General features: G+C 61.1%; 53 protein-coding genes and 2 tRNA genes (1 of these 55 only partly in view). 26 read left to right on the top strand and 29 right to left on the bottom strand.

Annotated elements, in window-relative coordinates; all coding sequences use genetic code 11:
• Positions 1 to 261: 261 nt before the first annotated feature.
• The 4 genes from ahpC to AC1DVV_RS04400 all read left to right on the top strand — a co-directional run bounded on the left by ahpC (position 262) and on the right by AC1DVV_RS04400 (position 4,308).
• Entirely contained in the window at positions 262 to 825 is a 564-nt protein-coding gene (ahpC, locus tag AC1DVV_RS04415) for an alkyl hydroperoxide reductase subunit C (RefSeq protein ID WP_007874200.1), read from the top strand.
• A 112-nt stretch (positions 826 to 937) separates the two neighbouring features.
• Positions 938 to 2,506, top strand: a complete 1,569-nt coding sequence (gene ahpF, locus AC1DVV_RS04410) for an alkyl hydroperoxide reductase subunit F (RefSeq protein WP_457278803.1) — start codon at positions 938 to 940, stop codon at positions 2,504 to 2,506.
• A gap of 423 nt (positions 2,507 to 2,929) precedes the next feature.
• Entirely contained in the window at positions 2,930 to 4,102 is a 1,173-nt protein-coding gene (locus AC1DVV_RS04405) for a PepSY-associated TM helix domain-containing protein (RefSeq protein WP_477701906.1), read from the top strand.
• Positions 4,099 to 4,308, top strand: coding sequence for a hypothetical protein (locus tag AC1DVV_RS04400; RefSeq protein ID WP_477667128.1), 210 nt, complete (start codon positions 4,099 to 4,101; stop codon positions 4,306 to 4,308). The genes AC1DVV_RS04405 and AC1DVV_RS04400 overlap by 4 nt, the downstream gene beginning before the upstream one ends.
• Before the next feature lie 113 nt (positions 4,309 to 4,421).
• Here AC1DVV_RS04400 and AC1DVV_RS04395 read toward each other — a convergent pair whose 3' ends face one another.
• Positions 4,422 to 4,739 carry a hypothetical protein gene (locus tag AC1DVV_RS04395; RefSeq protein WP_457278805.1) on the bottom strand — a complete coding sequence of 106 codons (318 nt, stop codon included), beginning with the start codon at positions 4,737 to 4,739 and terminating at the stop codon, positions 4,422 to 4,424.
• On the opposite strand from AC1DVV_RS04395, the gene AC1DVV_RS04390 reads away from it, so the two are divergent.
• The 9 genes from AC1DVV_RS04390 to AC1DVV_RS04350 all read left to right on the top strand — a co-directional run bounded on the left by AC1DVV_RS04390 (position 4,738) and on the right by AC1DVV_RS04350 (position 12,513).
• On the top strand, positions 4,738 to 5,511 hold the full coding sequence (locus AC1DVV_RS04390; RefSeq protein WP_457278806.1) for a ferredoxin--NADP reductase: 774 nt from the start codon (positions 4,738 to 4,740) through the stop codon (positions 5,509 to 5,511). The two genes, AC1DVV_RS04395 and AC1DVV_RS04390, sit on opposite strands and share 2 nt — an antisense overlap.
• 140 nt (positions 5,512 to 5,651) lie before the next feature.
• The gene (bfr, locus tag AC1DVV_RS04385; RefSeq protein WP_457278807.1) at positions 5,652 to 6,128 is read left to right on the top strand and encodes a bacterioferritin; all 477 of its coding nucleotides are present in this window, start codon (positions 5,652 to 5,654) and stop codon (positions 6,126 to 6,128) included.
• Between the two features lie 334 nt (positions 6,129 to 6,462).
• The gene (locus AC1DVV_RS04380; RefSeq protein WP_477688955.1) at positions 6,463 to 8,769 is read left to right on the top strand and encodes a TonB-dependent receptor; all 2,307 of its coding nucleotides are present in this window, start codon (positions 6,463 to 6,465) and stop codon (positions 8,767 to 8,769) included.
• An 85-nt stretch (positions 8,770 to 8,854) separates the two neighbouring features.
• The gene (locus tag AC1DVV_RS04375) at positions 8,855 to 9,562 is read left to right on the top strand and encodes a Fe2+-dependent dioxygenase (RefSeq protein ID WP_457278809.1); all 708 of its coding nucleotides are present in this window, start codon (positions 8,855 to 8,857) and stop codon (positions 9,560 to 9,562) included.
• A gap of 281 nt (positions 9,563 to 9,843) precedes the next feature.
• On the top strand, positions 9,844 to 10,089 hold the full coding sequence (locus tag AC1DVV_RS04370; protein WP_457278810.1) for a (2Fe-2S)-binding protein: 246 nt from the start codon (positions 9,844 to 9,846) through the stop codon (positions 10,087 to 10,089).
• 132 nt (positions 10,090 to 10,221) lie between these two features.
• A complete protein-coding gene (locus AC1DVV_RS04365; protein WP_457278811.1) occupies positions 10,222 to 10,905 on the top strand; it encodes an energy transducer TonB in 684 nt (227 codons plus the stop codon).
• 29 nt (positions 10,906 to 10,934) lie between these two features.
• Positions 10,935 to 11,651 carry a MotA/TolQ/ExbB proton channel family protein gene (locus AC1DVV_RS04360; protein WP_457278812.1) on the top strand — a complete coding sequence of 239 codons (717 nt, stop codon included), beginning with the start codon at positions 10,935 to 10,937 and terminating at the stop codon, positions 11,649 to 11,651.
• Positions 11,652 to 11,722: 71 nt separating this feature from the next.
• A complete protein-coding gene (locus AC1DVV_RS04355) occupies positions 11,723 to 12,133 on the top strand; it encodes an ExbD/TolR family protein (RefSeq protein WP_477667126.1) in 411 nt (136 codons plus the stop codon).
• Positions 12,134 to 12,294: 161 nt separating this feature from the next.
• Positions 12,295 to 12,513 (top strand): hemin uptake protein HemP, encoded by a 219-nt coding sequence (locus tag AC1DVV_RS04350; protein WP_477649635.1) that lies wholly within the window; start codon positions 12,295 to 12,297, stop codon positions 12,511 to 12,513.
• A gap of 208 nt (positions 12,514 to 12,721) precedes the next feature.
• On the opposite strand, the gene AC1DVV_RS04345 is transcribed toward AC1DVV_RS04350, so the two are convergent.
• On the bottom strand, positions 12,722 to 13,129 hold the full coding sequence (locus AC1DVV_RS04345; RefSeq protein WP_477649636.1) for a GlcG/HbpS family heme-binding protein: 408 nt from the start codon (positions 13,127 to 13,129) through the stop codon (positions 12,722 to 12,724).
• A gap of 192 nt (positions 13,130 to 13,321) precedes the next feature.
• Between AC1DVV_RS04345 and AC1DVV_RS04340 the strand changes: the two genes are divergently transcribed.
• Positions 13,322 to 14,011: a Bax inhibitor-1/YccA family protein gene (locus tag AC1DVV_RS04340; protein WP_457278816.1), complete on the top strand. Its 690-nt coding sequence runs from the start codon at positions 13,322 to 13,324 to the stop codon at positions 14,009 to 14,011.
• Between the two features lie 166 nt (positions 14,012 to 14,177).
• On the opposite strand, the gene rlmD is transcribed toward AC1DVV_RS04340, so the two are convergent.
• Positions 14,178 to 15,659, bottom strand: a complete 1,482-nt coding sequence (rlmD, locus tag AC1DVV_RS04335; protein ID WP_457278817.1) for a 23S rRNA (uracil(1939)-C(5))-methyltransferase RlmD — start codon at positions 15,657 to 15,659, stop codon at positions 14,178 to 14,180.
• A gap of 56 nt (positions 15,660 to 15,715) precedes the next feature.
• On the opposite strand from rlmD, the gene AC1DVV_RS04330 reads away from it, so the two are divergent.
• Complete coding sequence (locus AC1DVV_RS04330; RefSeq protein ID WP_477667125.1) at positions 15,716 to 16,135, top strand: VOC family protein; 420 nt, start codon at positions 15,716 to 15,718, stop codon at positions 16,133 to 16,135.
• A gap of 207 nt (positions 16,136 to 16,342) precedes the next feature.
• Here AC1DVV_RS04330 and AC1DVV_RS04325 read toward each other — a convergent pair whose 3' ends face one another.
• The 3 genes from AC1DVV_RS04325 to surE all read right to left on the bottom strand — a co-directional run bounded on the left by AC1DVV_RS04325 (position 16,343) and on the right by surE (position 19,039).
• A complete protein-coding gene (locus tag AC1DVV_RS04325) occupies positions 16,343 to 17,269 on the bottom strand; it encodes a peptidoglycan DD-metalloendopeptidase family protein (protein WP_477701875.1) in 927 nt (308 codons plus the stop codon).
• A gap of 118 nt (positions 17,270 to 17,387) precedes the next feature.
• Positions 17,388 to 18,245: a protein-L-isoaspartate(D-aspartate) O-methyltransferase gene (locus AC1DVV_RS04320; protein WP_477701874.1), complete on the bottom strand. Its 858-nt coding sequence runs from the start codon at positions 18,243 to 18,245 to the stop codon at positions 17,388 to 17,390.
• Complete coding sequence (gene surE / locus AC1DVV_RS04315; protein WP_457278821.1) at positions 18,242 to 19,039, bottom strand: 5'/3'-nucleotidase SurE; 798 nt, start codon at positions 19,037 to 19,039, stop codon at positions 18,242 to 18,244. The genes AC1DVV_RS04320 and surE overlap by 4 nt, the downstream gene beginning before the upstream one ends.
• Before the next feature lie 171 nt (positions 19,040 to 19,210).
• On the opposite strand from surE, the gene AC1DVV_RS04310 reads away from it, so the two are divergent.
• Entirely contained in the window at positions 19,211 to 20,185 is a 975-nt protein-coding gene (locus AC1DVV_RS04310) for an NADPH:quinone oxidoreductase family protein (RefSeq protein ID WP_477701873.1), read from the top strand.
• An 87-nt stretch (positions 20,186 to 20,272) separates the two neighbouring features.
• Here AC1DVV_RS04310 and AC1DVV_RS04305 read toward each other — a convergent pair.
• The 6 genes from AC1DVV_RS04305 to AC1DVV_RS04280 form a co-directional block, all read right to left on the bottom strand.
• Positions 20,273 to 20,348: transfer RNA gene (locus AC1DVV_RS04305), tRNA-His, on the bottom strand.
• A gap of 36 nt (positions 20,349 to 20,384) precedes the next feature.
• Positions 20,385 to 22,310, bottom strand: coding sequence for a SurA N-terminal domain-containing protein (locus AC1DVV_RS04300; RefSeq protein ID WP_477701872.1), 1,926 nt, complete (start codon positions 22,308 to 22,310; stop codon positions 20,385 to 20,387).
• 87 nt (positions 22,311 to 22,397) lie between these two features.
• Positions 22,398 to 22,473 (bottom strand) — tRNA-Val (locus AC1DVV_RS04295).
• A gap of 17 nt (positions 22,474 to 22,490) precedes the next feature.
• Positions 22,491 to 22,763, bottom strand: a complete 273-nt coding sequence (locus AC1DVV_RS04290; RefSeq protein ID WP_007874140.1) for an HU family DNA-binding protein — start codon at positions 22,761 to 22,763, stop codon at positions 22,491 to 22,493.
• 266 nt (positions 22,764 to 23,029) lie between these two features.
• Entirely contained in the window at positions 23,030 to 24,124 is a 1,095-nt protein-coding gene (locus tag AC1DVV_RS04285) for a tartrate dehydrogenase (protein ID WP_457279772.1), read from the bottom strand.
• A gap of 39 nt (positions 24,125 to 24,163) precedes the next feature.
• Positions 24,164 to 25,069 (bottom strand): alpha/beta fold hydrolase, encoded by a 906-nt coding sequence (locus AC1DVV_RS04280; RefSeq protein WP_457278824.1) that lies wholly within the window; start codon positions 25,067 to 25,069, stop codon positions 24,164 to 24,166.
• 160 nt (positions 25,070 to 25,229) lie between these two features.
• Between AC1DVV_RS04280 and AC1DVV_RS04275 the strand changes: the two genes are divergently transcribed.
• Entirely contained in the window at positions 25,230 to 26,207 is a 978-nt protein-coding gene (locus AC1DVV_RS04275; RefSeq protein WP_457278825.1) for a LysR family transcriptional regulator, read from the top strand.
• On the opposite strand, the gene AC1DVV_RS04270 is transcribed toward AC1DVV_RS04275, so the two are convergent.
• From AC1DVV_RS04270 to AC1DVV_RS04255, 4 genes are all read right to left on the bottom strand, one after another.
• Complete coding sequence (locus AC1DVV_RS04270) at positions 26,152 to 27,030, bottom strand: DMT family transporter (protein WP_477701905.1); 879 nt, start codon at positions 27,028 to 27,030, stop codon at positions 26,152 to 26,154. The two genes, AC1DVV_RS04275 and AC1DVV_RS04270, sit on opposite strands and share 56 nt — an antisense overlap.
• 85 nt (positions 27,031 to 27,115) lie before the next feature.
• On the bottom strand, positions 27,116 to 27,682 hold the full coding sequence (pgsA, locus tag AC1DVV_RS04265) for a CDP-diacylglycerol--glycerol-3-phosphate 3-phosphatidyltransferase (protein WP_457278826.1): 567 nt from the start codon (positions 27,680 to 27,682) through the stop codon (positions 27,116 to 27,118).
• A gap of 141 nt (positions 27,683 to 27,823) precedes the next feature.
• A complete protein-coding gene (gene uvrC / locus AC1DVV_RS04260; protein WP_457306539.1) occupies positions 27,824 to 29,833 on the bottom strand; it encodes an excinuclease ABC subunit UvrC in 2,010 nt (669 codons plus the stop codon).
• Between the two features lie 84 nt (positions 29,834 to 29,917).
• Positions 29,918 to 31,435: an esterase-like activity of phytase family protein gene (locus AC1DVV_RS04255; protein ID WP_477701870.1), complete on the bottom strand. Its 1,518-nt coding sequence runs from the start codon at positions 31,433 to 31,435 to the stop codon at positions 29,918 to 29,920.
• Positions 31,436 to 31,557: 122 nt separating this feature from the next.
• Here AC1DVV_RS04255 and earP point away from each other — a divergent pair, with 122 nt between their 5' ends.
• The 3 genes from earP to AC1DVV_RS04240 all read left to right on the top strand — a co-directional run bounded on the left by earP (position 31,558) and on the right by AC1DVV_RS04240 (position 34,346).
• Positions 31,558 to 32,703: an elongation factor P maturation arginine rhamnosyltransferase EarP gene (earP, locus tag AC1DVV_RS04250; RefSeq protein ID WP_477701869.1), complete on the top strand. Its 1,146-nt coding sequence runs from the start codon at positions 31,558 to 31,560 to the stop codon at positions 32,701 to 32,703.
• A 116-nt stretch (positions 32,704 to 32,819) separates the two neighbouring features.
• Positions 32,820 to 33,374 carry an elongation factor P gene (efp, locus tag AC1DVV_RS04245; RefSeq protein ID WP_457278830.1) on the top strand — a complete coding sequence of 185 codons (555 nt, stop codon included), beginning with the start codon at positions 32,820 to 32,822 and terminating at the stop codon, positions 33,372 to 33,374.
• A gap of 108 nt (positions 33,375 to 33,482) precedes the next feature.
• Complete coding sequence (locus AC1DVV_RS04240) at positions 33,483 to 34,346, top strand: LOG family protein (RefSeq protein ID WP_457278831.1); 864 nt, start codon at positions 33,483 to 33,485, stop codon at positions 34,344 to 34,346.
• On the opposite strand, the gene AC1DVV_RS04235 is transcribed toward AC1DVV_RS04240, so the two are convergent.
• The 10 genes from AC1DVV_RS04235 to AC1DVV_RS04190 form a co-directional block, all read right to left on the bottom strand.
• The gene (locus AC1DVV_RS04235; protein WP_477667120.1) at positions 34,324 to 35,544 is read right to left on the bottom strand and encodes an MFS transporter; all 1,221 of its coding nucleotides are present in this window, start codon (positions 35,542 to 35,544) and stop codon (positions 34,324 to 34,326) included. The two genes, AC1DVV_RS04240 and AC1DVV_RS04235, sit on opposite strands and share 23 nt — an antisense overlap.
• A gap of 24 nt (positions 35,545 to 35,568) precedes the next feature.
• Positions 35,569 to 36,924, bottom strand: a complete 1,356-nt coding sequence (locus AC1DVV_RS04230) for a DNA recombination protein RmuC (RefSeq protein ID WP_457279774.1) — start codon at positions 36,922 to 36,924, stop codon at positions 35,569 to 35,571.
• Positions 36,925 to 36,960: 36 nt separating this feature from the next.
• The gene (locus AC1DVV_RS04225; RefSeq protein WP_477688947.1) at positions 36,961 to 37,947 is read right to left on the bottom strand and encodes a 2-hydroxyacid dehydrogenase; all 987 of its coding nucleotides are present in this window, start codon (positions 37,945 to 37,947) and stop codon (positions 36,961 to 36,963) included.
• Between the two features lie 14 nt (positions 37,948 to 37,961).
• Positions 37,962 to 39,371 (bottom strand): sodium:proton antiporter, encoded by a 1,410-nt coding sequence (locus AC1DVV_RS04220; protein ID WP_477701868.1) that lies wholly within the window; start codon positions 39,369 to 39,371, stop codon positions 37,962 to 37,964.
• A gap of 64 nt (positions 39,372 to 39,435) precedes the next feature.
• A complete protein-coding gene (gene pncB / locus AC1DVV_RS04215) occupies positions 39,436 to 40,623 on the bottom strand; it encodes a nicotinate phosphoribosyltransferase (RefSeq protein ID WP_477688946.1) in 1,188 nt (395 codons plus the stop codon).
• A gap of 103 nt (positions 40,624 to 40,726) precedes the next feature.
• Positions 40,727 to 41,080, bottom strand: coding sequence for an FKBP-type peptidyl-prolyl cis-trans isomerase (locus tag AC1DVV_RS04210; RefSeq protein ID WP_457278836.1), 354 nt, complete (start codon positions 41,078 to 41,080; stop codon positions 40,727 to 40,729).
• A gap of 149 nt (positions 41,081 to 41,229) precedes the next feature.
• Positions 41,230 to 41,976, bottom strand: a complete 747-nt coding sequence (locus AC1DVV_RS04205; RefSeq protein WP_477707114.1) for a nitroreductase — start codon at positions 41,974 to 41,976, stop codon at positions 41,230 to 41,232.
• A complete protein-coding gene (locus AC1DVV_RS04200) occupies positions 41,973 to 42,416 on the bottom strand; it encodes an acyl-CoA thioesterase (RefSeq protein ID WP_457278838.1) in 444 nt (147 codons plus the stop codon). The genes AC1DVV_RS04205 and AC1DVV_RS04200 overlap by 4 nt, the downstream gene beginning before the upstream one ends.
• Positions 42,388 to 43,413 carry an NAD(P)H-binding protein gene (locus AC1DVV_RS04195; RefSeq protein WP_477701866.1) on the bottom strand — a complete coding sequence of 342 codons (1,026 nt, stop codon included), beginning with the start codon at positions 43,411 to 43,413 and terminating at the stop codon, positions 42,388 to 42,390. The genes AC1DVV_RS04200 and AC1DVV_RS04195 overlap by 29 nt, the downstream gene beginning before the upstream one ends.
• An 87-nt stretch (positions 43,414 to 43,500) precedes the next feature.
• Entirely contained in the window at positions 43,501 to 44,448 is a 948-nt protein-coding gene (locus AC1DVV_RS04190; RefSeq protein ID WP_477688942.1) for a histone deacetylase family protein, read from the bottom strand.
• A 271-nt stretch (positions 44,449 to 44,719) separates the two neighbouring features.
• On the opposite strand from AC1DVV_RS04190, the gene AC1DVV_RS04185 reads away from it, so the two are divergent.
• Entirely contained in the window at positions 44,720 to 45,265 is a 546-nt protein-coding gene (locus AC1DVV_RS04185) for a phasin family protein (RefSeq protein WP_457279775.1), read from the top strand.
• Positions 45,266 to 45,505: 240 nt separating this feature from the next.
• On the opposite strand, the gene AC1DVV_RS04180 is transcribed toward AC1DVV_RS04185, so the two are convergent.
• Positions 45,506 to 46,399, bottom strand: coding sequence for a patatin-like phospholipase family protein (locus tag AC1DVV_RS04180; protein WP_457279776.1), 894 nt, complete (start codon positions 46,397 to 46,399; stop codon positions 45,506 to 45,508).
• A gap of 120 nt (positions 46,400 to 46,519) precedes the next feature.
• On the opposite strand from AC1DVV_RS04180, the gene AC1DVV_RS04175 reads away from it, so the two are divergent.
• On the top strand, positions 46,520 to 47,563 hold the full coding sequence (locus AC1DVV_RS04175; RefSeq protein WP_457278841.1) for an extracellular solute-binding protein: 1,044 nt from the start codon (positions 46,520 to 46,522) through the stop codon (positions 47,561 to 47,563).
• Between the two features lie 224 nt (positions 47,564 to 47,787).
• Positions 47,788 to 48,555, top strand: coding sequence for a 3-hydroxyacyl-CoA dehydrogenase (locus AC1DVV_RS04170; protein ID WP_477688941.1), 768 nt, complete (start codon positions 47,788 to 47,790; stop codon positions 48,553 to 48,555).
• Between the two features lie 2 nt (positions 48,556 to 48,557).
• On the opposite strand, the gene AC1DVV_RS04165 is transcribed toward AC1DVV_RS04170, so the two are convergent.
• Entirely contained in the window at positions 48,558 to 49,490 is a 933-nt protein-coding gene (locus tag AC1DVV_RS04165; RefSeq protein WP_457278843.1) for a LysR family transcriptional regulator, read from the bottom strand.
• A 111-nt stretch (positions 49,491 to 49,601) separates the two neighbouring features.
• Between AC1DVV_RS04165 and AC1DVV_RS04160 the strand changes: the two genes are divergently transcribed.
• Positions 49,602 to 51,470 (top strand): gamma-glutamyltransferase family protein, encoded by a 1,869-nt coding sequence (locus AC1DVV_RS04160; protein WP_477667114.1) that lies wholly within the window; start codon positions 49,602 to 49,604, stop codon positions 51,468 to 51,470.
• A 237-nt stretch (positions 51,471 to 51,707) separates the two neighbouring features.
• On the top strand, positions 51,708 to 53,690 hold the full coding sequence (gene dnaG / locus AC1DVV_RS04155) for a DNA primase (RefSeq protein WP_477667113.1): 1,983 nt from the start codon (positions 51,708 to 51,710) through the stop codon (positions 53,688 to 53,690).
• A 140-nt stretch (positions 53,691 to 53,830) separates the two neighbouring features.
• Here dnaG and AC1DVV_RS04150 read toward each other — a convergent pair whose 3' ends face one another.
• On the bottom strand, positions 53,831 to 54,325 hold the full coding sequence (locus tag AC1DVV_RS04150; RefSeq protein WP_477667112.1) for a hypothetical protein: 495 nt from the start codon (positions 54,323 to 54,325) through the stop codon (positions 53,831 to 53,833).
• Between AC1DVV_RS04150 and rpoD the strand changes: the two genes are divergently transcribed.
• A protein-coding gene (rpoD, locus tag AC1DVV_RS04145) for an RNA polymerase sigma factor RpoD (RefSeq protein ID WP_477667111.1) crosses the window boundary here: on the top strand, positions 54,318 to 56,286 show its 5' portion. Its footprint extends 263 nt past the window's final position; only the first 1,969 of its 2,232 coding nucleotides appear in the window; the start codon lies at positions 54,318 to 54,320; its stop codon lies off the right edge, out of view. The genes AC1DVV_RS04150 and rpoD overlap by 8 nt on opposite strands.

The raw sequence follows: 56,286 nt of genomic DNA, 5'->3' as shown, positions 1-56,286 counted from the left end.
TGCGAATTATTCTCATTCGCAACAATTAGATGCAAAATAGTCTGGGTGATAACACCCTTCGTGCGTCTCCCGCTCTGTGTTCCCCTCCGTCAGTCACCACCTGGTCACAGCGAATAACAAGAATGGACAGGCAAAAATCGCCGCACCACGCCTATTCGATAAATAGTTAATATCTATCGATACATGAAATATAAAAGAGTTATACTATCGTCTCGAAAGCATTTTTACCAGTTCTTTAACCCAGCATAGGAAGCCATCTAGATGTCCCTGATCAATACCCAAGTCCAGCCTTTCAAAACCCAAGCTTTCCTCAATGGCAAGTTCATCGACGTTTCAGACGAATCGCTGAAGGGCAAATGGTCGGTCCTGATCTTCATGCCGGCTGCATTCACTTTCAACTGCCCCACGGAAGTTGAAGATGCTGCTGACAACTACGCCGAATTCCAGAAGGCCGGTGCAGAGGTTTACATCGTCACCACCGACACGCACTTCTCGCACAAGGTCTGGCACGAAACCTCCCCTGCCGTCGGCAAGGCCAAGTTCCCCTTGGTGGGCGACCCTACCCACACGCTGACCAAAGCCTTTGACGTGTTCATCCCCGAAGAAGGCCTGGCACTGCGCGGTACCTTCGTGATCAACCCCGAAGGCGTCATCAAGACGGCTGAAGTGCATTCCAACGAGATTGCACGTGACGTCAAGGAAACCCTGCGCAAGCTGAAGGCGGCCCAATACACCGCCGCACACCCCGGCCAGGTTTGCCCTGCGAAGTGGAACGAAGGCGCCAAGACGATCGCCCCGTCCATCGACCTGGTTGGCAAGATCTAAAAATCCAACAAGCAGCCCCGCTGCCTTCCTGACGAAGGCCCGGGCCCCGGCACACGCGTGTGTGCCGTCCCGGGCTTTTTTGTTCCCCATTGAAATTGAAAGTGAGTCCCTCATGCTCGACGACGCCACCAAAGCCCAACTGAAAAGCTATCTCGAACGCGCCACTGCGCCCATCGAAATCGTCGCCTCGCTCGACGGTAGCGAGGCTTCGGGCGAAGTGCTGTCGCTGCTGAAAGACGTGGCTGAGTCCTCGCCGTTGGTCAAACTGACCGAAAGCCGCGACGACCCGCACCGCAAGCCCTCGTTTTCGATCAACCGCCCCGGTGAAAACCACGGCCCGCGTTTCGCCGGCCTGCCCATGGGCCATGAATTCACCTCGCTGATCCTGGCGCTGCTGCAGATCGGCGGCTACCCGCCCAAAGTCGAGCAACCCGTGCTGGAGCAGATCCGCGCGCTCGACGGCGATTTCGATTTCGAGGTGTATGTCTCGCTGACCTGCCACAACTGCCCGGATGTGGTCCAGGCGCTGAACCTGATGGCAGTGCAAAACCCGCGCATCAAGACCACCATGATCGAGGGCGGTACCTTCCAGGATGAAGTGAAGGAGCGCGAGATCATGGGCGTGCCCACGGTCTTCCTCAACGGAACCATGTTCGGAAACGGCCGCATGAGCCTGGAAGAAATCCTGGCCAAGATCGACACCAGCGGCGTGGAACGTGAAGCCAAAATCATCGACAAAAAGGAAGCCTTCGACGTGCTGATCGTCGGCGGCGGCCCGGCCGGCGCAGCTGCGGCTGTGTATGCCGCACGCAAGGGCATCCGCACCGGCGTGGCGTCCGAGCGCTTTGGCGGCCAGGTACTGGACACACTGGGCATCGAGAACTTCATCTCCATCAAGGAAACCGAAGGCCCCAAGTTTGCCCACGCGCTGGAAGAGCACGTGCGCAACTACGACGTTGACATCATGAACCTGCAGCGCGCCAAGGCGCTGGTGCCGAACAGCGGGCCGGACAAAAACCTGATTGAAGTGCAGCTTGAAAGCGGCGCCTCGCTCAGGAGCAAGTCCATCGTGATCTCGACCGGCGCACGCTGGCGCAACATCAACGTGCCCGGCGAACACGAGTTCAAGAACAAGGGCGTGGCCTACTGCCCGCACTGCGACGGCCCGCTCTTCAAGGGCAAGCGCGTGGCGGTGATCGGCGGCGGCAACTCGGGCGTCGAGGCGGCGATTGACCTGGCCGGCATCGTCGGCCATGTGACGCTGATCGAGTTCGACACTGCGCTGCGCGCCGACGCCGTGCTGCAGCGCAAGCTGAACAGCCTGCAGAACGTGACGGTGTTCACCAACGCGCAAACGACCGAAATCACCGGCGACCAGAAGGTCAACGGCCTGATCTACAAAGACCGCGCCAGCGGCGAGCTGAAAACCGTTGAGCTTGAAGGTGTGTTCATCCAGATCGGCCTGGTGCCCAACACCGACTGGCTCAAGGGCGTGGTGGACCTGTCCAAACACGGCGAGATCATCGTCGACGCCAAGGGCCAGACTTCGGTGCCGGGCGTGTTCGCGGCGGGCGACGTGACAACCGTGCCCTTCAAGCAGATCATCATCGCGGCCGGTGAAGGCGCCAAGGCGGCGCTCAGCGCGTTTGACTACCTGATCCGTAGCCCTATCGCCGCGTAATGCATCGGTGACGGTCCGGCCATGTGCTGAACCGCTGAAGCTCAAAAGCCGCCCTCAATCGGGGCGGCTTTTTTTTCGCACGCAGAATGCGAATCCCCCTCTAAAACCAGACATTTCGAAGGGTTCATCAGATGAGAATTACTCTCATCTGATGTATAGTTCCCAGCATCCTCTTTCGCTAGCCAACAGCCCTGCAGCCTGCTCGCGCCGCAGGGCGTAGCAAGCCAACAACCCGCTCACCTGCCCCTCGAATTTCGCTACCTGCTGTGGCGTTCGGGTTGTCGTGTGCACGCCAGTTTTCTGGTGGTCCTTCCCAGGAGTTTTGACCTTGCTCACCATGCACCTGCCGCACGCCCCGCGCCGCCTGACGACTCCAGGGTTCAGGCCACAAAATGGAAAATCCCGATGAAGACGACCGCAAAAATGGACAGCCGGCGCATCAAGACCTGGACCTGGGTGCATAAATGGAGCAGCCTGGTTTGCACTGTCTTCATGCTGCTGCTGTGCCTGACCGGGCTGCCGCTGATTTTTCACCATGAGATCGGCCACCTGCTGGGCACCGAAGTTGAGGCGCCCGATTTACCGAAGGGCACACCGCGCGCCAGCCTGGACAAGGTCATGGAAATCGCACAGGCACTGCACCCGGGCAAGGTGCCCATGTTCGCGTCCCATGAGATCGACGACGACCGCTTCTGGTACGTCACGCTGGGTGACACGCCGCTGTCCGAGGTGGGTAACAAGACCGTCGCCGTCGATGCACGCACCGCAGCTGTGCTGGCCCAGCCCAAGTTCGACGAAGGCTTTATGTATGTAATGTTCAAGCTGCACGTTGACCTCTTTGCCGGACTCGCGGGCAAGCTCTTTCTGGGCTTCATGGGACTCTTGCTGCTGGTGGCGATTGTCTCGGGTGTGGTGCTGTATGCGCCCTTCATGCGCAAGCTGGACTTCGGCACAGTGCGGCAAACCCGCCCGCGCGCCAAATGGCTGGACCTGCATAACCTGCTGGGCATCGTGACGCTGGTGTGGGCCTTCACCGTGGGCGCCACGGGCATGATCAACACCTGGGCCGACCTGTTGATCAAGTACTGGCAGTACGACCAGCTAAGCTCTCTGCTGGCGCCCTACCAGGGGCAAAAACCGCCAGCCCGCCTGGCCTCGGTGCAGCAGGCAGCTTCATCAGCGACCGCTCTGGCGCCTGAGATGAAGATGGCCTTTATCGCTTTTCCGGGTACATCGTTTTCAAGCCCGCACCACTACACCGTGTTCCTGCGCGGCAATGAGCCCTTCAACTCGCGGCTGCTCAAGCCGGTGCTGGTGGACGCCGGCACCAATGCGCTCACCGCCAGCCCGCCGCTGCCCTGGTATCTCACCGCGCTACTGGTGTCGCAGCCGCTGCACTTCGGCGACTACGGCGGCATGCCGATGCAAATCCTCTGGGCCCTGCTGGACATCGCAACCATCATCGTGCTGGGCAGCGGCCTTTACCTGTGGCTTGGACGGCGTAATCCGGCCAAAGCAGCGAAGCCGGAAAAAACAGCAGGGCAAGCATCAGCGCCGCATGCCGCACGCCATGAAACGACTGGCGGTGCCGTGTGAGCGCAAAGGCCGATCCCGCGAAGGGCTCCGCTTTCTGGCGCCTGTGGCGCTGGCCCCTCGTGCTGGGCATGCTCAGCATCACCGGCCTGCTGACCGCACTGGTGTCTGACGGCTGGGGCGACTGGTGGTGCTGGCTGGGGTTGGGCGTGCCCGTGGCCGTGATGGCCTGGTTCTCGTGGGTGCCCGGCGGGCCTCGCAAACGCTGAATGGGTGGGTGACCGGTTTTTTTGTTCTGGTGCGATAGGTAAAGTTAACGTGGCAGCACTTTGAAGCGAAGCACAAAAACACCAAAATCTCATGGGAAAAGTGCCTGAAACCCTTATAAAACAAGCGCAGACAGCTCCTGATTTGATAGCAACCCCAATAAAGCCTTCACGGGCCATACTTGCCCAGGGGCGGCTGCCTGGCGCTTGAGTTCTGTCGCCGCGCGAAATGCGATGGTGATGTGCCTGACCTTGGCGCCGGTGTGGCGTCTATAGCCATCACCGGCGGCAGGCCCGCCCAGGCTATAAAATTCAGGCTTGCTCACGCACGATCTGAGGGCACGACCTGAAGGGATGCGCGGTGAGTCCCTTGCATCACCCAAAGCCCTTTCTCGTCCCCCCATTTCTTTCCCCTTCTCTTCTTTTTCTCTCATGAGCGCCTTCAACACAGAACGCATTATTTCCGTCCACCACTGGACCGACTCACTATTTAGCTTCACCGCCACGCGCGATTCGGGCTTTCGCTTCGTCAACGGCCAATTCACCATGATCGGCCTGCCCGTGGACGGCAAACCGCTGCTGCGCGCCTACAGTGTGGCCAGCGCCAACCATGAAGACCAGCTGGAATTTTTCAGCATCAAGGTGCCCGACGGCCCGCTGACCTCGCGGCTGCAGCACTTGAAGCCGGGCGACGACATCCTGGTCGGACGCAAACCCACCGGCACGCTATTGCTGCAAAACCTGCTACCTGGCAAGACGCTGTGGTTGCTGGCCACCGGCACCGGTCTGGCGCCCTTTCTCTCTCTGATCAAGGACCCAGACACTTACGAGCGATTTGAGCGCGTGGTGGTGGTGCACGGTTGCCGTACCAGCGCCGAGCTGGCCTACCGCGAGCTGATCGAGCACGAGCTGCACGAGCATGAGTTCCTCGGCGAGCTGGTGCGCGGACGCCTGCTGTATTACCCCACCGTGACGCGCGAGCGCTTTCGCAACGAAGGCCGCATCACCGAGCTCATGCAGTCGGGCAAGCTGTACAGCGACCTGGGCTTGCCCGCGATCTCTATCGGGAACGACCGCCTGATGCTGTGCGGCAGCCCCGACATGCTGCGCGACATCAAGGCCATGCTGGAAGAGCGCGGCTTTGAGGAAGGCAACATGCAGCGAGCCGGCCACTTCGTGGTGGAACGCGCATTTGCCGAGCGCTGACTGACAACGGGAAACGTTTGCAATGCGAACGTTTCTCACAATCAAACGCAACCAGACCGCCCCAGCAGGGGAATGCTTGAGTTACGGCACGCGGCCAGTGACAATGGGCGATCCGCACTACACAACGATAAGGAATTCCCATGAAAGGCGACGCAAAAGTCATCGCTCACCTGCAGGCGCAGCTGAAGAACGAGCTCACGGCCATCAACCAGTACTTCCTGCACTACCGCATGTACAAGCACTGGGGCCTGGACAAGCTGGCAAAGAAGGAATACGAAGAGTCCATCGGCGAAATGAAGCACGCCGACAAGTTGATGGACCGCATCTTCATGCTCGATGGCCTGCCCAACCTGCAGGACCTGGGCAAGCTGATGATCGGCGAGGATGTTCCAGAAGCCCTGAACTGCGACCTGAAAGCCGAAACCGGTGCACAGGCCACCATCAAGGACGGCATTGCCCACTGCGAAAGCGTACGCGACTATGTCTCGCGCGACCTCCTACAGGAGATCCTCGATGACACCGAAGAGCACATCGACTTCCTGGAAACGCAGATTGAACTGCTTGGCAAGGTTGGCCTGCAAAACTACCTGCAAAGCCAGATGGGCGAGCTGAGCTGAATGTGGTCTTGAAATAGCCCGGTGACATACCTGGCACAAAAAAGACGGGGCACAGGCCCCGTTTTTTTGTTTGCGCCAACGCTGACCGCTCCTGGTTTTCAGAAGCTCTTTTTGTCGCCTACTGAATTTGGCCTTTTTGCCACACAACCACCGTTTTCGCCCTTATTCCCGCAACATTCAGACACAACAGATTACGAATCATTATCATTTGATATACACTTCGAGCGAACTTTACGAGCCAGCCAACTCGCGCCCCCGGGCATTCTGAGCCAGCCAAGCTTTTTCCTGAACCCGGTCCACCGCCTGCAAGGCAGGACCCTGCTTGGAGGCCATCTTGGCACACCCTTCCGCTCGCGCCGCACGCCCTGCGCGCAACAAAAAAAACCGCACCATGGGCGCCGACAACTTCACGCCGTTTGCCAGCCCGGTTGCCAATCCTGCCGCATCTTCCGACAAAACACTGCTCCCGCTTGGTGCGCTCATGCTGGCTGTTTCGGTGTCGGGCTGGGCCCAGAGCATCACCCCGACGCCCAGCACCGGCAACACGACCGCTACGTCGTCCACCTCTGCAACACCTGTTGAAGGCAGAAGCCTGGCCCCCGTCACAGTGACAGGCACACGCGATCGCGCCAGCCAGACCTACCAGAGCGGCATTACCAGTGTCGGCAAGATGCCCGTGCCGGCCAAGGACGTTCCCCAGTCGCTGACGGTCGTCAACGAAAAGCTGATGCACGACCAGGGCAAGGACAGCTTCAAGAGCGCACTCGAAAACGTCGTCGGCATCACCTTTGAAGCGGGCGAAGGCGGACGGGTCGGCGACAACATCCGCATTCGCGGCTTCAGCGCGGCGGGCGACATTTACATGGACGGGATGCGCGACATCGCGCAGTACAACCGCGACAACTTCAACACCGAGCGCGTGGAAGTCTTGCGTGGTGCTGCTTCCATGCTGTTCGGCCGCGGCTCCACCGGCGGGGTGATTAACCAGGTCAGCAAGCAGCCACGCCTGATCACCGAGCACGAAGTGAACGCCACCGTCGGCACCAAAGGCTACCAACGCTACCAGGGCGACTTCAACTTCAAGCTGGACGACGACGCGGCTCTCCGCATCAACGCCATGGCGACAGACGGCGATGGCCGCGGCGAAAACGCCAGCGCCTCCACCCATCGCCGGGGCCTGGCCCTGGACTACCGCTTCGGCATCGGCACAGCGAACGAATTTGAAATCAGCTACTACCACCTGCACTACAACGACAAGCCCGACTGGGGCTTTGCTTGGTTCAACAGCCGCCCCGCGCCTGGCACCGAGAAATACTGGTATGGCCTCAACACCGATTTCCAGAACGACAAGGCCGACGCTGTCACCCTGAGCCATACCCACCGATGGACCGACGGCAGCAGCCTGAAAACCACGGTGCGCGACGGCTACTACTCACGCACGCTGCGCGCCACGCAGGCCAGCTTTGCCGCCGGCACGACCCTGGCCAACCTGAGCGCCAACACGGTGGTGAGCCGCGGCGCCACCAGCGCCGGCAATGCCAAGGCGGGCAACGAACACCACACATTCCTGCAAACCGACTACCTCACGACCACCCAGTGGTTCGGCCGCAAGAACAGCCTGCTGATCGGCGCCGAGTACGCCGTGGAAAATTCCGACCGCCTTAGCTACCCCCTCCTGACGGGGGCCAAGCCGACCACCACTGTGGGCAATCCCATCAGCACCGGTATCGGGGGCAATTACACGCAGAGACTGGAAACGGCATTCAAGGCCACTACGCTGGGCCTGTACATGCAGGACACGATCGACCTCACACAGTACTGGAAGCTGGTTGCCGGCCTGCGCGTTGATAACTTCAAGGCCGACTACCAGCGACCCACCGGCACGCCGCCCAACAACGGGACACTCGCCAGATCCGACAGCCTGCTGAGCAAACGGCTGGGCGTGATATATCAGCCGACCGATGAGGTCAGCTACTACGCCGCCTATGGCACGTCGTTCAATACCTCCGGCGACCTGTACCAATTCGACCCGAACTCTGCCAACACGCCGCCCGAGAGCAGCCGCAACATGGAAATTGGCGCCAAGTGGGAGCTCTACGGCGGTGACCTGTCACTGCGCGCAGCCCTGGCCCGCACAGAGAAGTACAACGAGCGCAACACCGACATCGACACGAGCACCAACTCCTACCTGTTGTCCGGCAAGCGGCACACCGATGCGCTGGAATTTGAGGTCGCCGGCCGCATCACGCCGCAGTGGGATGTCTTTGCGGGCATCGGCTTCCTGACGGCGAGGATCGACAAGACCGGCGCCACTGCCGAGATCGGGCAGAACCCGGGGCTGAGCCCAAGCCGCCAGGCCAACCTGTTCACCACCTACCGCATCGGCGACAAGTGGCGTATCGGCGGCGGCTTCACCGCCGTCAGCACCAACAAGCCGGCCAATGCCGTCACGGCCACCAACCGGGTGCCGGGCTACGTGAAGGCCGACGCGCTGGTGGAATACCGCATCAATGAAAAAAACACCGTCAAGCTGAACATCGACAACCTGTTTGACAAGGTCTACTACAACACGCTGTACCGCGGCTTTGTGGCGCCCGGCGACGCACGCAGCGTGCGTGTGACGCTCACCAGCAAGTTCTGATTTAAAAGAACGTTTTCAAGGTTGGGCACCTGGGGGATACTCCGGGTGCCCTTTTTTTTTCAGTCGCTTTTCGGGAAGCCCCACCATGCTGCTTCGCATTCAACAAGCCCTCAAGCCGGACGAGCTCGCGCAAATCCGCCAGCTGATCCTGGCCGCCGACTGGGCCGACGGCCGCATCACGGCCGGCAGCCAGAGCGGCGCCGTCAAGAACAACCTGCAGCTGCCTGAAGAGCTGCCCGCCGCCCAGCAGGCGCGGCACATCGTGTCGGTGGCGCTGGCCCGTAATCCGATGTTCGTGACCGGGGCGCTGCCCAAATCGGTCTATCCGCCGCTCTTTAACCGCTACGGCGGCGACGCCAACAATTTCGGCAACCACATTGACAACGCGGTACGCACGCATGCCGCCACAGCACGGCACGTGCGAACCGACATTTCCTGTACGCTGTTCCTGAGCGATCCGGCCAGCTACGACGGCGGCGAACTGGTCGTGCAAGACACCTACGGCGAACAACGCATCAAGTTCGAGGCAGGTGACCTGGTGATGTACCCAGGCACATCGGTGCACCGCGTGGAGCCTGTCACGCGCGGTGAGCGGCTGGCCTGCTTCTTCTGGATTGAAAGCATGGTGCGCTCCGATGCCCAACGCCGGCTTTTGTATGAGATGGACATGGCCATTACCTCTCTGCGCCAAAAGGAACTGGAACGCTCGACCCCAGGTGCGGCCGAAGGCGCCGAAGTGGTACGGCTTACAGGCTGCTATCACAACCTGCTGCGGATGTGGGCTGAGGTTTAGACGGCTGGACCGCGTTTATCCTGCATCGTGAAGGGTCTTGGCAACCCATCACCCCCAGGATGCCTCGCTCGCCTCAAGGAACTGCCTTTTCGCTATCTAATTTATAGCACCTTGCGCACATCCAGTAAGGATTACTGCTGAATTTGGCTTCAAAAATGAGGCCAAAAATCCGCTCCAAATGGCTCGCACCTCCTGAAATCTGCGTGCCATGATTGCAAATGCGATAGATTCGCATTTATAATCAACGCACCGATTGAATCAATCACCAGCCAAGCCCATCCATGATCGTTTGCGTCTGCCGCCGAATCTCCGACCGCGAAATTGCCCGCCATGCCCGAGCAGGCTTGGGCTTTGACGAGATCCAGTTCGAACTCGGCGTGGCCACCCAGTGCGGCCAGTGCGAAGGCTGCGCCCGCGACGTGGTGGCGCAGTGCAGCGCCAGCTGCCCGACGGCCAACATCAAGCTCGCCGCCCACACGCTGGAAGGCAGCCCATGGAACACCTTGCAACCTTCTCCCCAATACTGATTTCGGCCCTTCCTGTCAGCCTTGTGCTGGTGATAGGTTCCGCGTGGTGGATCTTCCGCCGCTAGTTTCCTGGTTGCCTTTTTGACCGAAACCGCGCCTCATGTGGCCATTCGCCCACCTATCCCCCTCTCGATGAACGCCACTTTCTCCACCGCGCCACGCCCCGCCCCGCCGCGCCAGCCCCTCAGCCGCAATGCTGTTATCGCGCTCGTGGTAGTGGGCCTGCACGTGGGGTTCATCTGGGCGCTGCAAAGCGGCTTGTTGATGCGCGCCGCCGAAATCGTGATTCCTGCAGAAATCCTCACGCAATTCGTGGACCCGCCCGCCCCCAAGGTGGAGCCCGTCCCTCCTACCCCACCCACGCCGACCGTGCAGAAAAAAGCGGTTGCCAGGGCACCCGACAAACCCGCGCCCCAGCCGCTGGCCATCGCAGACCCAACACCCTCGCCCAATGCCCCGACAGGCGTTGTCACACCGCCGCTGCCACCAGCGCCTGTGGCCGTGGCACCCGTTACGCCGCCCGCGCCACCGGCAGTGCAGCTGCCGTCGAGCGATGCCGACTACCTGCAAAACCCCAAGCCCGCCTATCCGCCCATCAGCCGGCGCCTTGGCGAGCAGGGCAAAGTGATCGTGCGTGTGCTGATCGGCGCAGACGGCCAGGCGAAGAAAACCGAAATCCGCCAGTCAAGCGGCTTTGACCGGCTTGACCAGGCAGCGGTCACCACCGTCATGCGCTGGCGCTACGTGCCAGGCAAGCGTGGCGGCGTGGCCGAAGAGATGTGGTTCAACGTACCCATCAACTTCGTCCTGGAGTAATCTTTTTGAAACCCGTGGAGTATTGATTCATGAATTCCCAATTCGGCCTTGCCAACGTCTGGAGCCAGGGCGATATCGTTACCAAATCGGTGGCCGTGCTGCTGCTGGTCATGTCGCTCGCGTCATGGATGGTCATCATCATCAAGACGCTGGACCTCATCAAGTACAAAAAGATCGCCCGCGCCTCTGAAGACTTCTGGCACAGCGAAGACTTTGCCGCAGGCCTCACCAAGCTGGGCTCGGACCCCGCCAACCCGTTCCGCCAACTGGCCCTGGAAGGCCGCGAAGCCACGCTGCATCACCGTAACACCAAGGCACACCTGCACGACGCCCTGGACGTGAGCGACTGGGTCACGCGCACGCTGCGCAACACCATCGACGAATTCACCGGCAAGCTGCAGTCGGGCCTGGCCATCCTGGCCTCGGTCGGCTCCACCGCCCCCTTCGTCGGCCTCTTCGGCACCGTGTGGGGCATCTACCATGCGCTGCTGTCCATCGGCGCGGCCGGCCAGGCAACCATCGACAAGGTGGCTGGCCCGATCGGCGAGTCGCTCATCATGACGGCGCTGGGTCTCGCGGTTGCCATCCCGGCGGTGCTGGGCTACAACGCGCTGGTGCGCGGCAACAAGGGCGTTCTGCAAAAACTCAGCCGCTTCGCGCATGACCTGCACGCCTACTTCGTGACCGGTGCCCGCGTGAGCGCCAGCGGCCAACAGGCCAATGTTGTGCCAATGAAAAAAGCCTGAAAGCCAACCCTTTATCCTGCTCTGCCGCCCAACAGCCGCGGAGCTCCCTCATTCAATGACCGAGAAGCACCATGGCCTTTGGAACCCAAGACGACAGCGATGAGGTGATGAACGAGATCAACATGACGCCCATGGTGGACATCATGCTGGTGCTGCTCATCATCTTCATCATCACGGTCCCCGTGATGAAGCATTCCGTCAACATCGACCTGCCGCGCGCCTCCAACGAAGCGCAAAACATCAAGCCGGAAACGGTTCGCCTGAGCGTGGATGCGGAAGGCAGCTATTTCCTGAACGAGACCAAGGTTTCAGACGAAGAGCTGGTCACGCAGCTCAAGGCGTCGGCAGCGCAGAACCCGCAGCCAGACCTGCATATCCGCGGCGACAAATCGGTTCGCTACGAGCGCGTGGCCCAAGCCATGGCAGCAGCCCAACAGGCCGGGCTGCGCAAGATCGGTTTCATCACTGAACCCAAGAACTGACCAGGGCCTGCAGGACTCATCGGGTCCTGGATGCATGCCTGCTGGACAGGCACTCCAGGTTTTTCACACAGAAAGAAACAAAACCGCAGCCTGGATTCGCTTGACTTTCAAATGAGAATGGTTATCATTAACTTAACGAAACCCAAACAGGTTTAACCATCATGTCCATCGCAATGCCCGCCTCCCATACCTTGAGCCTTCCTGCCCGCGCCCCCGCGCACACAGAGACCGCTTCTGGCGGCCATCCTTCGGGGGCCTCTGCCGCCTGCGTCAACAGCACCGAAATCCTGCGCGGGCAAAAGGCGGTGGAAATCAACCACAATGGCTCGACTTATCGCCTTCAGGCCACTCGCCTGGGCAAACTGATTTTGACCAAGTAAGCCGCCTTCACCGTTTCATCACCCTCTTCACCAGCACAGTTTCATCGTGGGGCGATCCGGGGCTACCAAGCCTCCAAGGTCGTTTTTAGCCAGCCACAGACTCTTTTGGAGTTGTTTAGCCAGGCTTTTTTTCCTTGATGTTGTTCTGCTCGCGCCAACAAAAAAGCCGACCTTGTGGCCGGCTTTTTTATTCCCGCTGCGACGCGGTTTACAGGCCGATGGCGGCAATGCCCGCACGTGCGATTTGCGCGTCTTCGCTGGACTTCACGCCGCTCACACCCACAGCGCCAATGCACTGACCGTCTTTCACGATGGGCACGCCGCCCTCGAGCATGCCGTGGATGTAGGGCGCCGACAGAAAGGACGTACGGCCGCCGTTGATGACATCTTCGTAAACCTTGCTCTCACGGCGGCCCATGGCGGCCGTGTTGGCCTTGGAGGGTGCAATGTGCGAAGAAATGGGCGGCGCGCCGTCCAGGCGCTGCAGGTGCAGCAGGTGGCCGCCGTCGTCGACGATGGCAATGGTGACGGCCCAGTTGTTCTTGAGGGCTTCGGCCTCGGCGGCGGCGGCGATGGTTTTGACGTCGGCGAGTTCAAGCACTGCTTTTGATTTCATGGTCTTCAGGATTTCCGGAGTTTATTGGCAAAGATACCGAGCATACGCAAATTTGAGGCCACCCCTCACCCGCATTGCCGCCAAATTAGCTTATAGAACCCTTACAAAAAGTAGGGAGTGAGGGCTGGAAAAACGGCAATGCACCCTAAAATAATCTTGCCCGCATTTGCTGGCGCCTCGGAGACGACTTTCATGACTGACAATGTTCAAACCCTCGACTACGGCGTTGCTTCCAGCGTCGAGCAACGCAACAAGGTCCTGCGCAACACCTATTGGCTGCTGGCCCTGAGCCTGCTGCCCACCGTGCTGGGCGCCTGGCTGGGTGTGGCGACGGGCATTACCCGCTCCCTGACGGGCGGATTGGGCCTGATCGTGTTCCTCGGAGGCGCCTTCGGCTTTATTTTCGCCATTGAAAAGACCAAGAACTCGGCCGCGGGCGTGCCTGTGCTACTCGGTTTTACCTTTTTCATGGGCCTGATGCTCTCGCGCATGATCGCCATGGTGCTGGGTTTCAGCAACGGCGCATCACTGGTCATGACGGCTTTTGCCGGTACGGCCGGCGTGATGTTCGTGATGGCCAGCCTGGCCACCGTCATCAAGCGGGACCTGAGCGGCATGAGCAAGTGGCTGTTTGCCGGCGCGCTGGTCATCATGGTGGCAGCCGTCATCAACGTGTTCGTCGGCTCGACCATGATGATGGCAGTCATCAGCACGCTGGCGATCGCGGTTTTCAGCGCCTACCTGCTGTATGACCTGAAACAGGTGATCGACGGCGGCGAAACCAACTACATCAGCGCCACCCTGGCCATTTACCTGGACCTGTTCAACATCTTCCAGAGCCTGCTGGCCCTGCTGGGCATCTTCGGCGGCGACCGGGACTGATCCATCCGCTTCGCTACAGAATAAAAAAAGGGCCTCAGGGCCCTTTTTTCATGCGCACCTCGTGTCATTCTCCGCAGGGTGAGCTTGGGGCTTCTCCAATTCGAGCCAGGGCCGCGGATCAGGCTCTGCCAGTCTCAGGCGCAGCGGCCCCCTCGGGGGCAGGGAGCTACACGTAGTGAGAGACCGTGGGGGCCAAATCAAACACCGCAATGGACTCCACATGGGCCGTATGCGGGAACATGTTGACCACACCGGCCGCCGTGCAGCGGTATGCGCCGCTGTCCACCAGCACGCCCGCATCCCGCGCCAGGGTGGCCGGGTTGCAGCTTACATAGACAATGCGCTGCGGCGGCGCCCAGCCGTTCAGGGCCAGGCTCTGCTGGTGCTCACCGTCGTCACAGGGGACGCCGCTGACGATCTGCTGGTGCAGCGCTGCCAGGGACTTGAAGAGCTCAAAAGCGCCTTCACGCGGAGGGTCCACCAGCCATTTGTCGGCCCGGCCGTCTTTCACCAGCATCGCCGGCGTCATTTCAAACAGGTTGCGCGCTACAAATTTTGTAGCTGCCAGCGCCCGTCGGACGCTGGATGCAGGCCTGTTTCTTTCAAAATTCTCGCGTGAACGGGCGACCAGGACTTCACTGCCCTCGATGCCCAGCACCTCGCTGGCGCGCGTGGCCAGCGGCAAGGTGAAATTGCCCAGGCCGCAAAACCAGTCGATCACCCGCTCATCCGGCTGCACCGCCAGCATGCGCAGTGCACGCGACACCAGCACCTGGTTGATGTGGGGATTGACCTGCGTGAAATCGGTCGGCTTGAACGGCATGACCACATCGAACTCCGGCAGGCCGTAGCTCAGCTCCTGCACAGCGTCGTCCAGCAGCTTGACCGTCTCGAGGCCCCCCGGTTGCAGCCACCATTGCAGGCCGCGGTTTTGCGCAGCGAAATCGCGCAGGCGGTTCAAGTCTCCGGGGCTTAGGGGCTCCATATGGCGCAGCACCATGGCCGTGACTTCATCGCCACAGGCCAGTTCGATCTGCGGCAAGGTTTCCTTCGCATCCATGCTGCCGATCAGCTCGCGTAGCGGCACGAGCATGTCGCTGACGTGCCGGGGCACCACGTGACATTCGGTCATATCGGCCACGTAGCCGCTTTTACGCTCGTGAAACCCCACCAGCACGACACCCTTTTTGCGGACATACCGCACCGACAGCCGCGCGCGATAGCGGTATCCCCAGGCCGGCCCTTCAATGGGCCGCAGCAGGTTGTCCGCCTTGACCTTGCCGATGTGCCAGAGATTGTCTTCGAGCACACGCTGCTTCACGGCCACCTGCGCCCCCACATGCAAATGCTGCATCTTGCAGCCGCCGCATGCGCCGGTGTGCATGCCGAAATGCGGACATGCCGGCCGCACACGCTGGGACGATTCACGGTGAATCGCCATCACCATGGCTTTTTCAAAGCTGCTTTTCTTGCGGTAGACGTTGGCAGTTACCCGTTCGAAAGGCAGAGCGCCCTCGATAAAAACCACTTTGCCGTCAGCCCTGTGGGCAATTCCCTGGGCTTCAATGTCGAGCGACTCGACCTCGAGCACGTCGGGCGGGTAGTCGGCCGCCGTCGCTGGCTGCTTGTTCTGGCTTTCTTCTGTCATGCACCAATTGTCTCAGGCTGCGGTACCATTTTCTGAACCCGTGAAAGGAAGGCGCCATGGAGCTTCGTATTTGCATCGATGTTGACAACATGGAACGTGCTGTCGAGTTCTACACAGAGGCACTCGGGCTGCGCACAGGCCGCCGTTTCAAGAGCGATTTCGTGGAAATTCTCGGTGCAAGCAGCCCGATCGATCTGCTCTTCAATGCGCCGGGTACCCGGCCGATCGCCAGCGGTCAGGGCAGCGAGAGTGTTCGCACCTACCAGCGCCACTGGACGCCTGTTCACCTTGATTTTGTGGTGGAAGACATTGATGCGGCGGTTGACCGGCTGCAGCGCCACGGCGCCGTTCTGGAAATGCCCGTGGCTGAACGGGTCTGGGGACGCATCGCGGGGCTGGCCGACCCCTTTGGCCATGGCATTGACCTGCTGGAGTTCAAGGGCCGTGGCTACGACGAGATTTTGCAGCCGCACTGATCACGAACATAGGCAGCCGGCCGCACTTCCCAGCAACCAATTGCTACAAAATAGATAGCTGCTTGCGCTCGTCCAGACTGGTCTGCGGGCTTTCTTTTCTTAAATTTTTCGATAGCTTTGCCCTGACGCAAGCAGCGTCAAGACACCAGAAACAAAAAAAAGGAGCCCAGCAAACGCGGGGCTCCTTTCTGCGGATGAAAACACCGCTTATTTGGCAGGCAGGTATCTGGAAGGGTCGACAGGCTTGCCCTGACGGCGAATCTCGAAATGCAGCTTCACGCGGTCCGCGTCGCTGTTGCCCATCTCGGCGATCTTCTGCCCCTTCTTCACGCTCTGGTCTTCCTTGACCAGCAAAGTCTGGTTGTGGGCATAGGCTGTCAGGAAGGTGTTGTTGTGCTTGAGGATGATCAGGTTGCCATAGCCGCGCAGGCCGGCGCCGGCGTACACCACGCGGCCGTCGGCCGAAGCAATGACGGGATCACCGGCCTTGCCGGAAATATCCAGACCCTTGTTTTTGGCTTCGTCGAAACCGGCCAGCATCGTGCCCTGCGCGGGCCAGATCCAGGCGATGTCTTCATCGCCCGTTGCAGCGGATGCCGGGCTGGTGCCAGCCGGTGCTGACGCAGGACGCGCCGTGCTGGCAGCCTGGGTGGGCGTGGTGGATGCGGTGGACGTGGTGACCGAGCCGGACGTCACGGGACGGGCCACCACCAGTGGATTTTCACTGGTCGGCGGCACCACACGCAGCACCTGCCCCACTTCGATGATGTTGGGGTTTTCAAGGTTGTTCCAGCGCACGATGTCGCGCCAGTTCTGGCCATTTTCCAGGCCGATTCGAATCATGGTGTCACCGGGTTTAACGGTGTAGTAACCAGGTTTTCCGGCATTTTCAAAGCCGGGCAACTGTTTGACATTGCCTGCGTCCACCGCGCCCGGCGTGGGACGCGACAACCCGGTGCCGCGGTCTTCAACCGGGGCATGGGTGGTAGAACGCGTGCCGCAGCCAGCGGCAAGCAGCAGCGCTGCCGCCAGGGCGCATGGCAGGGCCAGCCTGCCGAGCGTTGAGCGGGCGCCATGACTTGCGTCTGCGGCATCCACAGACACTGCCCGGTTCGGCCGTACGGTTTGATTCATTGGTTCTTTCGTCGTCAATCTGACGGGTATGGCGTATTGGTTAACTGGATGATCGGATGGTTCAATACCGTCACTGCTATATCGATAACCGGCCTGGGTCCTGCAGGTGGCCGGATCGTCAGCTTGTCCCCGATTTTAAAGGCACAAAATGAACGGCCTCCAGCAGGGTCTGCCTGACGCCCTGGGGGGTTTTGTCGACCACCACCAGCGCCTGGGCACCACCGGCGGTTTGCATGGGCGCCACCAGCCTGCCGCCCATAGCCAACTGATCAATCCAGGCAGGCGGAATGGCCTCCCCGCCGGCAGCAGCAATGATGGCCGCATAAGGTGCGCCCTTGGCGTAGCCCATCATGCCATCACCAAACAGCAGGTGCACATTGGGCAGGCGTAAAGTCCGCAGATTCTCCCTGGCTTTGTCGTGCAGGCCACGCAGCCTTTCGATGCTGTAGACCTCCGTCGCCAGATGGCTGAGCACCGCGGCCTGGTAGCCGCAGCCAGTGCCGATTTCAAGCACCCGCCCCAGCTTTCCGGCCGCGCCGTGGCGCAGCAGTTCCAGCATGCGGGCCACCACATTGGGTTTGGAAATGGTTTGCCCCAGGCCAATCGGCAGGCTGGTGTCTTCATAGGCCTGGTTGACCAGCGCGGTGTCAACAAAACGGTGGCGTTCGACAGCCCCCATGGCGGCGAGTACCAACGCATCGGCAACACCCTGCGCAGCAAGCTTGCTCACCATGCGCGCGCGCACGGTGTGCGAATCGAGGCCGACACCGCCCGGCAACGCGGAGGCTGCGGTCGGTGCCGGTTTCTTCAAGCTATTTTGGCTTGCAGCGCGTTCTGGTCTTGCGCTACCAGCTATTGATTTTGTAGCAGATGGGACACCCGCGTCGGGCTTCAGGCGAACCGGAAATGCCGGGCGGCCTGCTGCAGCCGGCGCTTTGGCAGTGGGATTGAATGGCGGTTTGAGGCTGGATTTCATGACGATTTTTTGTGCAACTCGGCCAGCCGGGCAGCGGTTTGAGCCCAATAAGGCAGACGCTCATGATCGGTCAAATCCACCTGCAGCGGGGTGATGGACACAAACTTCTGGCTGGTGGCATAAAAATCGGTTCCTTCACCAGCCTCTTTCGCAGGCCCTGCGCCGCCAATCCAGTACATGGTTTCGCCGCGCGGGCTGGTCTGCACGATGACGCGTTCGGCCGCATGGCGGCGTCCCAGGCGGGCCACCTTCACGCCCTGGATCTCGTTGTCGGGCAGGTTGGGAATGTTCACATTGAGCAGCCAGGGCGGCACCGTCGGCTCAGCGCCTTCCGCCACGGCCTCCAGCGTGGGCATCAGTTGCTGCACCAGCTCGGCCGCACGCCGGGCTGCCACATCAATGTGTGCCCAACCCTTTTCAGTCTGGGAAAACGCGATGGAAGGAATTCCGAACAGGTAGCCTTCCATGGCGGCGCCCACGGTTCCGGAGTAAATCGTGTCGTCGCCCATGTTGGCGCCGTTATTGATGCCTGAAACCACCAGGTCCGGCCGGTAGCCCAGCAAACCCGTCAGCGCGATATGGACGCAGTCTGCCGGTGTGCCGTTGATGTAGCGAAAGCCGTTGGCCGCGGTCTGCACGTACATCGGCGAGTGCAGGGTCAGCGCGTTTGATTTGGCGCTGTTGTTGTGCTCGGGGGCCACCACCTCGACATCGGCAACGGTTTTAAGCGCTTCATAGAGGGCAATGATGCCGGAGGCCTGGTAACCGTCGTCGTTGCAAATGAGGATTTTCATGGACTGATTTTACGGTCACGGCTGCGACAGCCTGAGCCCTGCCGGACATCGCAAAACCTGCCGCTTTGCCTATGATGCAGGCAAGGCGCCGTCTCTTTCCGCTGGCGGCCCGCCTTTCTTCTTCTGTTTCTTCTGTACCTGTCGCAGCATTCCTTCTATCGGAGACATTCCATGCAAGCCTGGCTTTGTGAAAACCCCACCGGCGTAGACGCCCTGACCTGGAAAGAATTGCCCACACCGCAACCCAAGGCAGGCGAAGTGCTGATTGAGATCAAGGCCGCCAGCCTGAACTTTCCCGACCTGCTGATCGTGCAGAACAAGTACCAGATGAAACCACCCCTGCCCTTTGTGCCCGGCTCCGAATACGCCGGCGTGGTCCAGGCGGTGGGCGAAGGCGTCACGCACCTCCAGGTAGGTCACAACGTGGCCTGCCTCTCCGGCACCGGGGGGTTCGGCACGCACACCCTTGCACCGGCGGCCCTGTGCATGCCCTTGCCCCAAGGATTTCCCTTCGTGGACGCGGCCGCTTTCATCATGATTTACGCAACTTCGTGGCACGCCCTGATGGACCGCGCACAACTCAAGGCCGGTGAAACCGTCCTGGTGCTGGGTGCTGCAGGCGGTGTCGGCACCGCAGCCATACAGATTGCCAAAGCCGCCGGAGCCCGCGTAATCGCAGCCGCATCGACCGATGAGAAATGCGCCCTTTGCGCGTCCATTGGCGCGGACGCCACCATCAACTACACCACGAAAAACCTGCGTGACGAAATCAAGGCACTGACCGAAGGCAAGGGACCTGACGTGATTTATGACCCGGTCGGCGGCGAGTTTAGCGAGCCGGCTTTTCGCTCCATCGCGTGGCGGGGCCGTTACCTGGTGGTGGGCTTTGCTTCGGGACCCATCCCGTCCCTGCCGCTCAATCTCACGCTGCTCAAGGGCGCATCCATCGTCGGCGTGTTCTGGGGCGACTTCGCCAAGCGCGAACCCAAGGCCAATGCGGCCATGATGGCCGAGCTGGCCGGCTGGTATGCCCAAGGCAAGATCAAGCCGGTTATTGACCGCACCATGCCCATGGCCGAACTGAAAGCTGCCTATACCCACATGGGCTCACGTGGCGTGAAGGGCAAGCTGGTCATGGTGAACTAGGGCCTGGCCCGCCTGTGCAAGGCAGCCGCGCCAGGCCCCCAAATGAAAAAGTCCCGCGAGCCTTGCGGCAAGCGGGACTTCAAATAGTGGGGTGGCTGATGGGGCTCGAACCCACGACAACAGGAATCACAATCCTGGACTCTACCAACTGAGCTACAGCCACCGGAGCCCTGCATTATAGCGGCAAAGCCGCTGCAATTTACTGGGTGACGACTTCTTCTGCGCCAGCCTTGGCGACAGGAGGCTTTGCCGCCAGGATTTTCGTCTTGAAGCGTTCTTTCAGGCCGTTGTAATACGCCAGATTTTCTGCGGCGGTCCACCACTGCGTGTACTGGTTGCGTTCCTGCTTGGCGGCCGCTTCAAGTGGCGCCTCGCGCGGAACCACCTTGTTGACCTTGATCACGACGTAACCTTGTGCGCCGAGGCTAACCCCGGCAAATGCCGGCAAGGCAGCCGCGTCGGCACGGAGCGCCGCATCGATCACCGGATTGGGAAGCTTCTGGGTTTGCTCACGCGACACGACCACCGGTGCGGCCAAAGCGGTTGCAGACGCCGGGGCGGCCTTCCAGGCAGCCAGCTTGGCCTCGCCCTCCTTGCGCGCTTCTTCGGCGCTGCGCTGGGCAATCCAGCGCTGGCGCACGACATCTTTCACTTCGGCAAAGGGTTGGGTGCGTGCCGGGGTGTACTGGGTGATCCGGCCTGAAACCAGCTGGCTGGGCGCTGCCTCTATGGCTTCGGTATTGCGCTTCTTTTCGATCGCATCCGGCGAAAAAAGTGCGCCCAGGAATTTCGGATTGGACAGCACGCCAGCCGCACCGGTTTTGGGCTGCCGGGCCACATTGCTGGCCGCCTTGACTTCAAGCTTCAGCTTGTCCGCCACGGGCTTGAGGCTGTCGGGCTGCTCATAGACACCATTGGTGAAGACATCGGCAACTTCAGCAAATTTCTTCTGGGCTTCCTGCTTGCGGAGGTCGGCTTCCAGCTGCGGTTTCATTTCTTCGAACGCGGGCCGCTTCGGTGCCTTGATGTCCGTCAGCTTGATGATGTGGTAACCGAACTCCGACTCCACGACATTGCTGATGTCGCCTTTTTTCATCGCAAAGGCGGCGTCCTCAAATGGCTTGACCATCGAGCCGCGCGCAAAGAAATCGAGATCGCCGCCGGAAGGTGCCGAACCAGTGTCCTGCGAGTTTTTGCGTGCCGCATCGGCAAAAGTATCGGGCGCCTTCCTGACCTGCGCCAGCAATTCCTCTGCTTTGGCTTTCGCCTTTTCGCGATCGGCTGCCGAGGCAGTCTTGGGCGCTGCAATCAGGATGTGGCTTGCCCTGCGCTCTTCGGTGCCGCCCAGGCGCTGGATATTCTGCTCATAGTAGGTCTTGAGATCGGCCTCGTTGACCGTGACCGTCTTTTTAACAGTCTCGATGTCGAGCACCACATACTCAATGTTGGCCTGTTCCGGTGCCTGAAAGAGTTTCTCGTTGGCTTTGTAGAACTGCTCAAGGTCGGCATCGGTCGGTGCCAGTTTGGCTGCCATATCAGCAGCATCAAAACGGGCCAGCTGGATTTCGCGCTTCTCGAAATAGGCATTGAGCGACAGATCAGCCGCAGCATTCGTGGCGAAGCCGCTTGCACCAATACCGCCCAGCACCTGTCGGCTCGGCAGCCCGGCCTTGACATTGGCCTCAAAGATTTCCGGCGTCATGCCCTGCGATGCCAGCAACTGGCGATAGCGCTCCATATCGAGCTTGCCGTCCGGGCCTTTCAGGGCGGCGATTTCCGGGATTTTCTGCAGCTCGCGGGCCAGATAGTCGTCGGTGACATGGGCAGCAGCAGCAACCACACGGTCGCGCACCAGGCGCTCCAGCGTCGCGTAGCGTGCCTGCGGCGTATCGAGCAGCTTGACGTCAATCGACGGCATGGAGGCGCGTATACGCTGGACTTCGTTCTGGTGGGCCTGGTCCCATTCGGGCTGCGTGATGTCTTTTCCGTCGACAACGGCAACGACCCCGCTGTTGTTCCCGGAGGGACCATTGCTGTTCATGCCCACCAATATAAAGGACGGAACAATCAGCAAAAACAGCAATGCCATGGTGACTTTGGTGTGCTTGCGAATGAAATCAAACATCTCGAACTTCCTGTGCTGCAACAGCTTTACGAACAAACCGGGAGCCAACAACAAAAAAGGCGAACCATGTTCGCCTTTTTTCGTGGGTGGTGGGTGCTGACGGGCTCGAACCGCCGACCTACGCCGTGTAAGGGCGCTGCTCTACCAACTGAGCTAAGCACCCCACGTTGAGTTTCCGTTTCAGTTCAAAGCATCCTTGAGAGCTTTGCCTGGACGGAACTTTGGAACCTTGGCAGCCTTGATTTTAATCGCATCGCCGGTACGCGGATTGCGGCCGGTGCGCGCAGCACGTTTTCCCACGGCAAAAGTGCCGAAACCCACCAGAGACACGGAGCCTCCTTTTTTCAGGGTTGTTTTCACAGCGCCAATGGTTGACTCCAGCGCGCGCGTGGCGGCAGCTTTGGAAATATCAGCATGCTTGGCAATGTGCTCGATCAGTTCAGTCTTGTTCACAAGGAGCCCCTCGTTGATAAAAAGTTAATCTGGTTGTCTCTAAAAAATATCTCCCGGGACACTGTGTTGAGTGTGTCAGCGGGAGCGGCATGTGCAGTTTTCTGCTGATTCCAATTAGAGCCATGGACTCTTGACCTGTCAATACAGCAGCAAGTTTTTACAACGTGCGGAGGCGGATTCTAGACGGTTTTTCAGCGCTTTCACGGCTTAATCGTAAGCATGATGTGTAATTTTCATGCTTGACAAAAGCCGTCTTTATGACGGTTTCAGGAAGCGGACAGGGCCTCGGCGACGGCCTTGCCAAGGTCTGTCGTCCCGGCTTTTCCACCCAGGTCCGGGGTGCGCGGCGCACCGCTTCCAGGGCTCAACACCTTTTCAATTGCAGCGAGGATGCCGTCATGCGCATCCTTGTGCCCGAGGAACTCCAGCATCATGGCACCACACCAGATCTGCCCGATAGGGTTGGCAATGTTGCGGCCCGCAATGTCGGGCGCCGAGCCGTGCACCGGTTCGAACAGCGAAGGAAACTTCCGATCAGGGTTCAGGTTGGCGCTGGGCGCAATGCCTATGGTGCCCGTGCAGGCCGGCCCCAGGTCACTCAGGATGTCGCCGAAGAGATTGCTGGCCACCACCACATCGAAGAAGTCCGGGCGCTGCACAAAATGCGCGGTCAGGATGTCGATATGGAATTGATCCAGGCGGACACCCGAATAGTTTTTTGCCATCTCGGCCACGCGCTCATCCCAGTAAGGCATGGAGATGGAAATGCCGTTGGACTTCGTCGCACTGGTCAGGTGCTTCTTGGGACGGGACTGGGCGAGTTCAAAGGCGAACTTCAGGACGCGGTCCACGCCGATGCGGGTGAATACCGACTCCTGCAGGACAAACTCGCGCTCCGTACCGGGAAACGCCCGCCCGCCAATACTGGAATATTCGCCCTCGGTGTTTTCACGGACGATGTAAAAATCTATTTCACCAGGTTGACGCGCGCTCCCGTCACGCCGGACCACCGGCGCAATGATGCCGGGCATCAGCCGTGCAGGCCGCAGGTTGATGTACTGGTCAAACTCACGCCTGAACAGCAGCAGCGAACCCCACAGTGAAACATGATCGGGAATTTTCGCGGGCCATCCCACAGCGCCGAAGTAGATCGCGTCATGGCCGCCCACCTGGTCCTTCCAGTTGTCCGGCATCATCTTGCCGTGCTTTTCAAAGTAGTCCCAGCTTGAAAAATCGAAATGGTCGAACTGCAGGTCGATGCCGTACTTGACGGCCGCAGCCTCCATCACACGCACACCTTCTGGCATAACCTCTTTGCCGATACCGTCGCCTGCGATGACGGCGATGCGTTTTTTTCCGATGCTTTTGCTCATGGTGTTCCTTTTTGAATGTAGTTGGCGTTAATTTGACCCGTTGAGAGCCGCTGATTCAGGTTTGAAAAAATCCAGTGCTTCTGCCAGCAGCAACGCCGGCGCTTCTTCTGCAATGTAGTGACCGCAAGGCAAGCTTCGGCCCGAGACATCTTTCGCACGGTCCCGCCAGAGATTCAGTACATCAAAGCATTGGCCCACCGCGCCATGCTCGCCCCACAACACGCGCAGCGGCTGCGCCAGGCGCAGGCCGGCAGTAACGTCCGCGCGGTCGTGCTCCAGGTCGATCGTGGCAGAGGCCCGGTAGTCTTCGCAGATACTTTGAGCGGTGCCGGGGATTTGCGCGCAGCGTTCGTACTCGGCCAGTGCGGCTGGGGCAAAAGCCGCAAGGCCCGCATGGCGCTTGCCCATTACGCTGCGTACATACCGTACCGGATCGGACTCGATCAACGCTTCGGGCAGCGGCGGCGGCTGGATCAGGAAGAACCAGTGCCAGTAAGCGCGCGCAAAGGCATTCGTCGTGTTGTCATACATGGCCAGCGTGGGCGCAATGTCAAGCAGCATCAACCGCTGAACCGCCCCGGGATGATCCGACGCAAGGCGATGGGCCACGCGCGCGCCGCGGTCGTGCGCCAGCACCTGGAACCGTTCGAACCCATGGTGACGCATGACTGCGACGGCATCCAGCGCCATCGCGCGTTTGGAATAGGCCTCGTGCGCCGAATCACCGGCAACCCGTGCGGAGTCACCGTAACCGCGCAGGTCCATCATCACGACGGTGAATTTTTTCGCAAGCGTTCCCGCGACCAAGTGCCACATCGCGTGGGTTTGCGGGTGCCCGTGGAGCAACAGAAGTGGCGCCCCTGCGCCGCCCCGCAGGGTGTGCAAGCTGCCGGCCGGGCCGTCGACATCGCACGAAACGAAATTCTCAAACATCAATCAGTTGCCTTGGTTCATCTTCGGGTAATCAATTTCCCGGTGCTCCGGTGTTGAATGCCTTGAACGATTTTTAGATCTTTGCCTGATTTTGTAGAAGAGTGGCACCCAATACAAGCAATAATCAGGCAATCAATTATTTCCAAAAAGGAATTAATCAATGGAACGCAGCGACCTTGAACTGGTGCTTGCCGTTCGCGACCACGGGAGCCTGGCGGCCGCAGCGCAAAGCCTGGACGTGGCGCCGCCGGTCGTCACCAAGCGGCTTGCCGCACTGGAGGCCAGGCTGGGCCAACGCCTGTTCCAGCGCACGACCCGGCGCGTCAGCCCCACCGCCGAAGGCGAAACAGTCTGCGAACGGGCCATCATTCTCCTGCAGGGCTTCCATGCGCTTGAGGCAGAGTTGCAGGAACGAAAAGCGGAGCCCACCGGGCTTATCCGGCTGGCTGCAACTTTTGGGTTCGGCCGCCGGTGGCTGGGGCCTGCGCTGGCGGAATTCCAGGAGCGTTATCCGCGTGTCGAGATACAGCTGGAGCTCACCGAGCATTTGCCCGACCTCGCGCTGGAGGGTTACGACGGCGCCATCTGGCTCTGGTCGATACAGGGTCGGCAGGCGGCCCAGTGGGTGTCACGCCGTCTTGCGCGCAACCAGCGCATCATGGTGGCCTCGCCCCGCTACATAAAACAACACGGTTCACCCGCCAGCCTGGAGGCCTTGCAGGACCATGCCTGCCTGATCGTGCGCGAAAACGGCAATGCCCCGGGACAGCGTTTTGATGTCTGGCCGCTGCACAGGGAACGCGAGAAGACCGCGGTGCGCGTTCGCGTGCACGGCCCGCTGGCCAGCAATTCAGGGGAGCTGGTACGCGACTGGTGCATGGAAGGCCGCGGCATCATGCTACGCAGCCTTTGGGATATTGCACCGCATATCGCATCGGGCCGGCTCGTACGCGTTTTACCGGCCTATTCAATGCCAGACGCCGACATTCACTGGCTGGCCCCCTACCGCCCAGACCAGCCACGCCGTATTCGCCTGCTGATTGACCACCTGGTCGCACAGTTTCAGGAAGCGCCCTGGAAAACTACGCTGCCGCCGGCTTCGCGGCCCGCACCACGAGGCTCACGCCCAACGCCGTGAGCGCGGTGCCGGCAATCGTGCTGAGCGTAATGGGCTCCTCAAACAACAGCCATGCCATCAGGGCGGTCGTTGGCGGAACCAGGTACAGCAGGCTGGTCACGGCTGTAGCTGCGCCACGCTGGATCAAAAGGTAAAGCAGGGAGCTTCCTCCGAGCGTGAGCACCAGCACCGACCACGCCATGGCGCCCAGCACCTGGTGGTTCCACGCGATCGCTTCAGTTTCAAACAGCGCAAGCGGCAGGGTCACCACGAAAGCAGCGGCCAGCTGAATGGCATTGGCACTGCGCACATCGGCAGGTTTGACAAAACGTTTCTGGTAAAGCGTTCCCGCAGTGATGCTGAACAACGCAAAGACCGTGCAGGCCAGCGTCAGCGCCGTCACTTCATGGCCCGTGCCGAACTTGCGCGAAACCACCAGCAACAGCCCGCCTAGCCCAAGCGCCAGACCGGTCCACTGGCGTGAAGTGACCTTGGCCTCGCCGCCGTTTGTCTCGGGCGAGGCAACCCACGAAACCCAGAGCGCCGTCAACACTGGCTGAAGTCCGACAATGAGTGCGGTCAAGCCCGAACCCATGCCCGACTTCACGGCAATCCAGACGCCACCCAGATAACCGGCATGCATCAACACGCCGGCCATGGCCAGATGCAGCCATTGCGCCCGGCCTTGCGGCCACGCGGCCCGGGCCAGCACGATCCAGACAAGGAAGCAAACAATCGACAGGAAATAACGGATCGCCAGGAAAGTCAGCGGCGGCGCATACGGCAAGCCATATTTGGCGACGATAAAGCCGGTGCTCCAGATCAGCACAAACACGGCGGGCATGGCCCGGATCAGCGCACCAGAAGAGGATGAAGAAGAGGAAGAACTCAAGGACAGAAGCCTTAGAACGGCAACACCAAGGGCAGGACTACTTGGCGCGCGCGCGGATTTCCGGGATGGCTTTTTTCAGGTAATAAATCATGGACCAGACCGTCAGGATGGCGGAGATCCAGATCAGCCAGGTGCCCCACACGTGCGTGTTGATCACGCCGAACAGCACGCCGTCGAACAGCAGGAAAGGGATGGCAATCATCTGCACCGTGGTCTTGACCTTGCCTAGCATGTGCACGGCCACGCTTTTGGTCGCGCCAATCAGGGCCATCCACTCGCGCAGCGCCGAGATGGCGATCTCGCGGCCGATGATGATGAGCGCCACGAACACGTCGGCACGCTGCAGGTGCACCAGCACCAGCAAAGAGGCGCAGACCAGGAACTTGTCGGCCACCGGATCAAGGAAGGCGCCGAAGGAAGAAGTCTGGTTCAGCTTGCGCGCCAGAAAGCCGTCCAGCCAGTCGGTTGCGGCAAACACGACGAACATCACGGTGGCAATCAGATTGCGTTCCGTGGGCGCCAGGTTCAGGTAGAACACCCCCACGATCAACGGAATCGCAACGATGCGGGTCCAGGTCATCAACGTAGGGATGGTCAGAAACATGCCCCGATTTTGGCATGAGCCGTGCGGTGGTGCCGGATAGCGGTGCAAAGCACGCCAAAACAGTGCGTTCCGTTGCACAAATACATCTGAGCAAATTTCAAGGAACTGCTGCCCGAAACAGGGCACGCAACCGATGCTGCCTCAATGCAGGGCGCGGTAGATTTCCTCGGCCAGGTCCTTCGAAATGCCATCCACCGTGGCAATGTCTTCCGCGCTGGCCGAAGCGATGCCGCGAATGCCGCCGAAGCGCTGCAACAAGCTGGCGCGCCGCTTGGGGCCAATGCCGGCAATGTCCTCAAGCTTGCTGCCGCCCACCCGCACCTTGGCGCGCTTGGCCCGCATGCCCGTGATGGCGAAACGGTGGGCTTCGTCGCGGATCTGCGCGATCAGCATCAACGCTGCTGAATCCCGCCCCAAATAGACCTTGTCGCGGCCGTCCGCAAACACGAGCTCTTCGAGGCCAACCTTGCGGCCCTCCCCTTTTTCAACGCCGGCAATCAGGCCCAGGTCCAGGCCCAGTTCCCCGAACACCTCACGTGCCATCGACACCTGCCCCTTCCCGCCGTCGACCAGCACCAGGTCGGGCAGTTTGGCCTCCCCATTGCGTGCGGCTTCAGCCAGCCGGGTATAGCGGCGCATCAGCACCTGCCGCATGGCGGCGTAGTCGTCGCCTGGCGTGATGCCTTCGATGTTGTAGCGGCGGTATTCGCTGTTGACCATCTTGTGCTCCTGGAACACGACACAGGAAGCCTGTGTCGATTCACCGGCCGTGTGCGAGATGTCAAAACATTCGATGCGCAGCGTATCGAGGTTGTCGAGCGGCAAATCAAGCGCCTCGGCCAGCGCGCGCGTACGCGCCTGCTGGGAGCCCTGTTCGGCCAGCAACCGGGCCAGCTGCAGGCCGGCGTTCTTCTGTGCCATTTCCAGCCAGATGCGGCGCTGCTCACGCGGCTGGTGGATGGCCGTGACCTTGGTACCGGTCTGCGCTGTTAGTGCCTCCATCAGTTCCTTGTCCACCGGCTCGCTGCACACCAGGGTGGGTGGAACCGGCACATCAATGTAATGCTGCGCGATGAAGGCTTCCAGCACCAGGGCCTCAAGTGACTTGCCCACAGGTGCAGGCACAGGCGCAGCACTTTCACCGGCTGCCTCGGCTTGCGCAGCCTGCCTGGCGTCCGCATCGATCTCGGCATCCAGCGCCGCGACGTCGGTCGCGTTCTCCACATGGCTGGGGAAGTACGCCCTGTCACCCAGGTGGCGGCCGCCGCGCACCATGGCCAGGTTGACGCAGGCCTTGCCGCCCTGAACTTTCACCGCCAGGATGTCGACGTCCTTGTCGCCGCCGATTTCCATCGACTGCTGGTGCAGCACCTTGGACAGCGCCGACATCTGGTTGCGCAACTCTGCGGCCTGCTCAAACTCCAGCTTCTCGGCATGCACCAGCATTTTTCTCTCGAGCTCGGTCAGGATGTCCTGGGCCTGGCCTTGCAAAAAGCGTTCGGCGTTGGCGGTGTCCAGCGCGTACTGCTCGGGTGACACATGGCCCACACAGGGTGCGGAGCAGCGCTTGATCTGGTACAGCAGGCAGGGCCGTGTGCGATTGTTGAACACCGTGTCTTCGCAGGTCCGCAGCCGGAACACCTTTTGCAACAGCAAGATGGTGTCTTTCACCGCCCAGGCGCTGGGGTACGGGCCGAAGTAGCGGTGCTTTTTCTCGACCGCGCCGCGGTAATAGGCAATGCGCGGAAAGACGGCAGCCGTGGGCGCAGCGCCTTCTTCGGCCGGACGCGCGCCTGTCAGCTTGAGGTAGGGGTAGCTCTTGTCGTCCCGAAACAGGATGTTGAATTTCGGGTTGAGCGTCTTGATCAGGTTGTTTTCGAGCAGCAGCGCTTCAGCTTCCGAGCGCACCACCGTGGTTTCCATGCGGGCGATCTTGGTCACCATGTGGCCGATGCGCGTGCCGCCGTGGTTCTTCTGGAAGTAGTTGGAGACCCGCTTCTTCAGGTTGCGCGCCTTGCCGACATACAGCACGCCGCCTTCCGCATCGAAGTAACGGTAGACGCCCGGCAAGGCGGGCAGCGCAGCCACTTCGGCCAGCAACTCGGGCGTATGTCCGGCGGGTAACTTTTCAGCGGGGGAACGTTCAGGCATACCCCTATTTTGCCGCGTACCGGCGCTTCAGAAGAAAACCCTGACAGGACCGATACCCTTTTGGAGCCGACCCAACAAAGGGATTCAGTCCGGCCGATAGTCCAGGAGCTTTTTCGGGAACCTGATCAGCCACAGGCGGGTTGGCTTCTCGTCATCACTGCCATTGACGATTTCATACTTGAGCGGCGCTGCACCTTTGCATTTTTTGCCCTCCAGGACACCGGCGGCATTCACGCTGCAGTCATCGATCTTGACGGCCTTGCCGGCCGCATCGACGATTCGCGCGGACACACCAAAGTCGTTGTCGTTGATCAGCGCCAGCGTATCGTCGTTCACCAGGGCCAGGCCTTCGGCCTTCTCTGGAAGCCAGCCGAACTGGAGCTTTCCGCTTGCATCCTTCTTGCGCAAATCGAGGATTTCCAGCCGCTTCGCAGGGGAAACCCCGATGGCCGACAGTTCGCTCAAAGCGCCGGCATATTCCAGCTCCAATCCACCCGCCAGTTTCTTGCCGCTTAAATCCGTGGCCTGGGCCACATCCACCGCCACCAGCAGGTTGTGCACCTCACCATCGGCCTTGAATTTGCCTTGCTCGATCAGCACAAAGCGCGTGTCACTCAAGGCGACGATGTCGCCAATCTTGGCGTCCTTGCTCTTACCGTACCGGGTCATGTCGTGCGGATAGGCAAACATGCGGGTAGCCCCATTGGCGGGATTGAATTCCACCAGACGGGTAAAGAGCGCCTTGCTGGTATGCCGGGCCGACAAACCACTCCCCATATCTGGCATTTCCAGAATGCTTTGAATGGCCATGACCAGCTTGCCGCCGGGCGTGATGGCCAGGCCTTCGCAGCCGCGATTCGGCTGGCGGAATTGAATCACGGCAGGCAAGCCGTTGGCCGGCGCGAATTTGGCCGCAATACGGCCGCTCTCAACCGCCACCTTGATCAGATACGGGCCGTATTCATCACAAATCCAGACGTGTTTGCCATCCGGGTCCATGGCGATGGCTTCCGGGTCAATGCCATGGGCGTCGAAGGCCAGGCTGGCTTGCAGCGTTTCGGTCAAGGGCGTTTCACCCGAAGAGCCAATACCGCCCTGCACCGGGCGGCCGCTCACATTCACACCCTCTGCAGTTTTGATGTCAGTCACCGACACCAGTTCAGCCACCCCATTCCTGACGCGGATCAGGCCAAACTTGGGCGCGTAATCGGGTGCGGGAAAGGCCTTGGTCTTGTTGGCCGAAGTCGCACCGCTGCTGTCAAGGTCGGGCGAGTCGCCGTTGGGGCCGCGATCAGTCAGCGCATAAAACCACAAAGTGCCGTCGGCATCCTTGTTGCGCAATGTCAGCCCCGAGCCGGGCGCTATGGGAAAACCTTGAGGAAAACGCTGTCTGATGCCCACGTCCGCACCGGTGTAAGGCACGTAAAAGCGGGTCGCAACCTGCAGCACATGCCTGGTCAGGACCACACCCTCAACGACAGACGTTTCCGCCTTTTCCAGGCTTGCCTGCGCCCACGATGAAGCGCTACCGCCGGCGCACAAGGCCAGCCCCAGAATAGCGGCCATGGCCCGTGCACGCATCACCGATTTAGATAAAACCACGATGAACTCCATTTCAAATTGATGACGGCTTGTACCCAGCCTGGGTGACATGGCTGTGACAGGGGGAGCACGCCACGCCGCAGCATGAGGGCCGGCATCGCGGCTGCATCACAATACCCGCCATGGCTGCAGCACGCGTTTGGGACATTTTTTGCAAAGTCATCGACAACTTCGGGGACATTGGTGTGTGCTGGCGTCTGGCCGCCGACCTGGCCTCGCGCGGGCACAAGGTGCGGCTCTGGGTGGATGACGCATCCGCGCTGACATGGATGGCCCCCGGGAGCTGTAAAGGCGTACAGGTATTTCCCTGGCCATCCGGTGAACAGCCCCTGAACCTGGACGCCGCAGGGCTCGCCGGGCAACCCTGCGATGTGCTGATCGAGGCCTTCGGCTGTGAAGTTGCTCCTGATTTCATAGCTGCTTGCGCTCGTCTGCATTGGGCTGGAGGCCAAAAACCCGTCTGGATCAATCTCGAATACCTGTCTGCCGAGGACTACGTGGGGCGCTCCCACGCCATGCCTTCGCCGGTACAAGGCGGACCGGCTGCCGGCTGGACCAAGTGGTTTTTCTACCCGGGCTTCACGGCTGATACCGGCGGGCTGCTGCGTGAGTCAGGCCTGCAGGACAAGCAGGCAGGCTTTGACCGCGCCGGCTGGCTGAAAACCCACGGAATCCACTGGGGTGGCGAAACCCTGGTGTCCCTGTTTTGCTATGAGCCCCCCGCGCTCGAAGGCCTGCTGGCGCAATTTACGGAACACGGCTTGCAAGGCAAACCGGTGCATCTGCTGGTGGCCGCGGGGCGTGCCGCCAACGCCGTTCGTGCCCTGTATGATGATAAGAATCGGCTGCAACCCAATAAGGGCGGGCGCAAGCAGCTATCAATTTCATACCTCCCCCTGCTGACGCAAACCGGGTTTGACCACCTGCTCTGGGCCTCGGACCTGAACTTCGTGCGCGGCGAGGACTCGGTGGTGCGGGCGCTTTGGGCAGGCAAGCCTTTCGTCTGGCACATCTATCCGCAGCATGACAACGCCCACCTGGCCAAACTGCAGGCCTTCCTGGACATGCTCCAGGCGCCGCCCTCCCTGCGGGCTTTTCACGCCGCCTGGAACGGCAAAACAGCGCCGCCACCTACCGCCGGCGGCCCGGCGCCCTTCCCCATTGACCTGCCGGCCTGGCAAGCAACAGCCCAGACGGCCCGCTCCCGCCTGATGGCCCAAGACGACCTGGGCACCCGGCTGCTCGGTTTCGTGACAAAAAAACGTTAAAATCATAGGCTTTGCAGAACAGCCTGAAGGTCGACCAGACTTTGGCGTCCTGCACAACCCGCCGCGGAACCTGCACACCGGTGCATGCGTTTAGCGGCCTACTCAGTGAAACTGCTATGAAAATCGCTCAAGAAATCCGCGCCGGCAACGTCATCATGAACGGCAAAGACCCGATGGTGGTGCTCAAGACCGAATACAGCCGCGGCGGGCGCAATTCCGCCACCGTGCGGATGAAGCTCAAAAGCCTGGTCGCCAACTTCAACACCGAAGTCGTGTTCAAGGCCGACGACAAGATTGATCAGGTCATTCTGGACAAAAAGGATTGCACCTACTCTTACTTCGCCGATCCGCTGTATGTCTGCATGGACTCCGAGTACAACCAGTACGAAGTCGAAGCGGAAAACATGGGCGATTCGCTCAACTACCTGCAGGACGGTATGGAACTGGAAGTGGTGTTCTACGACGGCAAGGCGATCTCGGTCGAACTGCCCACCAGCGTTCAGCGCGAAATCACCTGGACTGAACCCGCCGTCAAGGGCGATACCTCCGGCAAGGTTCTGAAACCCGCCAAGCTCGCTACCGGCTTTGAAATCGGCGTGCCGATTTTTGTGGCCCAGGGCGACCTGGTTGAAATTGACACCCGCACCGGTGAATATCGCAAGCGCGTGTAATCCCGCTTCTGCCCTCCGCAAAAAGGCTCCTCACGGAGCCTTTTTTTGCTTGTGCGGGCCCCAGTTCCCGAAAAGCAGCCGCCCCGCCTGATCGTTCACAATAAGCTCATGGAACAAAAACAAGACTTATCCGTCAGCCGCCTGGCCAACGCCTGGGCCGAACTGCAGGCCCACGCACGGGAAGGCACACCGCTGGAAGCCGACGCCTCGCGGCTGGCATTTGCCGACCCGGAGTTTTTGCTGCGGCGTGAAACACGCGGGATCCGCTTCCAGCTGGAACTGCTTAAACCCGACCTGGAACAGCAGGCCCATGGCATTGAAAACACAGTGGTCGTTTTCGGCAGCGCCAGGTTTCGCAGCGAGGAAGATTCCGTCACCATGGTGGCCGAAGCCGAGGCAGGTGGTGATGCCGAAACCATAGACCGCGCGCGAAAACTGGCGCGCAATGCCCACTATTACGAAAAAGCCCGCGCCTTCGGCAAGCTGGTGGCGCAGTACAGCGAGACAAAACCGCCCGAGACCAAGCTCTTCATCTGCACCGGCGGCGGCCCGGGCATCATGCAGGCAGCCAACCGGGGCGCGCACGAGGCCGGCGGGCTCAGTGTGGGCCTGGCGATCGCCCTGCCCATGGAGGAAGCCGCCAACCCTTATGTGCCGCCTGAGCTGTCATTCAAGTTTCACTACTTCGCGCTGCGCAAAATGCATTTCATGATGCGTGCCAAGGCGCTTGTGGTGTTTCCGGGTGGTTTCGGCACGCTCGACGAACTGTTCGAAGTCATCACGCTGGTGCAGACCCGCAAGGCCAAGCCGGTGCCCATCATCCTTTTTGGCAGCAGCTACTGGAAGCGCCTGCTCAACACCGACATGCTGGTGGAAGAAGGCGTGATCTCGCCCAACGACCTCAAGCTCTTTCAGTACGTGGACGACGCACAGGTCGCCTGGGACCTGATCAAGGATTTTTACCGTCTGTAGGCCCGGTTTCGGGATGGTGCCCGCCATGGGCAGACATGCTGTCCTTGAGCAGCCACGCCGCGCGTGAACCCGCGCCTACCATGGCCCCGGTGACCCAGAAGACCCCGCCAATTCCCATCAACGCACCGGCGGAGCCAAACAACATGGGCATCACCACGCTGGACGCATTGATCGCCATCAGGCGCAGCCCCAGCGCTTCGCCGTGGCGTGCTTCCGGTGTGATCTGGTGCAGCATGCTCATCACCATGGGTTGCACCATGCCCAGCGCAAGGCCCAACAGGATGGAGCACAGGCCCATGCCGATCGCCGAATGCATCAACGGGTAGATGCCGAACAGTGCGGCTGTCGCCAGCATGGAGACCGCCAGCACCTTCCACTCGCGCAGATGGGCCGCCACCAGCGGCATCACCATGCGGATCAAAGCCGCGGCCACCGCAAACGATCCCAGGATGGTGCCTATGACCGAAGCACTGATGCCGCGCTCAAAACCCAGCACCGGCACCACAAAGGTGTGGACGTCCCAGCAGGACGACAAAAACCAGTTCACCAGCATGAGGCGGCGAAAGTTGGCCTGGCGCAGCAAATCCCAGGCCTTGGGCTGCACCCCGCCGCTGGCGGCAATCACCGGCGGGAGCTCGCGCGTCTTGCGTACCAGGAACCAGCAGGCCAGCGGCAGGATCGCCATCAGCAAAAACGCCGCGCGGTAGCCGGAAGTGCTTCCCGGCACGGCACCCACATGGTCGATCAGCAGGCCGGCGGAAAACGGTCCAATGAAATTGGATACCGCCGGACCAATGGCCAGCCAGCTGAACACCTGGCGCAACTCCAGTGCGCCGACCGCCGCGCGGCCCACGTGGCGCTGCAGGGAAATCACTGCTGCGCCGGTGGCGCCGCCCGTGAGCAGCGCCGCCAGACACAGCACCGGGAACACCGGAAAGGCCACCGCAGCCCCGGCTCCCAGCACCGCAGCGAAGACGCTATACCGGATCGGGCGCCTGAGGCCATGCCGGTCGGCGAAACGGCCGGCCGGCAACGCCAGGAAGACTTGCGTCAGGGCAAACAATGCAAGCAGCACTCCCACCGCCGCGGGGCTGTAGCCCTCGCGCAACGCCAGCAGCGGCGCCGCCATGCGCGTGCCGGCCATGCAGGCGTGCAGGCAAATCTGCGCCACGATCAGGCGTGCGAGTTCAGGCGTCATGACGCACAGCTCATGCGGTGCGCATCAGATGTTGTCCAGGTCTTTGTCAAGCGGGTCCAATGGGAGCAGGCGGGCAGAATCGATTTCCGGGAGCGCTTCGACATTGCGCAGGGCTTTGCCCATGACACGGCTGCGCTGCTCGGCACTGCTCAGTGTGTTGAGCACGGTTTCGGTCTGCGACTTGACCTTGGCCAGCACGTCGCCGAACTTGCCGAACTCTGTCTTCACCGCACCCAGCACCTGCCAGACTTCGCTGGAACGTTTTTCCAGCGCCAACGTGCGAAAACCCATCTGCAGTGAATTGAGCATGGCCAGCAGCGTTGTCGGGCCGGCCAGCGTGACACGGTGGTCGCGCTGCAGGAACTCCATCAGGCCGGGCCGGCGCAGCACTTCGGCATAGAGGCCCTCAGTCGGCAAAAAAAGAATCGCAAAATCGGTGGTGTAAGGCGGGTCTATGTATTTCTCGGAGATCGACTTGGCCTCCAGGCGTATGCGCGTCTCCAGCGCTTTGCCGGCGATTTCAGCACCCAGCACGTCGGCGCGCTGCTGCGCATCCAGCAGGCGCTCGTAGTCTTCGTTCGGAAATTTCGCGTCGATGGGCAGCCACAGAGGTTCACCCGAATCAGACCGGCCCGGCAGCTTGATGGCGAAGTCGACCGGATTCTTGCCGCCGCGGCGGGTAATGACCTGGGCCGCGTACTGGTCGACGGTGAACACCTGTTCCAGCAAGGCCGACAGTTGCGCTTCGCCGAAGATGCCGCGTGTTTTCACATTGGTGAGCAAATGCTTGAGGTCGCCCACGCCCTGCGCCAGCGTCTGCATTTCACCCAGGCCCTTGTGCACCTGCTCGAGCCGGTCGGCCACCTGCTTGAAACTTTCGCCCAGGCGCGTCTCCAGCGTCGTCTGCAGTTTCTCGTCGACCGTCTTGCGCATCTCATCGAGCTTGGCCGAATTGGTTTGCTGCAGTTGCGCCAGCTGTTTTTCCAGGGTCTCGCGCACTTCACCCATGCGCCTGGCGTTGGACTCGCTGACGGACTGCAGCTGAGTGGTCAGGGTATCCGACAGCGTCTTTTGCAGCAGGGTGAGTTGCTGCGAAAACGCGTCGATCTGCGTGTTCTGCGTGCGGATCGCTTCGGCGCTTTGCTGCACCAGCGTTTGCTGGAAGGTGGCGAAGGTAGTCGCCAATTCCTGCCGGCTGCTGCGCGAGTTGTCACCGATTTCGCGCCGCAATTCGCGCTCGAGCTTGTCGTGGCCTGCCGCGATGTTCGCCAGCAGCTCGATGCGGCCCGTATCCGCTGGTTCGGCGGGCTTACGCACCAGCAGCCAGACCAGCAACAGCAGGTTGGCCACCAACAAGGCAATCATCAGCCAGGATTCCATCATGTGTTCATTGTCCGCTTGCTGCCTTCTTCTTGCTTATTTGCCGGCAAGTACCGCGGGGTTGAGCGGGGTCAGCGGCTTCTTGCCGCCGAAATATGCGATCAGGTTGTCGGCAGCCAGCCCGGCCATGGCAAGGCGCGTGGGAATGGTGGCGCTGGCGATATGCGGCGTCAACACCACATTGGGCACGGTCAACAAATCAGGATGCACCTTGGGCTCGCCCTCGAACACATCGAGCCCGGCCGCTGCGATGCGCTTGCTCTTCAAGGCCGCAGCGAGTGCGGCATCGTCGACGATACCGCCGCGCGCGATGTTGATCAGGTTGGCAGTGGGTTTCATCAATGCCAGTTCTGCGGCGCCAATGGTGTGGTGGGATGAAGGCGAATACGGCAGTACCAGCACGAGGTGATCTGCGGTCTTGAGCAGTTCTTCCTTGCCGACGTAGCTGGCTTTGCATTCTGCCTCCAGCGTTGCATCCAGGCGCGAGCGGTTGTGGTAAATCACCTTCATGCCAAATCCATGGGCACCGCGTTTGGCAATGCCCTGCCCTATGCGTCCCATGCCCAGGATGCCCAGCGTCGCGCCGTGGATGTCGGAGCCCGCAAACATGTCGTAGCTCCATTTGGTCCATTTGCCGGCGCGCAGGTAATGCTCGCTTTCGGTCACGCGACGGGCCGTGGCCATCAGCAGGGCAAAACCGAAATCAGCGGTGGTTTCGGTCAGGACATCCGGGGCATTGGTGGCCAGCACGCCGGCAGCGGTCATGGCGTCGATGTCGAAGTTGTTGTAGCCCACCGCCATGTTGGCGCAAATTTTGAGCCCCGGGCAGGCGGCCAGCACCTCCGCGTCGATTTTGTCGCCGCCCGTGGTGAAGGCGCCGTCCTTTCCCTTGAGGCGCTCGGTGAGGTGGGCCTTGGACCAGGTCTCGTCGGCCTGGTTGGATTCAACCTCGAAATGCTGCTCCAGGCGGGCAATGACTTCGGGAAAAACTGCGCGGGCAACAAGAATTTTGGGCTTGCTCATGAAAAATTACTTCCTTACTTGAACCAGATAAAGGTCATGATGACGAAGAGCGGCACCAGGATAGAGCAGGACCAGGCCATGTAACCGAAGAAACCGGGCATCTTGATGCCGCGGTCTTCCGCGATGGCCTTGACCATGAGGTTGGGCGCATTGCCGATATAGGTGTTCGCGCCCATAAAAACCGCGCCTGCCGAGATCGCAGCCAGCGTCGGTGCCAGTGTGGTCATCAGCGTGGCCGGATCACCCCCTGCGGTGTTGAAGAACACCAGGTAGGTGGGCGCGTTGTCCAGGAATGAGCTGAGAAAGCCAGCGGCCCAGAAATACATCGCCGGATCGGGCTGGCCGTCCGGTCGCGTCACAGCCGAAACCACGGAACCAAAAGGACCATTGACGCCTGCTTTGAGCATGGCGATCACCGGGATGATGGTGAGGAAAATGCCGGCAAATAATTTGGCGACTTCCACCATCGGCCCCCAGGAAAACTGGTTGTCCGCATGTACTTTTTCCGCAGTGATCTTGAGCGACAGGAACGTCACCAGCACAAGGCCAACATCGCGCACGAGGCCCGGCAAGCCGACTTCCGTCCCCATGAGATGAAAGGAGGCGGGTGACTTCCAGAAGCCGCTGAGCAGCACCAGGGCCACGATCGCCGCCAGAAGCGCGAAGTTGGCCGCACCGTCAAACCCAAACTGCCGGGTGTCCGGCGTAGGGTCTACTTTCAGCACACCTTCACGGCGAAAGAACCAGCCATCCAGCGCGTAGAAGATGGCCAGCAGGCTGCCCACCAGAAAAAGCGTCTCCGGAAATATCTGTTTGACCGTCCAGAAAAAATCAACGCCCTTCAAGAAGCCAAGGAACAGGGGTGGATCGCCCAATGGCGTGAGTGAACCGCCTGCATTGGACACAATGAAAATAAAAAACACAATCACATGGGCTCTGTGCACGCGATTGTCATTGGCCCGGATAAGGGGCCTCAGCATCAGCATCGATGCACCGGTGGTGCCCATAAAGCTCGCCAGCACGGCGCCAATGACCAGGATCGCAACGTTCAAGGCCGGACTGCCGTGCAGGTTGCCGCGAATATGGATCCCGCCAGCCACCGTGAACAGCGCAACCAACAGCACAATAAAGGGGATGTATTCGGCCAGCAGCGCGTGCACCAAGCCGGAAAAAGCAGCAGAGCCACCGTACAGCGCGGCAAACGGCACAAAAAAGGCCAGCGTCCACGCTACAGCAACCTTGCCATAGTGGTGGTGCCAGAAAGAAGGCGCCAGCAGCGGCATGACTGCAATCGACAGCAAAATTCCAGCGAACGGCACCGCCCACAAGGCTGACAGCCGGCTACCGTCAAGTTCAGCGGCAAACGAGAGGCTTGGCAATAACAAAAGCAGCGCCAGCGCCACCAGCTGTTGTGGAGGTTTCATGATGTTCCGGTTCTTTTTTATCGTTACGCATCCATGCTAGACATGCCAATCGGACGGATGAAAGTCATGCAATCTCAAACACCTGCCGCAAATACGCCAGGTATTTTTCGTCGTCGCACATGTTCTTGGAAGGTGTGTCAGACAGCTTGGCCACGGGTTGGCCGTTGCAGCGGATCATCTTGATCACGATCTGCAGCGGCTCGTAGCCCAGGTCATTGGTGAGGTTGGTGCCGATGCCGAAGGCCAGCTGGCAGCGGCCCCTGAACTGCTGGTACAGCTCGATGGTGCGCGGCACCGTCAGGCCGTCGCTGAAAATCAGCGTCTTGGTCTGCGGGTCGACCCGGTTCTTGGTGTAGTGCGCAAGCATGCGCTCGCCCCACTGGAACGGGTCGCCGCTGTCGTGGCGGGCGCCGTCAAACAGCTTGCAGAAGTACATGTCGAAATCGCGCAGGAAGGCACTCATGCCGTAAACGTCCGACAACGCGATCCCGAGGTCGCCCCGGTATTCCTTGGCCCATGACTCGAAGCCAAAGACCTGGCTGTCACGCAGACGCGGCCCCAGCGCCTGGCAGGCCTGAAGGTATTCATGCGCCATGGTGCCCAGCGGCGTCAGGCCGAGCTTCATGGCGAACAGCACATTGCTGGTGCCGGCGAACTGGCCGCCCACCCCCGTGCCCAGCCGCGTCACCAGGGTGCGCAGCACTTCTTCGTGCCAGGCTTTGCCAAACCGGCGGCGTGTACCGTAATCGGCGATCTTGAGCGTTCGCAGGCCTTGCGTCTGCAGCTCGCCAATTTTGGTCTCCAGGCGCTTGCGCCCCTCGGCCAGGTTCGCCTTCTTTTGCGTGTTGCGAAAGTAGACCTCATTGATGATGGCCAGCACCGGAATCTCAAAGAGGATGGTGTGCAGCCAGGGGCCCTTGATGGACACGTCGATCTCGCCCGAAGGCAAGGCCGTGACGCTGACGTACTTTTCATTGAGCCGGAAGATACCGAGGAAGTCGACAAAATCGCTCTTTATGAAGCGCATGGCCTTGAGGTAAGCCAGCTCGGCATCCTGGAAACGCAAGCTGCACAGGCCACGGATTTCTTCCCGTATCTCGGTCACATAGGGCGCCAGATCACCAATACCCGGAGCGCCGGCGTTGCGGCACTTGAAGCGGTATTCCACCTCGGCGCCCGGAAACTGGTGCAAGACCACCTGCATCATGGTGAACTTGTACAGATCGGTGTCGAGCAGGCTGGTGATGATCATGGGGATCGCTTGAGGGCCGCGGCGCCAGGGCGCCTTGGCGGTTAATCAGGTGAACAGGCCCGGCGCCAATGCCGCACCGGGGCCTTCTTCAACTCGCGCCAGCTCAGGTACCGAGAAAATCCACTTCAAACAGCAAGGTGGCATTCGGTGGAATCACGCCGCCTGCCCCACGCGCGCCATAGCCCAGCTCTGCCGGAATAACGAGGCGGCGCGTGCCGCCTACCGACATGCCTTGCACGCCTTCATCCCAGCCGCGGATCACTTGCCCCGCGCCAAGGGAAAACTCGAACGGCTGGCCGCGGTCCTTGCTGGAGTCGAACTTCGCGCCCTGGACGCCGTTGTTATAGAGCCAGCCCGTGTAGTGAACCTTGACATGCTGCCCCGCCTTGGCGATGGCACCGGTGCCCAGCACGGTGTCTTCGTATTGCAGGCCGGAAGGTGTGGTGGTGAGATTCATGATGCGGTCCTTCTAAAACAGGTGAAAACAAAAAAAGCAGAGCCCAAACAGGCAAAAAGAAATCGCGTCTTTTCGCGAATCCCTGACTTTACCCGCAACACCTAAACCAGCCGGCGCGTGCGGGGATGCAGTAGCGCCGCTTCTGGCTTCTAGTCGAGCCAGGTGGTGAATTCCGAAGCCGGGACCCGCGGTGTACGAAAGGTGTTGACGCGCGCCGTTTCATCGGCATAACCCAACGCCATGCCGCACACCAGCATTTCGCCCTCACCCGCGCCGATGTGCGGGAGGATGATCCGGGAAAAACCGTTCCAGGCTGCTTGCGGGCAGGTGTGCAAACCCAGGCCACGCGCGGCCACCATGAGGTTTTGCATGAACATGCCGTAGTCGACCAGCGAGCCCCGACCCATCACGCGGTCCAGCGTGAACATCAGGCCCACGGGTGCATCGAACAGCTGGAAGTTGCGGTGATGCTGTGCATGCATCTTGTCCTTGTCACCCTTGGTGATGCCCAGCAGGCCGTAGAGGCCCCATCCGTTTTCGCGGCGGCGGTCGATGTAGGGCGACACCCATTTCTCGGGGTAGTAGTCGTATTCTTCTTTGTATTCGGTGGCCAGCACGGGGTTGGCGTATATCGCATCATGGGCCTGACAGACTTTTTCCACCAGCATGTCCCGGCTGGCGCCCTGCAGCACATAGACCTTCCAGGGCTGGGTGTTGGTGCCAGAAGGCGCGCGGCTGGCCACTTCCAGCAGATGGGCGATGGTCTCGCGTGGCACCGGCCGGGGCAAAAACTGGCGTATTGACTGGCGGCTGACGATGGCTTCGTCCACCGCATTGCGTGCGTCGCCTGCGCGGCGCGGGGTGATATAGGGAAGCACGGGCGGTGCCTGGGTCATCGGAGGGTCTCCAGTACAGAAAGCAGTTCGGGGGGCAGCGACGCAGGCCTGCGCGTGGCGCGGTCGACATACACATGGATGAAATGGCCCCGGGCAGCGCACAGCGCACCCTCATCGCCGGGGAACAGGGCCACTTCGTAGCGCACGCTGGACGAGCCGACGTGTGCCACACGGATGCCTGCGACCACCGGATCCGGAAAGGCCAGCGGCGCGAAGTAATTGCATTGGGTTTCGATCACCAGGCCGATCACGCTGCCGGCGTGGATGTCGATGGCGCCGCGCTCAATCAGGAGGCCGTTGACGGCGGTATCGAACCAGCTGTAATAGACGACGTTGTTGACGTGACCGTAAACATCGTTGTCGGACCAGCGGGTGCCGATGTCGCGAAAGGCTTTATAGGCGCTGCGGGCTTCAGCCTGCGGGCGTGTCGGGGAGGTCATGAGAACCTATTTTGCCAGCGTGCACCTGGCCAGGCTCAAGGCGGGCTTCTGGATGGACGGCCGGGCTAACGGCGGGTCTGATCGGAAGTGGCTCGCGCCCCAGCAATTCCGGCAAGCGATTGGGTGAAGGCATATTGTCCCGCTGCAGCAAAATCCAGTGCCCATACGAGAAAGGCGAAAAGTGCAGGACGTCGCACACATGCGCGCCCAGGCGTGCCGCCCAGTTGGGCGTTGGAATCTGCAGCGCAGGGGTGGCCGTATAGTCGGCGCGAAGTTCACGCAGGTACTCCGCGTAACCGTAACGGCGAATTCCGCCGAGTTCAACCTCGCGGTGGCCCGCCAGGGAAGAAAGAGCCGCAAGCGCAGCAAATGCTTTCCCAAGATCGGTGGCAGCCATCGCCGCAATACCGCCGCGCGCACCGCGCGGAATAAATTGCACCGGCGAGCGCGACAAGCCGCGCAGCCAGCGGGCGCCAAAGCCGCCCTCGCCGTCGAGCAAGGAAGGCCGCACGATGGCGTAGTCGCTGCCCGACGCCGCGATGGCGTGCTCACCCAGCAGCTTGCTCGACAAAAACCGGCTTTTGGCGCCTGCGTGCAAGCCCAGGGCCGAGGTATGAATCAGTCGAATGCCGGCGCCGGCGCAAGCGACGGCCAGCGCCGCCGGTGCGCGGTGATGCACATGGTCATACGACTCATTCGGCCGCTGGCGCAGGATGCCCACGCAATTGACGACCACATCCACATCCTTCAGCAGGGTTGTCCACGCATCGGGCTGCAACAGCTGCTCAAAGCGCACAGGGCGCAAGACAGCAAAAGGATAGGCCTCTTCGTGGCGCGAAGGATGGCGGCTGCCGATCGAAACCTGCGCGCCCGACGTGTGCAGCGCCGCGACGGCATGGCGGCCGATAAAGCCGGTGCCGCCCAACACGAGTACGCGGAGGGCGTGGGCAGCATGGGCTGCGCTATCTTTCTGGGAATCCCTCGGGTGTGGCTGCATGTTCTTGTTGCTATTAGCTTGTTTTATTTCGTGGCCACCTGGGATGGCCTTGGCAATGTAGCAGCAATCCCCGTTGGATCAGCCTCGCTACGGATTCCAGCGCTTCCAGTATTCAAGCGCCACCCGGTAGGTGTTCATCTGCACCTGCACGGTTTCGTCGATGTTGATGCCATAGCCACCCGCCATGGAAAACGCCAGCGGGATGCGGCGCTGCCAGGCCCAGTCGAAGACGCGCCGGTCGCGCGCCTCCAGACCGTCAAAACTCAGGGCCAGCCGTCCCAGGCGGTCGCCCACGTACGGATCGGCGCCCGCCAGGAACAGCACCAGCCCCGGCTCAAAGCGCCGCTCCAGCTCGTCAAGCGCGTGCTCCAGCGCCTGCAGATAGGCTGCATCGCCGCAGCCGTCCGGCAAGTCCACATCGAGGTCGCTGGCTTCTTTTCGAAACGGGAAATTCTTTTGCCCATGCAACGACAGCGTGAACACGCTGGTGTCCGCGGCAAAGATGCTGGCAGTGCCGTTACCCTGGTGCACATCCAGATCGATGATGGCGACCTGCAGCGGTTTGCGCTCGTGGCGGTGCAGCCGCGCCCACTCTGCCTGCATGAGCCTGGCGGCCACCGCCGCATCGTTGAAAACGCAGAAGCCGCCGCCTTTGTGCGCATACGAGTGATGCGTGCCTCCGGCCAGGTTGGCTGCAACGCCTTCGCCCTGTTTGCCTCCAGGCCCCATCGCCATGCGGGCCGCTGCAACGGTGGCGCCGGCAGAGCGGCGCGCGCGCTCGGCCATGCCCAGGCTCCAGGGAAAGCCGATCTCGCGCTGGGCAGGCGCCGGCAAGGTTCCGTGGGTGATGGCGTCTATATAAGCGGGCGTGTGAACAAGGGCGAGCTCACCATCGGTGGCGGCCGGTGCCTGTGCCATTCGAACGGCCGGCAGTTCGTTGACCAGGCGGTCGCGCAACAGCCGGTACTTGGCCATGGGAAAACGGTGCCCAAGCGGCAGCGGCAATACGAAGTTGTCGGCGTAAAAAGCTTGCAAGATGAGAAGCGAGGAAGGGTTTCAACGATTGTGGCCTGAAGGGGCAACAACCGTCATGTAGTACCGAGCGCGGGAAAGCATGGACTTTTGGATACTTTTGCACTCTGTTTTCGGAGTACAAATAGGGCTCGACATCTAAAATGGTGCAGTGCAACAAAAACCGCTTGCAATGCCTCGGCCAATGCCTATACTTGGGGTCATGTTGCAGTGCAGCAATTCAGCGCAAAGCAACTATTGACCCGACGACTCATTAACTTATATCTGGAGATTAATTATGCTGACCGCTGAACAAATCATGGCCTCCCACAAAGCCAACATCGAAACCCTGTTTGGTCTGACCCACAAAGCCTTCGAAGGCGTTGAAAAACTGGTCGAACTGAACGTGCAAGCCACCAAGGCTGCCCTTGCTGAAACCGCCAACCACGCACAAGCCGTGATGGGCGTGAAAGACGCGCAAGAACTGATGGCCCTGCAAGCCGGCCTGGTCCAGCCCCTGGCTGAAAAGACCGCCGCTTACAGCCGTCACCTGTATGACATCGCTTCGGCTGCTGGTGCTGAACTGGGCAAGACCCTGGAAGGCCAAACCGCTGATGCACAGAAGAAGTTTGTCGGCCTGGTCGACAACGCTGCCAAAAACGCGCCAGCCGGTTCCGAAACCGCCGTTGCCGTGATGAAGAGCGCTGTTGCTGCCGCGAACAACGCATTCGAATCCATGCAAAAGGCTGTCAAGCAAGCCAGCGAAATGGCTGAAGCCAACTTCAACACCGTGGCTGCATCCGCAGTGAGCGCCACGAAAACCGCTTCCAAGAAGCGTTAATTGTTATTCATTGTTCCCGCACCTTCTGCGGGAACGACCGGAGCCTGATCCCGGAACCTTGCGTAACAGCACGATTCCAGACCGCTTGTCTCCTCGGATCCATTCGAAATTCATTTTCACGGATCCAGTTAAGCCCAATCGCAAGATTGGGCTTTTTTTTGCCTGGCGTATCCAGATTTAGGCCATTTAAGCGTTCTACCCAATAGGGACGAGCGCAAGCAGCTATCAAAAGAATAGCAACTACCTGGCCACCGCCACACCCGCCGCGGCCAGTTTGGCCTTCAGCTGGGGCAGCGCGGCCAGCATGGCGGCACGGCCTGAGTCGATGGCGCGCTGCCGTGCAGAGAAGTCGGCGCTTTTCAGGCCCGTAAGCGACGGACGGACCACAATGTCAGCATCCTTGAGCTCGTACTGGTTGATGCTTTTGCCCATGATGGCAAAGGTCTGCAGCAGGATTTGCAACGTGTCGCCGGCAAGGTTGGCTTCGGGCGGGCTGGAGATGTCGACGGCAATCACGACGTCGGCGCCCATCTGCCTGGCAAAGCGCACAGGCACCGGTGAGACCAGGCCGCCGTCGACATACTCGCGGCCGTTGATCTTGACGGGCACGAACACGGCCGGCACTGCACTGGATGCGCGCACTGCTGTGCCGGTATCGCCGCGCTGGAACAACACGGCCTGACCGCTGTTGAGGTCGGTGGCGACGATGCCCAGCGGAATGACCATGTTCTCCATCAGCCGGTTGGCCACCAGGTCGTTGACATAGCGGGCCAACGCGTCACCGCGGAACATGCCGCGGCCGATGATCGGCAGCATCCAGTCGGTGATGGCAACTTCCTCCATGTTCAGCGCGGTCTGCTGCAGCTGCGCGCTGGTCTTGCCGCTGGCATACAGCGCCGCCACCAGGCTGCCGGCCGACGTGCCGACCACCAGCTGCGGCTTGAGCCCGGCCTCCTCCAGCACGGCGATCACGCCCACGTGGGCAAAGCCGCGTGCGGCGCCCCCGCCCAGCGCCAGGCCGATGCGCGGCGGCTTTCTGGCGGCCTCTACCGGCAGTGGTGCCACGGGTGCGCCCGGACCGGGCGGCGCTGTAGTGCAGCCGGCAAACAGCGATAAACCCGCAGCCAGGCAGATGCCCGCCAGCCAGTCTGGCCCTAGCGAAGGCTTGCGCAACGTAGGGGGACTACCAAGAATGATTCTTATTTGCTTTATCATGGCCGGGCTTTAAAAATACCAGTAAGGAAGTGGAAAGTTATGTACAAAAAAGTGGTTCTCTCGTCGCTGATGCTGCTGGCAGGCTTGGCTTCGGCGCAGGAACAGGTGGTCAACTTGTATTCTGCCCGCCATTACCAGACCGACGAAAAGCTCTACAGCGACTTCACTAAAGCCACCGGGATCAAGGTCAACCGCGTGGACGCGGATGACGCCGGCATTTTGGCGCGCCTGAAGGCCGAAGGCACGGCCTCTCCTGCCGACGTGATTTTGCTGGTCGATGCCGCGCGCCTGCACAAGGGCGATATAGACGGTCTCTTCAAGCCCATCAAATCGACCGCCCTCGAAGCTGCCATCCCGGCCAAGCTGCGCGCCAAGGAAACTGCCGAAGGCACGACCTGGTTCGGCTTTTCGACGCGCGCCCGCGTTGTGGTGTTTGACAAGCTCAAGGTCAAAAAAGCCGACGTGGATACCTATGAGGAGCTGGCTGACCCGAAGAACAAGGGCCTGCTGTGCACCCGTTCGGGCGCGCACCCCTACAACCTGTCGCTCTTCGGCGCGGTGACCGAGCATCTGGGCGAAGCCAAGGCCGAGCAATGGCTCAAGGGCCTGGTGGCGAACATGGCGCGTGACCCCAAGGGCGGCGACAGCGACCAGATCAAGGCCGTGGCCAGCGGCGAATGCGGCATTGCTCTGACCAACACCTACTACCTGGCGCGCATCATGCGTTCCAACGCGCCTGAAGACAAAGTCGTGGCCGACCGCGTGGGCGTGGTCTTCCCCAACCAGGACAGCTGGGGCACGCACGTGAATATCGCCGGCGCTGCCGTTGCCAAAAATGCCAAGAACACGGCCAATGCCGTCAAGTTCATGGAATACCTGGCGAGCCCGAGCGCGCAGGAGTATTTTGCCAATGGCAATAACGAATGGGCCGCCGTTCCGGGCCTGGGTGTGAGCAACCCGGCTCTCAAAGCCATGACACCATCGGGCAACGGCAGCTTCAAATCGGAAACCATCCCGATCAGCGCCGTGGGCAACAACCAGCTCAAGGTGCAGCAGATGCTGGATCGCGTCGGCTACAAGTAAGCCAACGCCGCACTGTTACGAAAAGCCCGGCCACCGAAAGGCGCCGGGCTTTTTTCATCGCCGGGCCGTCCCTAGATGAAAACGCCCCCTCGGGAGACAACGACCACACGAAGTGAAGGAGCGTGGGGGTAATTTCATGCGCCATAATTGACGTTTACGTTAACGTCACCCAAAACGTTCACGCAATCTCTTCAAAGTCTCTCCATCTTCATCAAGGAACCACCATGGAAATCGCAGGCAAAGTATTCATCGTCACCGGCGGCGCATCGGGCCTGGGTGAAGGCACGGCACGCATGCTGGTGGCCAATGGTGCGAAAGTCGTGATCGCCGACATGCAGGCGGACAAAGGCGAAGCCATCGCCAAAGAACTGGGCGCGGACAAAGCCGCTTTCGTCAAATGCGACGTAAGCCAGGAAGCCGACGGCCAGGCCGCGGTGGCCAAGGCGGTTGCCATGGGCAAGCTGATGGGCCTGGTGAACTGTGCCGGCATTGCACCCGCCGAGAAAACCGTAGGCAAAAACGGCGCGCACAGCCTGGGCGCATTCAGCAAAACCATCACCGTCAATCTGGTGGGCAGCTTCAACATGATCCGCCTGGCGGCCGACGCCATGTGCAAGAACGACCCGGAAGCGACCGGCGAGCGCGGCGTACTGATCTCTACCGCCTCTGTGGCAGCCTACGACGGCCAGATCGGCCAGGCGGCCTACAGCGCCTCCAAGGGCGGCATTGTCGGCATGACCTTGCCGATCGCCCGCGACCTGGCACGCAACGGCATCCGCAACATGACGATTGCGCCCGGCATTTTCGGCACGCCCATGCTCTTTGGCATGCCGCAGGAAGTGCAGGACTCGCTGGCCGCGGGCGTGCCCTTCCCCTCGCGCTTGGGCACACCGCAAGACTATGCGCGCCTGGCCAAACACATCATCGAAAACGACATGCTCAATGGTGAAGTGATTCGCCTGGACGGCGCGATTCGCCTCGCACCACGTTGAGCCTAGGCCGCAGGCGGGTGCAGCGCTGCCAGCCGTTCGGTCAGCAGCGCTGAAAGCCGTTCAATCACCTCGTTGACGCGGGCCGGCACATAGCGCCGGCTGGGCACCACCGCATAAAGCGGCGCCGGCTCACCCAGGTGACCCGCAAAGAGGCGCACCAGCTTGCCGCTGGCCAAAGAGGCCATGAGGTCGATCTCGGACTGGTAGACGATGCCCCGCCCCTCCAGCGCCCACTGCAGCGCAATGGATGCGTCGTTACAGGCCAGCGGCCCAGCCACGCGCACCTGAAAAGGCGCGCTGGCCTCTCCCTGCAATTCGAACTGCCACTGATCCTGCCGGCGCTCGCGCACATGGCAAACCAGGCAGTCGTGCTGCACAAGCTCGCATGGCTCCAGCGGCGTGCCGCGGCGCGCCAGATAGTCCGGGGCCGCACAAGCCACGCGCCGGGCCGGCGCCAGCAGGCGCGCCGAATGGGTCGAATCCATCAGCGGCCCGTTGCGCAGGGCGATGTCGATGCCCTCGCGCACCAGGTCCACACGCGCATCGCTGATCTGCAGGTCGATTTCAATACCCGGGTGAGTGTTGGCAAATTCGGCCAGCCAGTAGGCCAGCATCTCGCGGGCCAGCATGGCTGTGGCGGTGATGCGGATGCTGCCCGTCAAGCCGAAGGTGCCGGCACGGACTTTGGCCTGGCCTTCGGACACCAGCTCGAGCGCGCGGCGGGCATGGTCGACCATGACAGCACCCTCGGCCGTGGGCCGCACGGCGCGTGTGGTTCGCTCAAACAGACGTACACCCAGCGAGGTTTCCAGCCGCTTGATCGCCGCACTGACGGCCGCTGTAGACAGCCGGCAGCGCTTGCCCGCTGCTGTAAGGCTGCCAGTTTCCGCCGTAGCCAGCAGCACGCGCAAGGCATCGAGATTGTCAAATTCCATGGAAGAGTGATTTCTCTGAAACGCCATTGTGAGGCGCGGGGCCGCTCGATATATTCAACAGCGCAGGCACAGGGTCCTGCCACAAGCTACAACTACATTCAAGGATATCGCATGAGACACGCCTTCCCGGCGCTGGCAGCCACCGCGCTGCTTGCCGCCTGCGCCAGCAGCCCCACCGCATTTAACTACCAGGTCCCCGCCGATGAAGTCGCGCGCGGCACCAAATACATGCAGCCCGAAGGCTCTTCGGGCTTCACCCCCAAGCCAGGCTGGGCCACCAAGACCTTCGCCGTGGCCGCCGCCAACCCGCTGGCCACCGATGCGGGTTACCAGGTACTCAAAGCCGGTGGTTCGGCCATCGACGCTGCAATTGCAGTGCAAATGGTGCTCACGCTGGTAGAGCCGCAGTCCAGCGGCATAGGCGGCGGCGCCTTCCTGCTGCACGCCAATGGCGGCAAGGTCGAGGCCTTTGACGGCCGCGAAACCGCGCCCGCTGCGGCGGACGAAAAACTGTTTATCGGCGCCGACGGCAAACCGATGCCGTTTTACGACGGCGTGGTTGGCGGGCGTTCCGTCGGTACGCCCGGCACGGTGCGCATGCTGGAGATGGCCCACAAGCAATACGGCCGCCTGCCCTGGGCCCAGCTCTTCGTGCCCGCCATCCAGCTCGCCGAAGGCGGCTTCAAGGTCAGCCCGCGGCTCAACACCTTGCTCAAGGGTGAAGTGCACCTGAAGAAGGATGTCACCGCCGCAGCCTATTTCTATAAAGCCGACGGTACCCCCGTCGATGTGGGTTCTGTCTTGCGCAACCCGGCGCTGGCCGACGTGCTGCGGCAAATCGCGGCGAGAGGTTCCAACGCGCTGCTCGAAGGCAAGGTCGCGCAAGCCATCGTCACCAAAGTGCAGGGCCACGCCACCAATCCCGGCAAGCTGACCCTGGGCGACCTGGCCGGCTACCAGCCCAAAAAACGCGACCCGATCTGCTCGGACTACAGCGCGGCCGGCAAGGCCTACCGCCTCTGCGGCATGCCGCCGCCCAGCTCGGGCGCGATTGCAGTCGGCCAAATCCTCGGCATCCTGAACAACACGCCGGCCGCCACGCTGGGCCTGGTCGCCGGCACCGGCGGTGTTCCCGGCTCGGTGTCGCCCACGCCTTCGGCCGACTGGCTGCACCTCTACACCGAGGCCTCGCGCCTGGCCTTTGCCGACCGTGCGCAATACCTGGGTGACCCTGACTTTGTGCAGCCGCCGGGCGGCAACTGGATGAGCCTGCTGGCCCCCGCTTATCTCAGTGAGCGCGCCAGGCTGATTCAGTCCACAGGCCCGAGCATGAAAACCGCAAAACCTGGCGTGCCGGGCGCCGTCACAACCGCCTACGCGCCCATGCCCGACCAGCCCGAGTACGGTACCTCGCACATCAGCATCATCGATGGCTACGGCAATGCCATCGCCATGACCACGACGATTGAAGACCAATTCGGCTCGCGCCTGATGACCGACGGCGGCACCGGAAAAGCTGGCGGCTTTTTGCTGAACAACGAACTGACCGACTTCAGCTTCGCCCCGACAGACGCCGAAGGCAAGCCCGTGGCCAACCGCGTGCAAGCCGGCAAACGCCCGCGCTCGTCGATGGCCCCCACGCTGGTGTTCGACAAAACCTCGGGGCAGCTCGTCATGAGCGGCGGCAGCCCCGGCGGCGCACTCATCATCCATTTCACCGCCAAAACCCTCTACGCCACACTGAACTGGGGCCTCAACGCCCAGCAGGCGATTGACCTGCCCAACTTCGCCTCGCTCAACGGCCCGAGCATCCTGGAAGAAAAACGTTTCTCGCCGGCCACCGTCGAGGCGCTGCGAAGCCGCGGCGCCGAGGTACGCGAACAAACCATGACCAGCGGCCTGCAAGCCATTCAGAGAACACCCGACGGATTCTTCGGCGGCGCCGATCCGCGACGGGAAGGCCTGGTGCTGGGCGACTGATCTCGGCACACCCCCGTCCAGGCTCACTGCGTATAGCCCCTTGCAGGGGGCGGCGCCTGCGGCCCGGCAAAGCCGCTTCCGCGGCTGCCCGCTTGTGAAATGCCCCACTGCTTGTGCCACTGACTCTTCAAGCCAGCATGAGCCGCGGGACTGGCTTTGCCAGACCGCAGGCGGGCGGCCCCCTCGGGGGGCAGGGAGCTACACGCAGTGAGCGACCGTGGGGGCGATAATTGCTTTATGGCCATCCCCCAATCGTTCATCCAGGAGCTGCTCGCGCGCGCCGACGTGGTGGACATAGTGGGCCGCTACGTGCAGCTCAAAAAGGGCGGCGCCAACTTCATGGGCCTGTGTCCCTTTCACGGCGAAAAGTCCCCTTCCTTCAGTGTCAGCCCTTCCAAGCAGTTCTATCACTGCTTCGGCTGCGGCAAAAACGGCAACGCCATCAGCTTTCTGATGGACCACGGCGGCATGACCTTTGTCGAAGCCGTCAAGGACCTTGCCCAGCAATACGGCCTGCAGGTGCCTGAAGACGATGTCTCGCCGCAAGACCGGGCCCGGGCCGCCCAGATGCGAGAGCAGCAGGCCACGCTTACCAGCGTGCTGGAAAAGGCCGGCGTCGCCTACATCAAGGCCCTGCGCAACTCCGAGCGCGCCATCGACTACTTCAAGGGCCGCGGTGTCTCGGGCGAAGTCGCCAGGACCTTCGGCTTGGGCTACGCACCTGAAGGCTGGCGCAGCCTGGCCAGTGTCTTTCCCGATTACAACGACCCGCTGCTGGTCGAAAGCGGCTTGGTCATCACAGGCGAGCCCGGCGAGGAAAACCAGGCAGGCGAAGCCAAGCGCTATGACCGCTTTCGCGACCGGGTCATGTTCCCCATCCGCAACGTCAAGGGTGAATGTATAGGCTTCGGCGGCCGCGTGCTCAGCGACGAAAAGCCCAAATACCTCAATTCGCCGGAAACCCCTGTGTTCAGCAAGGGCCGGGAGCTTTATGGCCTGTTCGAGGCCCGCACCGCCCTGCGCGAACACGGCTATGCCCTCGTCACAGAAGGCTATATGGACGTGGTGGCCCTGGCCCAGCTGGGGTTTGCCAATGCGGTGGCAACCCTGGGCACCGCCTGCACGGCTGATCACGTGCAAAAGCTGTTCCGCTTCACCGACTCAGTCGTCTTCAGCTTTGACGGCGACAGCGCCGGCCGCCGCGCCGCCCGCAAAGCGCTGGACGCCGCCCTGCCCTTTGCCACCGACGTGCGCACCGTCAAGTTCCTGTTCCTGCCGGCCGAGCACGACCCCGACAGCTACATCCGCGAGCACGGCCAGGAAGGCTTCGCGGCCTATGTCAGCAAGGCCGTGCCGCTCAGCCGCTTTCTGCTGGAAGCCGCCGCCGAGGGCTGTGACCTTGACACCGCCGAGGGCCGCGCCCATATGGCCAGCAATGCCCGCCCGCTGTGGAACCTGATGCCTGATGGCGCATTGAAACGCCAGCTGTTGGCCGAAATTGCCGACAGGGTACTGATTGACAGCCGCGAACTGACGCAGCTTTGGCAACCTGCGACCTCCAAGGGTAGCTATAAAAATAATAGCAGCTTGCGCACGTCCAATAAGGGTCAGAAGCCGGAATCATCCTCAACATCAGGCGCTTCCCAGGACATGTCTGGCCCTGCGGACTATCTGCCGGATTTTCGCGAGGAGCCCGATTACACCTCGTCCGAGCCCTCTGGCGGCTATTTCCCGGCATCGTCAACGACGGGACGCAGCTTCGGCGCCCGGGCTCCACGCCGCGTGGCTGGCCGTATCTTGCCGGCCAGCCGTGAAGACCGTGTGCTCAGGTTGCTGCTGACCGAGGCCCAGACCTGGGACCGGCTCACCACTGAAGAGCATCATTTGCTGGTCGAGTTGCCTGAGCCCCACGGCCCGCTTTTCATCTGGCTGGAGAGCCAGTTGCATGAGCATGGGCCCCAGCCGTGGGCCGCCTTGCGTGAAGGGCTGCGCGGCCACCCCCACGAAAGACATGCCACAGCGCAAATCGCACAGATTCCTGAAGGCATCGAAAGTGACTGGGATGAGGTTCGGAGCATCCTGGACCAGCTCCTGCGCCTGCACCGCCAGCGCGAGATGAGCGAGTTGGCCGCCCGGGCCGCCACCGACCCGGCCGCCCGGCAGCGCTATCTGGAGCTGGCCGCCAGCCTCAAAACCGCCGCCACCGACCCGGCCCGCTGAGCGGGCCCGGCCTCCGGGAAAATCCCTGTTTCTGGGTCATATAAATCGCCCAAAAAACAGGCAACAGGGTATAATCCGATTTTCGACGGCAAGCGCGACAGCAGCACCTCCGGCCCGGCCACCCTGAAACTTCGGGGAACTCACAGATGAGACGGCCACTTCCCCCAGGGAATTTCCGCAAGGACTGCACACCAAATGTTCGCCCAAACAGCTTGCCCGGGAAAATAAACCGCCATGTGCCTTTGGCACTGCCCGGCCTGTTTTTCCGCCTTCTCGTTTTGACTCTGAATCTTTGTCACCGTGCCTGTGCTTTGTGCAGGCGCCAAGGCGCATTTTTGTTTACTGGTAGCTGATCGATATTTAAAACAATTCCCGACAACTGGAGGTCCCATGCCTACTGCCAAGCCGAAGAAGCCGAGCACGTCCAAGAAGCCACAAAGTGCGCAGTCCAAAGCTGCCGCAAAGCCCAAAGCCAAAGCAGCACCCAAAGCTGCGGCCCGGCCCGCAGGCAAGCCTCCAGTCAAAGCAGCAACTAAAGCTGCTGCAAAGCCTGTCGCCAAAAGCGGCAAGGTTGAAAAGCCGGGAAAACACGCCATATCTGTTAAACCCAGCAAACCCAATGCTCTGGTGAGCAAAGCCCCCCTGAAAACCGCGATTTCCGATTTGCCCCTGAAGAAAGCCCCCGCCGTGCCGACCAAGTCCAGTCCTGAAGCCAAGCCCCTCGCCGTCTCCGCCGACGTGCCCGTGAAGAAGAAACCCGGCCGCCCGCCCAAGAATCCGGCGGCCGAAGGCAGCGCGCCTGCCGCCACCACCGGCGCCAAGCGCGGCCGCAAGCCGAAGAGTGCGGCCGGCCCGGTCAAGACAGGGGAAGACCTCGACATGTCCGACATTGAAGACGATCTCGTCGGGGAACCCATCGCGGAAACGACCGAGAAGGTCAAACCGCTGCGCATGAAAATCAGCAAGGCGAAGGAACGCGCCCTGATGAAGGAATTCGGCCTGGATGAAACCGTCCTCTCCGAAGAAGACATGCTCAAGCGCCGCCTGCGCCTGAAAACCCTGATCAAGCTGGGTAAAACGCGCGGCTACCTCACGCATGGCGAAATCTCCGACCACCTTCCCGACAAGCTGGTCGATGCTGAAACGCTGGAAGTCGTGGTCAACATGCTCAACGACATGGGCGTGGCCGTGTACGAGCAGGCGCCCGACGCCGAGACCCTGCTGCTGAACAACACCGGCCCTACGGTCGCCACTGAAGAAGAAGCCGAAGAAGAAGCCGAAGCCGCGCTGTCCACCGTCGACAGCGAATTCGGCCGCACCACCGACCCCGTGCGCATGTACATGCGTGAAATGGGCACGGTTGAGCTCTTGACGCGCGAAGGCGAAATCGAAATCGCCAAGCGCATCGAGGGCGGCCTCATGAAGATGATGGAAGCCATCTCGGAAAGCCCCGCCACCATCGCAGAAATCATGCGTCTGGGCGAAGAAATCCGCGAAGGCAAGATCGTCATCTCCACCGTGGTCGACGGCTTTTCCAACCCCAACGAGGCCGACGACTATGTGGCCGAAGAAGACTTCGACGAATTCGACGAAGAAGATGATGACGACGGCAAGGGCGGTTCCAAGGCCCTGACCAAAAAGCTCGAAGAGCTCAAGAAGGAAGCGCTCAGCCGCTTCGACAAGATCGCCACCCTGTTCGAGAAGGTTCACAAGACCTACGACAAGGAAGGCTACGGCACGCCTACTTATGTGAAGTCGCAAAAAGCCCTGAGCGACGAGCTGATGACCGTGCGCTTTACCGCCAAGACCATTGAAAAGTTGTGCGACATGCTGCGCGGCCAGGTGCTGGACGTGCGCAAGAAAGAGCGCGAGCTGCGCCGCATCATCGTCGAGAAATGCGGCATGCCGCAGGAAGTCTTCATCAAGGACTTCCCGCCCAACCTGCTCAACCTGAAATGGGTTGAAAAGCAGGTTGCCTCCGGCAAGCCGTGGTCGGTGGTGATGGCGCGTAACGTGCCGCCCATCCAGGAACTGCAAACCAAGCTAGCTGAGTTGCAGGCCCGCGTGGTGGTGCCGCTGGCCCAGCTCAAGGACATCAACAAGCGCATGAACGAAGGCGAGTCCAACTCGCGCGACGCCAAGAAAGAAATGATCGAGGCCAACTTGCGTTTGGTGATTTCGATCGCGAAGAAGTACACCAACCGCGGCCTGCAGTTCCTCGACTTGATCCAGGAAGGCAACATCGGCCTGATGAAAGCCGTCGACAAGTTCGAATACCGCCGCGGCTACAAGTTCTCGACCTACGCCACCTGGTGGATTCGCCAGGCCATCACGCGCTCCATAGCCGACCAGGCCCGCACCATCCGCATCCCGGTTCACATGATCGAGACCATCAACAAGATGAACCGTCTGTCGCGCCAGCACTTGCAGGAATTCGGCTTTGAGCCTGACGCCAGCATCCTGGCCGCCAAGATGGAGATTCCTGAAGACAAGATCCGCAAGATCATGAAGATCGCCAAAGAGCCGATCTCGATGGAAACACCGATCGGTGACGATGATGATTCGCACCTGGGCGACTTCATCGAAGACAGCGCCA

The sequence above is a fragment of the Polaromonas sp. P3_B4 genome (genome assembly GCF_056402835.1).
This window is presented reverse-complemented; position numbering and strand designations above follow the sequence as displayed.

What these genes read in the sequence shown, in the direction of transcription:
- AC1DVV_RS04170 (WP_477688941.1), top strand. Translation starts at nt 47,788, where the DNA reads ATGGAAATCGCAGGCAAAGTATTCATCGTCACCGGCGGCGCATCGGGC.
- ahpC (WP_007874200.1), top strand. Translation starts at nt 262, where the DNA reads ATGTCCCTGATCAATACCCAAGTCCAGCCTTTCAAAACCCAAGCTTTC.
- AC1DVV_RS04355 (WP_477667126.1), top strand. Translation starts at nt 11,723, where the DNA reads ATGGCCTTTGGAACCCAAGACGACAGCGATGAGGTGATGAACGAGATC.
- AC1DVV_RS04300 (WP_477701872.1), bottom strand. Translation starts at nt 22,310, where the DNA reads ATGTTTGATTTCATTCGCAAGCACACCAAAGTCACCATGGCATTGCTG.
- AC1DVV_RS04240 (WP_457278831.1), top strand. Translation starts at nt 33,483, where the DNA reads ATGGAACAAAAACAAGACTTATCCGTCAGCCGCCTGGCCAACGCCTGG.
- AC1DVV_RS04230 (WP_457279774.1), bottom strand. Translation starts at nt 36,924, where the DNA reads ATGGAATCCTGGCTGATGATTGCCTTGTTGGTGGCCAACCTGCTGTTG.
- pncB (WP_477688946.1), bottom strand. Translation starts at nt 40,623, where the DNA reads ATGATCATCACCAGCCTGCTCGACACCGATCTGTACAAGTTCACCATG.
- AC1DVV_RS04200 (WP_457278838.1), bottom strand. Translation starts at nt 42,416, where the DNA reads ATGACCTCCCCGACACGCCCGCAGGCTGAAGCCCGCAGCGCCTATAAA.
- earP (WP_477701869.1), top strand. Translation starts at nt 31,558, where the DNA reads ATGGCTGCAGCACGCGTTTGGGACATTTTTTGCAAAGTCATCGACAAC.
- dnaG (WP_477667113.1), top strand. Translation starts at nt 51,708, where the DNA reads ATGGCCATCCCCCAATCGTTCATCCAGGAGCTGCTCGCGCGCGCCGAC.
- AC1DVV_RS04370 (WP_457278810.1), top strand. Translation starts at nt 9,844, where the DNA reads ATGATCGTTTGCGTCTGCCGCCGAATCTCCGACCGCGAAATTGCCCGC.
- AC1DVV_RS04340 (WP_457278816.1), top strand. Translation starts at nt 13,322, where the DNA reads ATGACTGACAATGTTCAAACCCTCGACTACGGCGTTGCTTCCAGCGTC.
- AC1DVV_RS04345 (WP_477649636.1), bottom strand. Translation starts at nt 13,129, where the DNA reads ATGAAATCAAAAGCAGTGCTTGAACTCGCCGACGTCAAAACCATCGCC.
- AC1DVV_RS04325 (WP_477701875.1), bottom strand. Translation starts at nt 17,269, where the DNA reads ATGAATCAAACCGTACGGCCGAACCGGGCAGTGTCTGTGGATGCCGCA.
- AC1DVV_RS04160 (WP_477667114.1), top strand. Translation starts at nt 49,602, where the DNA reads ATGAGACACGCCTTCCCGGCGCTGGCAGCCACCGCGCTGCTTGCCGCC.
- AC1DVV_RS04375 (WP_457278809.1), top strand. Translation starts at nt 8,855, where the DNA reads ATGCTGCTTCGCATTCAACAAGCCCTCAAGCCGGACGAGCTCGCGCAA.
- AC1DVV_RS04220 (WP_477701868.1), bottom strand. Translation starts at nt 39,371, where the DNA reads ATGAAACCTCCACAACAGCTGGTGGCGCTGGCGCTGCTTTTGTTATTG.
- AC1DVV_RS04350 (WP_477649635.1), top strand. Translation starts at nt 12,295, where the DNA reads ATGTCCATCGCAATGCCCGCCTCCCATACCTTGAGCCTTCCTGCCCGC.
- rlmD (WP_457278817.1), bottom strand. Translation starts at nt 15,659, where the DNA reads ATGACAGAAGAAAGCCAGAACAAGCAGCCAGCGACGGCGGCCGACTAC.
- AC1DVV_RS04320 (WP_477701874.1), bottom strand. Translation starts at nt 18,245, where the DNA reads ATGAAATCCAGCCTCAAACCGCCATTCAATCCCACTGCCAAAGCGCCG.
- AC1DVV_RS04310 (WP_477701873.1), top strand. Translation starts at nt 19,211, where the DNA reads ATGCAAGCCTGGCTTTGTGAAAACCCCACCGGCGTAGACGCCCTGACC.
- AC1DVV_RS04235 (WP_477667120.1), bottom strand. Translation starts at nt 35,544, where the DNA reads ATGACGCCTGAACTCGCACGCCTGATCGTGGCGCAGATTTGCCTGCAC.
- efp (WP_457278830.1), top strand. Translation starts at nt 32,820, where the DNA reads ATGAAAATCGCTCAAGAAATCCGCGCCGGCAACGTCATCATGAACGGC.
- surE (WP_457278821.1), bottom strand. Translation starts at nt 19,039, where the DNA reads ATGAAAATCCTCATTTGCAACGACGACGGTTACCAGGCCTCCGGCATC.
- pgsA (WP_457278826.1), bottom strand. Translation starts at nt 27,682, where the DNA reads ATGTTTCTGACCATCCCTACGTTGATGACCTGGACCCGCATCGTTGCG.
- AC1DVV_RS04405 (WP_477701906.1), top strand. Translation starts at nt 2,930, where the DNA reads ATGGACAGCCGGCGCATCAAGACCTGGACCTGGGTGCATAAATGGAGC.
- AC1DVV_RS04360 (WP_457278812.1), top strand. Translation starts at nt 10,935, where the DNA reads ATGAATTCCCAATTCGGCCTTGCCAACGTCTGGAGCCAGGGCGATATC.
- AC1DVV_RS04390 (WP_457278806.1), top strand. Translation starts at nt 4,738, where the DNA reads ATGAGCGCCTTCAACACAGAACGCATTATTTCCGTCCACCACTGGACC.
- AC1DVV_RS04395 (WP_457278805.1), bottom strand. Translation starts at nt 4,739, where the DNA reads ATGAGAGAAAAAGAAGAGAAGGGGAAAGAAATGGGGGGACGAGAAAGG.
- AC1DVV_RS04195 (WP_477701866.1), bottom strand. Translation starts at nt 43,413, where the DNA reads ATGCAGCCACACCCGAGGGATTCCCAGAAAGATAGCGCAGCCCATGCT.
- AC1DVV_RS04365 (WP_457278811.1), top strand. Translation starts at nt 10,222, where the DNA reads ATGAACGCCACTTTCTCCACCGCGCCACGCCCCGCCCCGCCGCGCCAG.
- bfr (WP_457278807.1), top strand. Translation starts at nt 5,652, where the DNA reads ATGAAAGGCGACGCAAAAGTCATCGCTCACCTGCAGGCGCAGCTGAAG.
- AC1DVV_RS04225 (WP_477688947.1), bottom strand. Translation starts at nt 37,947, where the DNA reads ATGAGCAAGCCCAAAATTCTTGTTGCCCGCGCAGTTTTTCCCGAAGTC.
- AC1DVV_RS04205 (WP_477707114.1), bottom strand. Translation starts at nt 41,976, where the DNA reads ATGACCCAGGCACCGCCCGTGCTTCCCTATATCACCCCGCGCCGCGCA.
- AC1DVV_RS04275 (WP_457278825.1), top strand. Translation starts at nt 25,230, where the DNA reads ATGGAACGCAGCGACCTTGAACTGGTGCTTGCCGTTCGCGACCACGGG.
- AC1DVV_RS04270 (WP_477701905.1), bottom strand. Translation starts at nt 27,030, where the DNA reads ATGCCCGCCGTGTTTGTGCTGATCTGGAGCACCGGCTTTATCGTCGCC.
- AC1DVV_RS04210 (WP_457278836.1), bottom strand. Translation starts at nt 41,080, where the DNA reads ATGAATCTCACCACCACACCTTCCGGCCTGCAATACGAAGACACCGTG.
- AC1DVV_RS04280 (WP_457278824.1), bottom strand. Translation starts at nt 25,069, where the DNA reads ATGTTTGAGAATTTCGTTTCGTGCGATGTCGACGGCCCGGCCGGCAGC.
- uvrC (WP_457306539.1), bottom strand. Translation starts at nt 29,833, where the DNA reads ATGCCTGAACGTTCCCCCGCTGAAAAGTTACCCGCCGGACATACGCCC.
- AC1DVV_RS04175 (WP_457278841.1), top strand. Translation starts at nt 46,520, where the DNA reads ATGTACAAAAAAGTGGTTCTCTCGTCGCTGATGCTGCTGGCAGGCTTG.
- ahpF (WP_457278803.1), top strand. Translation starts at nt 938, where the DNA reads ATGCTCGACGACGCCACCAAAGCCCAACTGAAAAGCTATCTCGAACGC.
- AC1DVV_RS04165 (WP_457278843.1), bottom strand. Translation starts at nt 49,490, where the DNA reads ATGGAATTTGACAATCTCGATGCCTTGCGCGTGCTGCTGGCTACGGCG.
- AC1DVV_RS04330 (WP_477667125.1), top strand. Translation starts at nt 15,716, where the DNA reads ATGGAGCTTCGTATTTGCATCGATGTTGACAACATGGAACGTGCTGTC.